Source organism: Acinetobacter sp. 22323, from assembly GCF_052044895.1.
Lineage (GTDB): Bacteria > Pseudomonadota > Gammaproteobacteria > Pseudomonadales > Moraxellaceae > Acinetobacter > Acinetobacter schindleri.
The window spans coordinates 1-57,671 of the sequence record NZ_JBQEOL010000007.1 but is presented as its reverse complement, the minus strand read 5'-3'; the positions used below and the strand labels follow the sequence as shown (position 1 = coordinate 57,671).

Here is a 57,671-nt window from a genome sequence, read left to right as displayed (position 1 = left end):
AGAACACTCCAAGCATGGTTAGCGTGATGACTACAGTTGCCCCCAAGTCCGGCTCAAGCATGACCAACAGGATGGTTGCCCCCATGATGATACTTAAGCGTCCCAAACCGGAAATCTTGTTACGTACCTCTTCAGCACGACGTACTACGTAGTCTGCGGTGAAGATTGCCATCATTACCTTCGCTACTTCGGAAGCCTGTAAGGTAAAGCCAGCAAGACGAATCCAGCGCTTGGAACCATTGACTTCAGTACCGACCAGCAATACTGCCAATAGCAGCAGAATGGTCACAAACCATAAAAAGAAAGTACTGTTAAACCAGCGATTTAAAGGAATCTTATAAGTAGCATAGGCGACTGCTGCCCCAGCCCCGATCGAGATGGCATGTCGGGTAATGTAGTGAAAGGCATTGCCATTAATTCGTTCTGCATACGGCATCGAAGCGGATGCCACCATGATTGAACCAATACACAGCAAAGCCAATACACAGAAAATCAGCACATTACGTGGATTAACTTCAGCGGGTAACTTAGGTAGCCACTGCTCGTAGATTTGAGTAATTTTATTGATCGCAGTCTGAGCAAACTCAGCCATATCACGAATCCTTGTTGTTCTTAATTAAGTGCGTTGACATACGCAACGAACTGACGACCACGCTCAGGATAGCCTGAGAACATATCAAAACTTGCACATGCCGGAGACAATAGCACGACATCATGTGGCTGGGTATTGCTCTGGCAGATTTCTACTGCTTCCTGCAGGCTTTCCGCATGCACAAGTGTCGTGGTTCCTTCAATTGCTGCTTCAATGATTGGACGATCTACACCAATCAACACTGCTACCTTCGCATATTTAGACAGTGAATTACGTAAAGCAGAGAAGTCCTGGCCTTTGCCCTCGCCACCGAGAATGATTGCCACTTTCCCACCTTGTGCTTCGATCGCCGCACCTAGACCGTCTAAAGCGGCCAGAGTCGCACCGATGTTGGTACCTTTAGAATCGTTATAATAACGCACACCATTAACTTCTTTGACAAATTCACAGCGATGCTCCAGCCCTTTGAAGGTTTTTAGTGTTTTCAGCATACTATCTACTGGCAAGCCAATCGCTTCACCCAAAGCCAAACAGGCCAAAGCATTCGCGACATTGTGCGTGCCTTGAATATACATCTCAGAACTTTTCAATAAACGTTCGCGTCCACGCGCTAACCAGATCGTGCCATCCGTGTCACGTAACACGCCGTACTGGTTTATATCAGGTGCATTTAAACCAAAGCTTTGCATTGGCGTTACATCCGGAACCAGTGGACGAGTCAGTGAATCATCGCGGTTATACACCACTTTTTTGACACCCTGGAAAATACGGTGTTTTGCTGTGTGGTAGCCCATCATGTCACCATGACGATCCAGATGGTCTTCGCTCATATTCAGCACGACTGCCACTTCAGCATTCAGATTCGACGTGGTTTCCAGCTGAAAACTTGAAAGCTCTAAAATATAAAGTTCAGGATCATCTTTGGTCAGATCCAGCGCAGGACGGCCAAGGTTGCCACCAACGGCCACTTTCTTACCTGCATCTGCGGCCATCAGACCAATTAATGTGGTGACGGTACTTTTGGCATTTGAACCGGTAATCGCAACAATGGGTTTATCGGTAGAACGGCGCAGAATCTGGATTTCACTCACCACCGGAATACCTTTAGCAATCGCTGCCTGAATTTCAGGAAGTTTCGGATCAAGCCCCGGACTGATGACGATTTCTTCTGCTGATAGCAATAATTCCTGGTCAAATTTACCAAAGCTGGTTTGTACTTCGGCAGGAATCTGGTCATGCCCCGGTGGATTTGCCCTGGAGTCTGTTACTGCAACGCGGTAGCCCTTGTCATGTAAGAAATTGACTGCTGCAACACCTGAAATTCCAAGTCCTGCAACGACCTTAAGTCCACCACGTTGTATTAACATTTTTGCCTCATGTTCTGGTCTAATTTGAAACTTTTGAAATGTTAGCACTTTGCCGTTTTGAATGCTTTTTCTGTTTCATCTTTCTGCAGATTTTTTTGTATATTGCATAAAAAAGCCATCATAAAAATGATGGCTTTTTCACTTTTAAGTTTGCTGGAAAATTATTTCCATTTCACTGCTTGCTGAGCAGGCTTTTTCTCTGTTGGCTGCTCGGATGCCGGACAGGCACAATTGCCTCCACAACCACTGGCCATCGCAGGTTTTAACCATTTCGCCAGCTTATGCCAGCCTTGGGCTTCACAAGCATTGGATAGCTTCAGGAAGACCGAGCGTGAAGTATTCGGAAATACCTTCTTAAATACCACCACTGCACTCCAAAGCACCAGTGACGTTACAATCAGAATTTCAATCATTTCAATCTCCCCTTCATTGTACTATTTCAGTCAGTATTAACCGAAATAGTGTGAAGCAATCTGATAAGTCAGGAATGACATGATATATGCCAGACCAAACAGATAAACTGTCATAAAGCCCACAGTTTTCCATGAACCTGTTTCACGTTTTACCGTTGCCAAAGTTGCCAGACAGTGCGGCGCATAGATAAACCAGACCAGTAACGATAAACCGGTTGCCAGTGTCCAGCCTAAGTCACCGCCACCGCTAATCAAAGCTGCAAGCCCTTCAGACATCGCATCTTCATCAACTGCTGACAAGGCATAAACTGTACCCAGTGCAGCCACAACCACTTCACGAGCTGCCATTGCCGGAATCAGCGCAATACAGATCTGCCAGTTAAAGCCCAACGGTGCAAAGATCGGCTGGATAAAATGACCAATCATCCCTGCAAAGGAATAATCAATATCTGGTAACGTGGCCCCTTCAGGCGGTTGTGGGAAGGTACACAGGAACCACAGCAGAATCGACAATGCGAAGATGATGCCACCCACACGCTTCAAGAAGATCTTGCCACGATCCAGCAGACCAATCCAGACGTTCTTGATATCTGGAAAACGATAACTTGGTAGTTCCATTAGCAGCATATGCTCTGATTTGTCTTTGCTGAAAAACTTCAACACAAACGAAACAATCAGCGCACTTAGAATGCCTGCCATATACAGAGCAAACAGCACCAAGCCTTGCAGGTTAAAAATACCCCAGACCGACTGTGATGGAATAAATGCGGCAATCAGCAATGCATATACCGGCAGACGAGCCGAACAGGTCATCAAGGGTGCTACAAAAATTGTGGTCAAACGGTCACGTGGATCACTAATGGTACGTGACGCCATGATGCCCGGAATTGCACAGGCAAAGCTGGACAATAATGGAATAAAGGCACGACCAGAAAGACCGGCTTTGTACATCAATTTATCCAGCAGGAATGCAGCACGTGGCAGATAACCGGATTCTTCCAATACCAGGATAAAGAAGAACAGGATCAGAATCTGTGGCAGGAACACCACAACGCCGCCGGCACCGGCAATAATCCCATCTACGAGCAGACTATTCAGCAAAGGATGGGCAATGTTGTCTCCGACTACCTCACCGAGCCAGCCGAAGAAGGTTTCAATCCCATCCATGAAGGGTGCCGCCCAGGCAAATACCGCCTGGAAGATCACGAACATCATCACCGCTAGGCTAAGCAGACCGAGTACCGGATGCAGGAAAATTTTATCCAGAAAATCGGTGCGCTTGTCTTCCTGATCTACAAAGTTCACCACATCTTTCAGGATGCTTTCAACTTTGTGATGACTGTCACCGCTTAAGCCAGTCATTTCAGTCTCTGGAATAGCATATTTTCCCTGATCCAGTGCATTCATCAGGTTTTCAACACCTGACCTGCGCACTGCAACCGTTTCAACGACAGGTACACCTAAACGCTCGGACAATTTCTGGGTATTGATCTGCATCCCACGACGGCGTGCTTCATCCATCATGTTCAGAACGAGTAACACCGGACGGCCGAGCTGGATCATTTCCAGAACCAGACCGAGATGCAGTTTCAGATTGGTGGCATCGACCACACACAGGAATGCATCCTGCTGTTCTTCATCTGCAATTTTGCCCTGTACAACATCACGGGTAATCGCTTCATCCGGACTGGTAGCATCCAGACTATAAGTCCCCGGCAGATCCAGTACACGCACAGCCTTGCCCGATGGCAAAGTAAAGTGACCGACTTTACGTTCTACTGTCACTCCGGCATAGTTGCCGACTTTTTGACGTGTACCTGTTAAATGGTTGAATAATGAGGTTTTACCACAGTTAGGGTTACCGACAAGGGCAATACGTAAGGCATCACTCATGCCGACACTCCAGCTTCAATTTCAATTTTGGCTGCCTCTGACTTACGCAGGGCAAAACGGGTAAAACCGACCTGAATTAAAATCGGATCCCCACCAAAAATACCTTTGGTAATGACCTGCACTTCTGTGCCAGGCACAAAACCCAACGTTTCCAGGCGACTCGCCACGACATCGTGTTGAGCGCCCTCGCCATCAGTAGTTCGATTAACCTTTCGAATGATAGCTGTTTGCTTCACTTTCAAATCCGACAAACGCACCGCGAAAATTCCTAAACTATTTTGTACAGTATACAAACAAATGAGAATAATTAACAAATAAGATTAATTACAAACCGATTTAGCTTATATCACATCGACACTGTAATAAAATTAAACTACATTGGAGAATATCAATACTCATTATCGCTTTTTTAGATCAGATTCTTTCATCCTATGTTGAATAAAAAACCCCGTATTCCCGCTCCTGTCCAGATTCCAGAAAGTACCCAGTTTCTGCACGGCTATCGTGACTATCTGATTGCACAAACCGTGAGTCCTCATACACGGAATGCCTATTTATCTGATTTAATTCAATGCAGTAGTTGTCTAACTAAAGCCTTACCAGAATGGGATCATGATGATGTCTCGGATGTATTGATTGAGCTGACCAAACAGCAAAAAAGTCCACGTTCAATTGCACGCTGTTTGTCCGCCCTGCGCTCATTTTATAAATTCTTGCGTGAACAAAAGCTGAGAAATGACAATCCGGTTGCTGCACACAAGACACCAAAACTGGGACGTGCCCTGCCCAAAGATCTTTCTGAAGCCGATGTTGAAGCACTAATCAATGCACCGGATATCAATACTGCCTTGGGTTTACGTGACCGGGCGATGCTGGAAGTGCTCTATGCCTGTGGCTTACGTGTGACAGAACTACTCAACCTGCGACTGGAACTGATTAATCTAAAACAGGGCTATCTGCGTATCGTAGGTAAAGGCAACAAAGAACGATTAGTACCCATGGGGCAGGTCGCCTGCGAATGGATCGAGAAATATCTGAATGAAGCACGTCCGCAATTGTACAAGACAGCAACCGACTATCTGTTCCTGACCCAGCATGGTGGCATCATGAGCCGACAGAATTTTTGGTATGCGATCAAGCGTTACGCACTACAGGCCGGTGTTCAGGCAGAGCTTTCTCCCCATACCTTGCGTCATGCCTTTGCCACCCACCTGTTGAATCATGGTGCAGATCTACGTGTCGTGCAGATGCTGTTGGGACATAGTGACCTGTCGACCACCCAAATTTATACCCACGTGGCACAAGTGCGTATGCAACAGCTGCATGCGTCACATCATCCACGGGCCTGAACCTGAACTGACAACGTGTACAGAGAAGTTCAACCTGCAAACTATTTTTTTGTTATGCTAGGCATCTATTTTTATCTAAGAACAAAAAGGGTTATCCATGACATTTGCCCGCTCCAGTCTGTTTATCGCATGTATGCTTGCTGCAGGTTTCAGTCTTACTGCTTGCTCCAACTCTAATCAAAACGATAAAAAGTCAGATACTTTAACTGCAAGTGCACCAGCGACGGGTGAAGCATCTACCGTATCAGAACGTAATGCTCAGCAACGCCTGATCTCAACCCTGGAAGGTCACTTCAAAAAGGCTGGTATTAAGGCAAAAATCACTGGCGTTAAAACCACTGAAGTACCAAATCTGTTCTGGGTCAGCTTGGAAGGCATGTCGTCTGTCTATGCGACCAGTGATGGTAAATACATCATTCAGGGTGATGTGATCCGCCTGGGTGACAAACAGCTGCACAATGTCAGCGAAACCCTGCAATCCGATGTAAACAAGAAAATCTTTGCAGCACTAAAAGCCGAAGACCTGTTGATTTACCCTGCCAAAGGCAACAAAGCCAAGCATATTATCTATGTCTTTACCGATGTTAGCTGCCCGTACTGCCATAAATTCCACGAACAGATGGATGAGATGAACAATAAAGGCATTGAGGTACGTTATATCGCATGGCCACGTGGTGAGCAGCATATGCCAGCCATGGAAGCAATCTGGTGTAGTGCCGACCGTCGTGCTGCCTTTGATACCGCTATTGCCGGTGGATCAATTACACCAGCAACCTGTCAAAATCCTGTGAAAGATCAATATCAAATGGGTCTGAATATCGGTGTGAACGGTACCCCGGGTGTCTATAGTTCAGAGGGTGTTTACCTGGGCGGATACATGTCGACCGCTGAACTTTTGGACCGTCTTAAATAACTCATTTTAATAAGTTATTTTACTTTATGTTATACATAAAGATATTCTGAGATCACCCTAGAGTCAGCGCGTTTTTTTAGCTATGATCTAGGCTCTCGTAAAAAACTGTTTATATTTGGAGTGTGACGTGAAACCAGTTCGTCTGGCAATCCTCGGTCTTGGTACTGTGGGTGGTGGTGCCCTTAAACTATTAAAACAAAATGCTGCTGAGATTAAACGTCGCACCGGTCGTGAAATTCAAATTACTTATGTGGGTACCCGTCGTCCGCGTCCTGACCTGGAACTTGATGACAGCATCAAGCAAAGTGCTGACCTGCTAGAGATCGTACGTCAGCCAGATGTTGATGTTGTGGTTGAAGTGATGGGTGGTATTCATCCTGCCTATGAAGTCATTAAAGAAGCTATCCTGCATGGCAAACAGGTTGTGACTGCGAACAAGGCTTTGCTCGCTGAACACGGTAATGAACTGTTCAAACTTGCTGATGACAACGCTGTGCAAATTGCTTACGAGGCAGCGGTGGCAGGTGGCATCCCGATTATTAAAGTCATGCGTGAAGGCTTGGCTGCCAACAAAATTGATTGGCTGGCGGGCATCATTAACGGTACAGGTAACTTTATCCTGACTGAAATGCGTGACAAAGGCCGTGCTTTTGAAGATGTACTGAAAGAAGCGCAAGAACTGGGTTATGCTGAAGCAGATCCAACCTTTGACGTTGAAGGTATTGATGCCGCACATAAACTAACCTTACTTGCATCGATTGCATTTGGTATCCCGCTGCAATTTGATAAAGTCTTCACCGAAGGCATCAGCAAAATCACGGCTCAAGATGTAAAATATGCTGAAGACTTAGGTTTCCGTATTAAACACCTCGGTATTGCTCGTCGTACAGAAACAGGGATTGAACTTCGTGTTCACCCGACCCTGATTCCTGAGGAGCAACTAATCGCCAATGTAAATGGCGTGAAAAATGCAGTCTTGGTACAAGCCAATGCCGTTGGCCCTACACTGTACTATGGTGCTGGTGCTGGTGCTGGTCCTACAGCATCTGCTGTAGTCGCTGACGTGGTGGATATCGTGCGTGACATTTCTTACACTGAAGATGGCGCAGGTACCATTCCACAACTGGCTTTTGAAAGCTTAAGCGACTTGCCAATTCTTCCTCGTGAAGAAATGACCACAGGCTACTACATCCGTATTAACGCTGAAGATCAAACCGGCGTTCTTGCAGAAGTGACCTCTATTCTGAGCCGTAACGGTATTAGTATCGATGCCATCATGCAGCAATCTCGCTTAAAAGACCTTATTCCTATCGTGATCCTGACTGATCCAGTCAAGGAAGCGAAAATGGATGAAGCGTTAAAGCAAATTCAAGCTCTTCCTGTCATTCATGGCGAAATTGTGCGAATTCGTTTAGAATCGCTTGATAATTAATCGGGTTGAGGGGGTTACTCTCCTCACCAAGCTCTACACACAATTGGAACATCATCATGTCGAATGCCAATCGTTATACTGGTTTAGTTGACCGCTATCGCGACCGTTTACCAGTGTCTGCAACTACCCCTGCTGTTTCTCTAGGCGAAGGTAATACACCACTGATTAAGCTTGCGAATATTCCGCGCATTATTGGCAAAAATGTTGAAATTTATGTGAAGTACGAGGGCTTAAACCCGACTGGTTCATTTAAAGACCGTGGTATGACCATGGCGGTGACCAAAGCCGCTGAAGAAGGCTCAAAAGCCATTATCTGTGCCTCTACAGGTAACACCTCTGCTGCTGCGGCTGCCTATGCTGCACGTGCAGGCATGAAAGCGTTTGTGTTAATTCCTGAAGGCAAAATTGCCATGGGTAAAATGGCACAAGCGATGATGTATGGCGCAATCACCATGCAGATCCGCGGTAACTTCGATGACGGTATGCGTCTGGTGAAAGAAATCGCAGATAAAGCACCAGTGACGATTGTGAACTCAATCAACCCATACCGTTTGCAAGGTCAAAAAACCATTGCTTACGAAATCGTAGATGAGCTGGGCCGTGCACCTGACTACCACTGCCTACCTGTCGGTAACGCAGGTAACATCACTGCACACTGGATGGGTTATACCGAAGCCGTTGCCAACCAACCTGCTGATCAGTTTGAGCAAGTGGTTTATGACCCTGCAACTGATGCGTTCACTGGTCCTAAACCTGAAGGCCTTCCAACAATGGTGGGTTACCAGGCAGCTGGTGCTGCACCATTCCTACGTGGTGCACCAGTAGAAAACCCTGAAACTGTGGCAACTGCAATCCGTATTGGTAATCCACAAAGCTGGAACCATGCCAAAGCGGTTGTTCGTGATTCTCAAGGTTGGTTCGACGAACTGACTGATGCTGAAATTCTTGAAGCACAACGTCTACTTTCCATGTACGAAGGTGTATTCGTAGAACCTGCTTCTGCAGCGTCTATCGGCGGTGCAATTCGTGACATCAAAGCTGGCAAGATTGCTGAAGGCTCAGTAATTGTTTGTACTGTGACAGGTAACGGTCTGAAAGATCCCGATACTGCAATCAAACAATGTTCTGATGCAGTAATGCTGTCGATCGATGCAACATTGGATCAAGTACGCGATTCTATTCTGTCTAATATGTAAGAGACAGAATCAAAAAGCCCTGCATCTGCAGGGCTTTTTTATGACTTAAATATTTTATAAAAGCTTAAACACGCTGTTTCGGCAAACTAGACACCCAAGTCATGAGACGTGTTGCATCATTGGTACGTGCAGCAGATGAATCTGCTCCAAGCAACACTACGACTACTGGACGGTTATTTAAGGTGGTATGCATCACTACACAACGTCCAGCTTCATTGATAAAACCGGTTTTAGAAATATTAATATTCCAGCCACCATTACGTACTAGTGCATTAGTATTATTCGATTTCAACACACGGTAACCCAGATTAAAGTCATAACTTGCTGTGGTTGAGAACTGTCGGATCAAGCCGTATTGCGAAGCGGTGTTTACCAGAATCCCCAAGTCTCTTGCAGATGACTTATTGCCCGGATGCAATCCGGTAGATTCCAGAAATTTACTTGAATTCATACCCAATGCTTTGGCTTTACTATTCATGGCAGAAATAAAAGCACTACGACCACCTGGATAGGTACGTGCCAACGCTGCTGCAGCCGGGTTTTCAGATTTCATCAGTGCAAACAATAAAGCTTCAGCACGATTCATCGTGTCTCCGACACGTAACGTCGAGCTTGAACTCTTACAACCTGAACATGAAAAATCACCCTGTTGTAGTGTGATTTTTTCATTCATGTTTAAACGTGCATCAGAGATCACCACTGCTGTCATCAGCTTGGTAATCGATGCAATCGGCACTGCTGTATTACTGTTCTTGCTATACAGCACTTCACCGGTCTGCGCGTCCATTACCAGCGCTGAACGCGCATTGACAGATGGCTGCGTGCCATAGGTCTTGGTATCCAGAATCTGTACAGTTTTGGCAGGTTCTTGTACTGCTTGACCATTCTGACTACGGATGGTCGTGGTGACTGTCGTAGAGCCAAGCGGAGAAGGCTCATCATCGGCATCCGATCCATCACTCAAGAACTGGTTGGCCTGTTCAGAAGACCAGCTCAGGCTAGACTGAGGGGCCGCTGCTGACGAATTCATGATAATTTCAGCAAAACTCGTCGTCGTACTCATGCTGACTGCCAGCGACAGACCCAGTACATGCATCAAAGACTTATGTGTTTTCTTCACTATTCCTTCACCCAACTTACGAGGTAAGATTGATTTGCGTATTACCTCTAATATGGCTTACATTACATTTACCACAATGCAGAACAATTATTGATCTCTACACTGCGTGATACAGTTCAATATGACATGTCTGTAGGATTGCTAATTTTGTAGTTTCATTGCAAGCTTATTTTGCGTTGTGTAACAAAAAAAATGATTTTTTTTCATCTGAGGGAGAGTATACGTGATCACAGTTTTAGTTGTAGATGACCATGAATTGGTGCGTACTGGCATCTGTAGAATGCTTGAAGACCACACTGATGTTCAGGTCATTGGACAAGCTGAATCTGGTGAAGAAGCAATTACTCTGGTGCGTCAGCATCATCCGAATGTAGTACTCCTGGATGTGAATATGCCGGGTATTGGTGGTGTTGAAACTACGCGTCGACTGCTACAAACAGCCCCTGATACTAAAGTTATCGCTGTCAGTGGTCTTGCCGAAGAACCTTATCCATCGCTGTTACTCAAAGCAGGTGCTAAAGGCTATATCACTAAAGGTGCACCTGTTACCGAGATGGTACGTGCTATTAATAAAGTCATGCAGGGCGGCAAATACTTTAGTGCAGATATTGCCGAGCAATTAGCGAGCTCTTATTTATCTGACACACAGCAATCCCCATTTGATTCCCTGTCCGAACGCGAAATGCAGGTTGCCATGATGGTCGTCAACTGCATTAGTGCCCAGGAAATTGCGGATAAACTTTTTGTGAGTGTTAAGACTGTAAATACCTATCGTTATCGTATTTTTGAAAAACTTAATATCGACAGCGATGTGAAACTGACCCATCTAGCAATGCGCTATGGTCTGATTAAACCTTAATATTTTATGCCCTCTATTTAAGAAAACTTAAAAAAACAAAAAAGGTTCTATGTCGCAGCGATCTTCTTACTCAGAGCTTAACCAATATCTGCTGGGCACTTGGTATGCGGCATACCGCCTGATCATCAGTACTGGTTTACTGCTGATTTTCGTGCTCACTTATCCTGAGCACACCAGCGATTTAGAATATCCCAAGCTGTATCATTATGTACTGAGTAGCTTCATTGCTATCGCCTTGATCCAGCTTTTTGTTCTGAAGTATTTTAAGAAATTTGTTCAGCAACAGCTGACCGGTATTTTTATTGTCGATGTCTGTGCACTCAGCCTGCTGACCTTGGCCACGAATGGCACCAATCTACAGCTCAGTATGCTATTCGTGATTACTATCTTTGCCGCTTCCATTTTACTGAATGCACAAAAAGCGCTGGTGATTACCTTGATTGCGGTCATCAGTGTGATTTACCAGCATTTCATCACCAGCCTGTTTACCCTTTCCTCTGTGGGTAATATCGGCAATAGCGCCATATTGGCTTTCATGTTTTTTGTGGTCTATGGCATCGGGCAAATTGCAGTCCGACGTTTCCAGATCTTGGAAAATGTCAATTTTTCCCAGTCCATGGAACTTTATCGTCTACAAAATATTAACCGTTATATTCTGGAACAGATTGAGACTGGTTATCTGGTTCTCGATGAAAACTGTCATGTGGTGCTGAGTAATCCTGCTGCCTGCCACTTGCTTGGCATCCAGCAAATGTATGCACATGACACGTTTCCATTGTACCAGTCACAACCAGATCTGTTTGAGTTGATCCGCTTTGAAGATCTGGAAAATGGCGAACGCTTTCAGTTTGAATCCCAGCAAAGCCGTTTCAATATTCATGTTCAAGTACAAAAACTGATTGTACCGCATCAAACTTTAATGTTGCTGGTGCTGCAAGATGCGCAAAAACTTAATCAACAAGTCCAGCAATTAAAACTGGCGGCACTCGGGCAACTTTCTGCCAGTATTGCCCATGAGATTCGTAATCCGCTTGCAGCGATTGTTCAAGCTAATGATCTGTTACCTGGTTGTGAACAGGACCAACAGCAGGTGTTGCATGGCATGATCAGCAAGCAGGCAACACGAATCAACCGGATTATTGAAGACACGCTGAATATGGTGAAGAATAAAGAGACTCATCCAGTATCTATTCAGCTGAATGAATTTATTCCACAATGTATCCATGAGGATTTGGCTGATATTGCTGATCAGATTAAGCTGAATATTGATATGCGACTGGACATCCAGTTTGATGAAGCCCAGCTACGTCAAGTATTGGTCAATTTATTGCGTAATGCCGTGCGGCATAACGATCCAGCCGTAGGCTATGTAGAATTAAAAGTTCATCCTTATGAACATAAAGTCTGGATTGATGTACGGGATTTTGGTCAGGGTGTGGCGCCTGCCGATCAGAGTCTGCTGTTTAAACCATTTTTCAGCACTTCAATTAATGGTACAGGACTAGGGCTATATTTATCCCACAGTTTCTGTGAGGCCAATCAGGCCCAGCTGAATTATATACAACAAGAACAGGGTGCCTGCTTCCGGATTAGCTGCCAGCGCATCACTGTTTAATTTTTGAATTTAAGGGGAAAGAGTGTGGAACAACAACCACTGGTACTATTGGTCGATGATGAAGAAGATCTCTGTACGCTCATGCAGATGTCGCTCATGCGTATGGGAATTCGCACGCATATCGCCCATCGTCTGGAGGATGCTAAAAAACGCCTGGCAGATCATCAGTATGATGCCTGCCTTACGGACTTGAATCTGCCTGATGGTAATGGCTTGCAGCTACTGGAATTTATCAGTGAGCATCATCCTTCCCTACCGGTTGCTGTGTTAACTGCCTATGGCAATATGGATATTGCCATTGCTGCACTCAAGGCAGGTGCCTTTGACTTTGTCAGTAAGCCGATCAATCAGAAACATCTGGAGCAGTTACTGCAAAAGGCACTAAATAAGCCAGTAGATTACCAATCCAATCAGCAAGATACCCTAGAATATAAAATGCTGATTGGCCAGTCCAAGCCGATTCAGCAATTACGTACGACTTTGCATAAAATTGCCCGCTCTCAAGCCCCGGTATTTATTACCGGTGAATCTGGTACAGGTAAAGAAGTTGTAGCAAATCTGGTTCATCGCCTCAGTAACCGGAGTGAAGGACCCTTTATTGCCATTAACTGTGGCGCAATTCCAGCTGAACTGATGGAAAGTGAGCTGTTCGGGCACAAGAAAGGCAGCTTTACTGGCGCCATGCAGGACAAACAGGGCCTGATCCAGTCTGCACATGGCGGCAGTTTATTTCTGGATGAAATTGCAGAACTTCCACTCAGTATGCAGGTCAAACTGCTACGTGCAGTACAGGAAAAACGGATTCGCCCTTTAGGTTCAGATATTGAAATTGATGTGGATTTTCGCGTCATCAGCGCCAGTCATCAGGACCTGGAAGCACAGGTACAGCAAGGTAAATTTCGTCAGGATTTATTCTTCCGCATTCATGTGATGGATCTAGTGTTGCCACCATTACGTGAGCGTGGTAATGACATTCTGCTGCTGGCTGAACACTTTATTCAGAAGATCTGTCAGGAATGGCAAATCCCTGTGAAACGCCTGACTGAACATAGCAAAGAGCAGTTACTGACTCAATACTATCCAGGAAATGTCCGGGAATTGCGTAATATCATCGAGCGAGCTATTACCCTCAGCGATGAAGACACAATTGATATCCAGCATTTGCAAACTGCACCTTTACGCCAGAGTTTTGTGACCTCCGAAATCACATCGAATATAGCATCCGAATCGAGTAACACTACTGACACTTTTATTGTACCGAAAAAACTGCCTGAAGAAGGTCTTGAACTGTATATGGAGAAAATCGAGAAAGAAATTTTGCTAAATGCATTGAATCTGACTCACTGGAACCGTACGCTTGCCGCAAAAAAGTTGGGCATGTCTTTCCGCTCGCTGCGTTATCGTCTAAAGAAATTTGGGCTCGATACCGATGAAGAAGAATGATTGATGAGGGGGCTATGCCCCCTTCATTATTTTTGTAAAAGCAATAATTCAGTGATGTGATCCAGATAACTTTCTTCCCTCATCTCAACGCCAAGCGGATAACTGAGGTGAGGCTGCACACCAAGACCCTCAATACGCTGACCACTGGGACTAAAATATTGCGATACCGTCATCTGTAACGCCGCCCCATTGCTAAGAGGAAACAGTTTCTGCACCACACCTTTACCATAGCTTTTTTCACCGACCACCCAGGCACGGTTATGCTCTTTCAAGGCAGCGGTAAAGACTTCGGCTGCAGAGGCAGAACGGTTATTAATCAAGATTCCAATTTTCAGATTCTGAAATTCAAATCCTGGTAAAGCCTGAAACTGCTGATCCCCTTCTGCCCGGCTTTTGGTTGAGACAATAATGCCCTGATTCAGGAATAGATCCGCAGACTCTACCGCTGCCGAAAGCAGGCCACCTGGATTATTACGTAGATCAAATAACACGGCTTTTAAACGTTGACTGGAATAGCTGTCAATAATTCGTTTAATTTCGTTGGCTGTGTCCTGCTGGAAGACCTTGACCTGCAAGACCAGCACCTGATTATTATGCAGGGTCGATTTAATCTCGGTATCTACTTTGATATTACGAACCAGCGTCACCGGCGTACTTTGCGCAGAAAGCTGAATGCTTAAAGTAGAGCCTATCGCGCCACTGAGCAAATCCCGAACCTGCTCGCGCTTCAGCGTATTTAAGATCTGATCATCAATCTTGTAAACAGTCACGCCATTACGCAATCCCTGCTTGGCAGAGTCGGCATCCGGACTAAGTCCCTGCACCATCCACTGCTTCAATTGCGGATTAAACTGCAGGTCAAAATCGATACTGGCTAGATCGCCTTCGGTATATTGACGGAGCTGTTTGAAGTCTTCTGGAGAAAGATAACGGGAATAGCGGTCTAAACCACCGACCAGACCACGAATTGCCTGTTGGAATAATGCATCGTCATTTTTATCTTGAATATAATTATCTTTGACAATGCCATAAATCTGCACGAATTCCTGAATCGAAGAAACCGGAATTTCGCTATAGGTTTGCTGGTCCATGACCATATCATCGAGTACCGGACCCTGGGAACCAGCACTCCATGCCGAATGGCTCAAACACATCAGTAAGCTTGCGAGTACAACTGACTTCTGCTGTGATTTTGCCATTCTTTATCCTATTGATATTTTTATAAAGCGTTCAGCTCAATTAAGTTACGGCCCTGCATTTCTGCCGGCACTGGAAGTTGCATCAGACTTAACAATGTTGGCGCCACATCCGCCAGTACACCGCCTTCTGCAATCGTTGCCGAAGTTGGACCCACATAAATAAACGGAACCAGTTCAGTCGTATGTTGGGTATGTACCTGACCACTTTGATAGTCCTGCATCTGCTCAACATTACCATGGTCTGCAGTAATAATCATATGGCCTTTTTGCGCCATCACGGCTTCATAAACACGACCTAGGCAAGTGTCTACTGCTTCCACTGCTTTGACTGCTGCATCAAATACGCCAGTATGACCGACCATATCACCATTGGCATAGTTCACCACCAGCAGGTCAAACTCACCTGAGTTGATCGCTGCAACCAGTTCATCGGTCACTTCGTATGCACTCATTTCCGGTTTGAGATCATAAGTTGCTACATTTGGAGATGGAATCAGGATACGTTTTTCACCTGGATATTCATCTTCACGACCACCGCTGAAGAAGAAAGTCACGTGTGCATATTTCTCAGTTTCTGCGATACGTAATTGGGTTTTGCCCAGGTCTGATAAATATTCGCCAATCGAGTTCACCAGCGCTTCTGGCATATATGCTACAGGCGCATCGATTGTTGCCTGATAACGGGTCAACATCACATATTTCGCCAGATGTGGCACAACTTTGCGCTCAAAACCGGTAAAATCTTTCTCAACAAAAGCACGGGTTAATTCACGCGCACGATCCGCACGGAAATTCATGAAGACTACGCTGTCACCATCCTGAATCGCAGCCACATCACCGATACGGGTCGCTTTTACGAATTCATCGGATTCATCTGCTGCATACGCCTGTTCAAGACCTTCTACTGCAGTGGCTGCCGTACGAACTGCTTCACCTTCAGTCAGCAAACGATACGCCTGTTCCACGCGATCCCAACGGTTGTCACGATCCATGGCAAAGTAACGGCCAATCATGGTAGCAATACGGCCTTGACCTGGATATTGAGCAAAAACAGCGTCTAATTTTTCTAATGATGGTTGTGCACTTTTCGGCGGCGTATCACGACCATCCAGGAAAGCATGTAGATAGACTTTGGCACCACGTTTTAATGCCAGCTCTGCCATCGCTACGATATGGTCTTCATGTGAGTGCACACCACCTTCAGATAACAGGCCCATAATGTGTACGGCACCATTTGATGCTTTGGCTTTTTCTACCGCATCAATCAGTACTTCATGCTCAAAGAACGCACCGGCACGGATATCTTTGGTAATACGGGTGAAGTCCTGATATAACACACGGCCAGCACCCAGGTTCATATGACCGACTTCAGAGTTACCCATCTGACCATCAGGCAGACCGACATCTTCACCAGAACCAGAGATCAAACCATGCGGATGCTTTTCCTGCATAGCAGTTAAATGAGGTCGTTTAGCCGCTAAAAACGCATTGTCTTCGACCGCTTCGCGATGACCCACACCATCCATAATTACCAATACGTGAGGGATTTTGCCAGCAGTTGCATCCGTCATAATGAATACTCTTGTTCGTTTACGAATTAATCGTTCTATTTTAACTAATTTTGCAGTGAGAGGCCATGACCACACCATGGTTTAAGCCTCTCACTGCGATTGATTTCTTCTATTTTCTTGTGGCTTAGCGTGCCCGATGCAGTAGATAACCACCAATTGCAAACATGATGATAATTGGAATAAATACAAACCATGCGGGCGACGGCGCATAGACTAAACTCGCATAACCCAAGAAGTCCTGCAGATAGAAGAAGCCTAAACCTGCAAATAGTGCAATCACCAAGCGAAAGCCCATAGATTGTTGACGCAGCGGTCCAAAAATAAAGGAACAGGCAATCACCACCAGTGCAATCAGGGCAAATGGCGAGCCGACTTTCTGCCAGAAAGCCAGTTCATAGGTCTTTGGTACCTGGCTATATTCATGCATATAGCTCATGAAACTGACCAGTTGACTAGGCGATAGATCCTCCGGGTCAATGGTCACCATATGCACATACTTCGGTTGCAGCGCTAAGGCCAGCGGCTGTTCGGAATGTGTTATCAGCGTGGCATTACCATTCTGCAGAATATTCATTTCCTGCGTATTCTGCAGAGTCCACGCACCATCCTTGATAAAATCACCCTGCTCGGCTTTTAGCGTCCCGCGCAGACGATAATCTTCATCAAAGTCCAGCATCTGTACATTTTTTAGCTCACCTTTGGCATTAGCATAGTCAATGTAGATAAAACGCTGACCTTCACGGGTCCAGTAGCCTTTAACCTCACCAATTTTTACAGGCTTGTTGTAACTCTTCACTGCTTTGGCCTGCTCATTGGTATACGGAATTACCCATTCACTTAAAGCAAAAGATAAAATCACCAGGAGTAATGCCGAACGAATCACCCAGCCGACAATCCGCCACAGGCTGACCCCGACCGAACGCATCACAATCAGCTCACTGTTAGAAGCAAGTGTACCTAAGCCGAGAACAGCACCAATCAGTGCAGAAATTGGTAGGATCTCATACAGATAGTTTGGCGCGCCCCACAGCACATATTTCAGTGCCTGCCAGGCGCCATAGCCTTCTTTTAGTGAGCCTAATTCACCCAAGTAAGTAAATAATACCTGTAGACCGGCCAATACGGCTGTTGCACCGAGCATAGCAAGTGCAGTGGTTCCGGTCACATGTTTTGCAACGATACGACGTGCCAGCATGATTAAGACCTCGCTCGTTGAATCTGTTTCTTGATTTTCGGCGCCAGCTTCTGTTTACGTGCAAATAGAGCCGCAGCAATACCATAGAAAATCAGGACCATTGGATAAGCCCAAATCCCCATTTCCTCTTTACTGACGCGCGTTTTTACTGCCATTAAAGCTACAATCAGGCTGGCAAAGATCAAGAGTGCTGGAAAGAGTTTAAGATAACGCCCCTGACGTGGACTCACTTCAGACAAGGCATTGGCCAGCATCAGCGCCGCAATAATCGCAAATGGTACAAATACTCGCCAACCGAGCTCACTGGCGACCACAGGATCCTGACGGTTTTCCCAGAGTTTTGAAGTCGGCAAGGCTTCAACCTCAGCACTTTCAAACTTGGCTTCTTTATCATTTTCCAGACGCAGACGATAAGTCTCGAATTCCGCTTGGGTATATTTCGGCATGCCGGCAAAGATTTCATAACGGCGACCATTGACTAGATCCACCACATTGGCGGTGTCCCCTGCCACTTCTACACGGGTCGCTTCTTGCGCCAGAATCATAACATCTGGTTTGCCTTCACGTTCTGCACGTTGATAGAAAAAGATATCTTTCAGGTTTTTACGGTCTTCCGACAAATCACCTGCATAAATGGTATAGGGTCCCGAGGAAATAAATTCTTTCGGCCGTACCAGATCGAAACCCGTCCGTACTGCCTGCTCATTGGTCAATGCTTCAAACTGACGAATACCCCACGGTGCCGCCCAGAGCATTAAAAATGCCTGAACGACTAGAAATACTAAAGTCATCGGAATGAGTAATCGTGCCAGCTGATTGCGACTGACCCCGCTACCATTCATGACTGCCATTTCATGATCGACATAGAGCCGGCCAAATACCAGCATCAGACCAATAAAGAAACCTAAAGGTAAAATCAGGGTCAGGAATTCAGGCAAACGATAACCAATAATACTGAACAGAATGCCTGCATCCAGACGTCCTTGTGCTGCCACACCGAAGTACTTGATCAGTCGACCACCCATCATGATCAAGGTCAATAAGGCAATCACAACCAAGGATGTTGATACAACTTGCTTGACCAGATAACGCCGAATAATCAAATTAAATCTTCCAGAATACAGGGTAAAAACTTGTCATAGTTTACCCGAATGTTAAGCTTAAAAATATAAAACCGATACTTGAGTTGAACATTGAAACCCTGTTCAGGAAATTGTTTCAATGGTTTAATGGTTGCAAATTTTATAAGGCTTAAATAAACGCATATGAAACTGACAATTAATACGTCATTCCAAGAGAATGCATCCAGCCAATATCTGTTAATTCTTGTAGATTCTGAGCAACTTCAGCAGTCAGCTGCGACTTATCAGATTAACAAGTTCGAAGAAATCACCACAGCGACACAATATAAAGCAGGTCTAAATGAAACCCTGGCATTAGTTGGTAATGTTCCAGCGAGTACTAACGCTTGTCTGGTTGGCTTGGGCAAGACTGCTGAACTACAGCCGGGCAAACTGGCGAAAGTTGCGCAAACTATCATAAAAGCAGCACAGAAAAAATTCCAGCAGATCAGCGTAGACATTTCTGCCCTGCCAGTCCAATTTCATAACATTTTTGCACTATTGCTGACCCAGGCTGCGTACGCTTTTGATGAATTCAAATCCAAGAAAAATGAATTTGTACTTGAGCAAATCAACCTGATTGCGACCGATAGTCCAGTAACTGCAGAACAGCTGCAATTGCTTCAGGCAGTGCAAACCGGCCAAAACTTAGCACGTGACTTGGGTAACCGTCCAGGCAATATTTGTTTCCCGGAATACCTTGCGGAACAGGCACTGGCTTTAGCAGCTGAATATCCAGAACTGCTTAAAGTGAATGTACTGGATGAACAGCAAATGGCTGATCTGGGAATGCACTCTTTTCTGGCAGTGAGCAAAGGTTCAGACCGTCCAGGACGTATCATTACCATCGAATATCATGCAGAACGTAGTGAAGCACCTGTGGTTTTAGTCGGCAAAGGGATTACATTTGATACTGGCGGTATTTCCCTGAAGCCAGGTGCCGGCATGGACGAAATGAAATACGATATGTGTGGTGCAGCTTCCGTGCTGGGTACCATGCGTGCATTATGCGAATCTGGTTTAGATATTCATGTTGTGGGTACCATTGCCGCTGCTGAAAACATGCCATCTGGCAAAGCAACCCGTCCAGGCGATATTGTCACCACGATGAGCGGTCAAACGGTTGAAATTCTGAATACTGATGCAGAAGGTCGTCTGGTACTTTGCGATACTTTAACTTACGTAAAACGCTTTAACCCTGCTCTCGTGATTGATATTGCAACTTTGACCGGGGCCTGTGTGGTTGCACTGGGTTCAGTCCTGACTGGCATGTTCACGCCGGATGATGAATTGGCCGCTGAACTCGAAGCTGCTGGTCAAACTTCATTTGACCGGGTATGGCGTATGCCAGTATTGGATGATTATCAGGAACAGCTGGATTCTCCATTTGCAGATATTGCCAATATTGGTGGTCCTAAGGCCGGCTCTGTGACTGCAGCCTGCTTCCTGCAGCGTTTCACCCATGACTATCGCTGGGCACACCTAGATATCGCAGGTACAGCCTGGAATTCAGGCACCAATAAAGGCGCAACAGGTCGTCCAGTGCCATTATTAATGCAATTCCTGGCGAACCGTGTTCAAAAGAATGGCTAAAGTCAGCTTTTATTTATTTGAAAAAAGCCCTGAACGGCAGGTCGAAAGTACCTGCCGTTTATGCCGCAAGATTCTGCGTCAGCCGGAACGGATCTGGTTACTCTGTGGTGATGTGGACTTGCAGCAACAGCTGGATGAACATCTGTGGACGTTTGATCCTACCGGTTTCATCCCGCATGGTATTGACCAGCCACAGGCCAGTGTCTGTATCTCTGCAAGCTTGCCTGAGCAACAAGACTGGATTATCTTTAATTTTAATCCTGAAGCACTTGAACCTTACGCTAAATTTAGTCACATTATTGAGATTATTGAAAACAACGAAACGGCCAAGCAACTCGGCCGCGAGAAGTTTAAGCAATACCGTCGACTGGGTATTGAGCCGAAAACTTATAAACTGTAGCCCTACTTAAACCTCATAAGGAGATGCCCGTGGCATTAAATGTTGGTCCAGATTTCAAACAGCGCTGGTTAAATGTGCCTGAAGCTGTGCGTCAGACCTTTATTGATGACCTCGCGCGTATCTGCGACGTACTTCAGCCAGAGACGTCATTGCAGGAATGGCTGGCACATGACCAGCAACTGCAAAAAGAATCCGAGCGTAAAATTGAGGAAGCTTATGCACAACGCAAAGCGGAACTGATTGAAGAAGCACGGATTCGCAAACAGCAGGCCCTTGAAAAAGCGCTGGCAGATAAGCGTGCTCAGGAGCAGGCGTATATCGAGCAAATGAAGCTGGATGAAGAACGTAAATATGCAGAACAGACACGTACCCTAGAATTATTACGGGACAGCCTGAATGCTGAAGTCCTGAATTATGCGGCACGTTTTGAGCAAAATCGCATTTTAAATTCCGCCCAAATCAAAATTGATGATACTGAGATTCTGTCAGAGCTGGAAAGTACCCGATTACGTCTGGAACTGGAAGCCGAAACTGCGATCGAGGAAACTTTGGTACAGCTGCGTAACCGCTTACGTGCTGCAGCCCGTGAAGAAATTGATTACATTCTGCAAAAGCGTTAATTGACTTAGAAATAAGCCTAGAAAAGCCCACAAAAGTGGGCTTTTCTATTTATTCACATCTAGAAAAAATCTGCCAGCATAAAGGCGGCATTACCTGCCATATAACCTATGCCCAGTAAGCTTACAATCCACAATACGCCTCCAGCCAGATTGTAAAGCGTAAAAGTCATAAAATTCATATGGCCCGAACCGGCAGCAAATGGAGCAAAAGAACGTACAAAAGGAATGAAACGTGCAATCAAGATGGTTTTGCCGCCATGCTTCATAAAATAATGATTGGTCTTGGTCAAATATTCGGGTTTAAAGAAACGCGAATGTTGATTGAAATATTTTAAGCCTAACACTTTGCCAGTGTAATAATTGACGGTATAGCCCAGCACTGCCGCAGTAAATAGCAGTAATCCCATAGAATGCAGCGTAATCAAATCGCTACTAGAACAGAGCGCACCGACTGCAATTAACAGGCTATCTCCCGGCAGGAAAAAGCAAAATACAGATCCCGTTTCTGCAAAAATCACCAGGAATAAAATGGCATAGATCCACACCCCATATTGCTCAAGCAATATCGGCAAAGACTGTTCCAGGTTTAGTAAGAAATCGAGCATTCGACCTGTCCGCTGGGGTTAAAATCGTAAAGTGAAGTCAGGATTATCCCGAAAAATAAAAAAACAGTCTAATTTTTCAATTAGACTGTTGAGTATTTAGGCAGTTTGGTTATTTTAAAAAGCCATTTTCAGCTAAAAAATCCATACTGATTTTTGACTGTGGTGTGGTTTCAGCTGCCTTGTTACCCAGCAACAAACGCTCGATATAACGTGCTAGCACATCGACTTCCAGATTAACTTTGGTCCCGACTTTCCAGGTGCCAATATTGGTTCGTTCAGCGGTATGCGGAATCAGGTTTAAACTGAGAATATTGCCACGCAGATGGTTAATGGTCAGGCTGATACCATCTACTGTCACTGAACCTTTCTCTGCCAGATACTTGGCAATTTCAGCAGGTGCTGTCACTTCAAAATAGATGGAACGGGCATCAGAACGCACTACCGTGATTTCGCCCACCGCGTCGACATGACCAGAAACAATATGCCCGCCAAAGCGTGTGGTTGGCAGCATGGCTTTTTCAACATTTACAGGTTGACCCGCTTTCCAGTTACCAAGTGTGGTTCGATTTAAACTTTCTCGAGACACGTCTGCTGCATACCAGTTGTCGCCCCAGTCAATTACAGTCAGGCAAATGCCATTGGTGGCAATTGAATCGCCCAGATGGACATCGGTCATATCCAGATCAGTCTGAATACGTAAGCGTACATCACCGCCGACATTTTGCAGGCTTTCGACCTTACCGAGGCTTTCAATAATACCTGTAAACATTTTCTATTCCTTTTTATGCTTTTACCAGAGAGCTAGCTGCGTACTCACACTGGTCGTATCGACACCACCCAGTTCTGCATAATGGTGTAACTGACCCAACAATTGACGGATCGGTGGCCCAGACTTGGCATGCGTGTCGGTAATCACGATAAATTCCAGTACACGTGCACGCTCGGACTGGCGCTGCTTGCTGACACGGTAACGTGGCACATCTTGAGTTAGCAAGGTCACACGGCCACGTTTCAGATTGGCCTGCAACAGATCTGTCGCACTGATATTACCATCGGTTGAATAACTGGTCAGAATAAAACGTGCATTGATGGTTGCCAACAAGGTTTCATAGGCTTCCTTGGCATGCTTGGACGAGTTGTACTGACTTGGACGCTCTTTACGCCAAGCACGGTCGATCCCGCTCTTAAAGCCTTTGGTATCGGGTGTCGGTAGATCCACCTGATCCCAGAGGGTTAAAGCATTCAACACATGATAGTTACTGCTATAAGCATGCTGGTTATATGGTGGATCGAGATAAGCAACATCCACTTCAAAGCCACTCATCTGATTCGCCAGATGCTGGGCATCGACACACCACATTTCAGCTGCAGGACCTTTATGCTTGTTATCTTCACAGAAACGGCTTGGTGTTAACCAAAGCAGCGATTCAATACGTTCCAGCGCGGTCTGGGTTTTACCGCCCCAGCCATGATGGAAGCTCTTAAATACGCCTGAAGTATTGCTGACAAAACTGGCTGAATATAGAAGTGGTGCCAATAAAGCACTCATTTCCACATCATCAATTGCGCCTTGGGCTTGCCAGGTGGCAATCTGCTGGCGTATCGCATCAATACGCATACCATTACGGCGTTTGAAGAATAAACGGTCACGGGTCGGATCATAAATTTCATCATTGCGTGGACACAGGTTATGTGTCACCCAGCCTTTGACTTCTGGTAAACGGTTCAGATAATCAATCGCTTTCTGATAGCCACCGAGCTCTTTAAAGGCAGGTGCTTCGGTACAAGCTAAAACTGCATGATTGAGTGCATGACTATACGGTTCCCAGTCATTGGCAATCACCCGATAGCCATTCTGACGGGCCAGACGTGAAACCACCCCCGAACCTGCAAAAAAATCGGCAAAAATCGGCGCACGGCCATCTTCACGTTTTAGGGTTCCCGTGCTCTCAAGTGCTTCCAGAATTAAGTGTAGTAAACGGCGTTTGTTCCCCAGATAAGGAACCAGCTGATGGAAAAGATATTCATCTGTGGTACGTGCCGCATGGCGACGTTTGTGGTAAACCGTAGACTCTGAATTCATAGTGTCTCTTGAGAAGGAATTAACCTGAAGCGCACGTCATCACCCAAACGGGTCACGTCCTGCAATTTGAATCGAAGTTGTTCTGCCATTTGGCTGAATTCTGCATTAAACATACTACGCGCAGTTTGCCCCAATAGAGTCGGTGCAACATAGCTGATGAGTTCATCCACCAGTTTTTCCTGTAAAAATGCGCTAGATAAAGTCGCTCCTGCTTCCACCAGCACGTCATAAATCTGATGCTGCTGAACCAGGTACTGTAATAATTCTTTTAAAGGCTGAATCTCAAGCTGGATCACACCGAGATCCGCCAGTTCCTGACGATAAGGTCCCATCACCATCACCGTTTCTGGTTGTTCCAAAATCTTAGCAGTGAGTGGCAAACGACCTTGGCGATCCAGAATAATCCGTTTTGGCTGAACAATCCTGCTGATGTCATCAACGCCTTTCAGGCTACGGACATTGAGCTGGCAATCATCGGCCAATACTGTTTCAATCCCGGTAATTACCCCACCAGAAATCGCACGCCAGTGCTGGACATCTTGCCGAGCCTCTATACCGGTAATCCATTTCGATTCACCCGAAGCCATCGCGGTACGACCATCCAGACTTAATGCAATTTTCACACGCACATAAGGCATCCCAGTCGCCATGGCTTTCAGAAAACCATAATTGAGTGGATGTGCTTCATCTTCACAGATGCCCACTTCAACGTTGATACCAGCATCTTTCAGGATCTGTACACCTTTTCCGGCGACCAGTGGATTTGGATCAGGACAAGCCACGACGACTTTAGCTACGCCAGCTTCAACCAGACCTTTGGCACAAGGCGGGGTCCGCCCATAATGCGCACAGGGTTCCAAAGTCACATAAGCGGTTGCACCATGGGCCTGCTCACCGGCCTGACGCATTGCAAAGACTTCAGCATGTGGTTGACCCGCTTTGGGATGAAAACCTTCGCCCACTACTACGCCATCTTTAACTATGACACAGCCAACGTTTGGATTCGGTTTGGTGGAATACTGGCCCTGACGTGCCAGTTCGATGGCACGGCGCATCCAGATTTGATCTTGAGTTATTTCAATCATGCTTATTCTTGTAATTCGCCGCGTTGCTGCATCTGTTCGATCTGACGACGAAAGGCTTCGACATCCTGAAAGTCCTGATACACCGAAGCAAAACGTACATAAGCAACATGATCGAGGGCAAACAAAGACTGCATCACGATTTCACCAATAGTGCGTGACTTGACATCACGTTCACCGAGACGGCGAATCTGCAATTGGATATCGCTAAGCACCGTTTCAATCTGTTCCTGTGTCACAGGACGTTTTTGCAAGGCATGCATAAGAGAACGGCGTAATTTGGCTTCATCAAAGGGTTCATTCTTGCCATCAGACTTGATGACCCGCGGCATTACCACTTCATAACTTTCAAAGGTGGTAAAGCGTTCATTACAACTGACACATTCACGACGACGGCGAATCTGGCAACCTTCGGCGGCCAGGCGTGAATCGATCACTTTACTGTCTGGTGTATTGCAAAATGGGCAATGCATAGCGGTTTAATTGAACAAATCCTGATGATTTCCGAGTGTAGCAAAAATTCTGAACTTTGTAGAGTTTTACGCAATATATAGAAAAAAAACAGCCCTGACGGGCTGTTTCACACAATATATTGATTATTGTTTTAGCAGATTATTCGACACGTTCGCCGTGTTGGCTCAAGTCCAGACCCATGCGCTCATCATCAGAAGAAACACGGATACCAATGATCAGATCGATCACTTTCAGGATAATAAAGGTCAAGATTGCAGAGTAAGCGATTGTTGCCAGTACCCCTTCAATTTGTACCCATAATTGATGCATTACATTGGTTGGTGCACCGTCACCCATGATAAATTCGCTGGCAAAGAATGCAGTCAGAATCGCACCGACAATACCACCTACACCATGCAGACCAAAAGCATCTAGAGAGTCATCAGCCTTAAGCATACGTTTCAGTGCAGTAATACCCCAGAAACATACTACACCACCGATGAGACCCATCGCTAAAGCACCACCTACAGTCACGAAACCAGCTGCTGGAGTAATCACTACCAGACCTGCAACCGCACCCGATGCACCACCTAATACAGATGCTTTACCACGTGCAATTTTTTCAGTAATTAACCAAGAGATCGTTGCTGCTGCTGCTGCCACTTGTGTAACCACGAGTGCATAACCTGCTGAACCGTTTGCACCCAATGCTGAACCACCGTTGAAACCGAACCAGCCCACCCATAGTAAGCTTGCACCGACTACAGTAAGCGTCAGATTGTGTGGTGCCATAGATTCGCGTCCTAGCCCCATGCGCGAACCCAGCATGTAGGCCGCAACCAGACCTGCAACACCTGAGTTAATGTGTACGACTGTACCACCAGCGAAGTCCAATGCACCGTCACTGCCTAACCAGCCGCCGCCCCATACCCAGTGAGTAATTGGCGCATAAACCAGAATCACCCAAAGTGTGATGAATGCGATGAAAGCACCAAACTTCATACGTTCAGCAATAGAACCGCTAATGATGGCAACCGTAATAATCGCAAAAGTCATTTGGAAAATGACGAACAGGATTTCAGGAATGGTACCTGACAGCGCTTCAGTCGTAATACCGGACAGCATAAATTTATCTAGGCTACCAATAAAGGCATTACCTTCACCAAATGCCAGGGTATAACCAATCACGACCCAGACAATGCTGACTACTGCAGCTGCTACAAAGCTATGTGCCATAGTACTCAGTACGTTTTTCTTACGTACCATACCACCATAGAACAGGGCTAAACCTGGAATGGTCATGAGTAGAACTAGGGCTGTTGACGTTAAAATCCAGGCAGAGTCACCTGTATCGAGTGTGGCTTCTTCTTCTGCAGCTGCCGCTTCTTCAACCGGCGCTGTTTCTACTGCTTCCACAGCAGTAACTTCTGTAATATCTGGAGTTGCGGTTGCATCAACTAAAGCAACTTCCTCGGTAGGAACGGCTGCTGATGCGGCTTCTTCAGCCCAGGCAACAGAACCGCCCAAAAGTGCGCTGGACAGACCCAACGCGAGTAGTATTTTTTTCATTCGTATCCCCCAACCAAGTTTTTGTGAGTTATTCGCTACTCAGCAAACTTTGTGCCAAATTAAACAGCGTCTGCACCTGTTTCACCTGTACGAATACGGATGACCTGTTCCAGATTTGTTACGAAAATTTTTCCGTCACCAATTTTGCCTGTGCTTGCTACACGCGTAATTGACTCGATTACCGCGTCAACCATTTCGTCGCTGATCGCGATTTCAATTTTGACTTTTGGTAAGAAATCAACAACGTATTCAGCGCCACGATAAAGTTCAGTATGGCCTTTTTGACGACCGAAGCCTTTGACTTCAGTCACAGTGATGCCTTGAACGCCAATTTCAGACAATGCTTCACGCACATCGTCTAATTTGAAAGGTTTTACAATTGCAGTTACGAGCTTCATGTTTGTTTTCCTTCGGCTTATTTCACCAGTAAGGTTTTATGTTCAAATTTCATGCCAAGATTTCTAAGGTCGGGGGAAATTAGAAAGCTCGACATGCGGTTTCCCTGAATATTATTTTATACTTATAAATCTTTTGAATCTTCAAATTTTAGTCATTTTTATGTGGTCTTTTATGATAATAATTATCGATTAATCCCATATTTTGTCTGAAATACTATAGTCTTGATTGCTGCGGTGTTAAACTGTGCGCTTATTTCCATCTCTATGGACCACACAATGATTGAAACTTTATTACAAGCAATCTTGCAGCAAATCGAAGAACCAAAAAAAGATCTGGAACATAATCTTCGGGCTTTATTAAACGAAGCAGTAAGTAAAATGGATCTGGTTTCAAAAGAGGAAATTGAACGTCAGCGTACAGCCTTAAATCAGGCCAATCAGCGTTTAAATGAGTTGCTCAAACAAGTTGAATCACTTGAAGAAAAGATATCGAACAAAAAATAAGCACCAGTGAAGTGCATAAAAGACAAATAACGAACAATAATAACGCACCAAAATGGAACAATAAATGTCTTTTGCTAAAATTCATACCCGGGGATTGCTGGGACTGCATGCCCCTTTAATAGAAGTGGAAGTTCATGTCAGTCAGGGCATGCCTTCCTTAACTATTGTTGGACTGCCCGAAGCGGCGGTTCGGGAAAGTAAGGATCGGGTTCGTTCTGCTATTTTAAATAGTGGCTACCAGTTTCCGACCAAACGTTTAACTATTAACCTGGCTCCTGCTGACCTGCCCAAAGACGGTTCACGCTTAGATCTACCGATTGCTTTAGGGATTCTGATGGCATCGGGGCAATTACCCGAAAACTGTGCTGATGGTATGGAATTCATCGGTGAACTTGCTTTAGATGGTCAACTCCGTCCCATCACTGGTACGCTTAGTATTGCGATTGCCTGTCAACAATCGCAGCATGAACTGGTTCTACCTAAGGAAAATGCTCAGGAAGCCTGTCAGTTACCTGATTTCCGGGTATTTGCCGCTGCTCATCTAAAAGAAGTTTGTGATCATTTAAATAGACTCGCACCTTTAGTCCAGATGCAGGCCCGACCACAGGTGAATCACTCAGATTCTCGCTTTGATTTAGCCGATGTCAAAGGCCAGCTGCGCCCAAGACGGGCTTTGGAAATTGCTGCTGCAGGTGGACATTCTTTATTATTTAGAGGACCTCCTGGAACCGGTAAAACTTTACTGGCTTCTCGGCTAGCCAGTATCTTGCCGCCTCTCAATACTGAAGAAAATCTTGAAGTCGCCAGTATTTATTCTATTGCCAATAATAGTCATACTTTTGGACAACGTCCTTTCCGCGCGCCACATCATACTGCGTCTGCAGTTGCCCTGGTTGGTGGAGGATCGCATCCTAAACCAGGTGAAATTACGCTGGCACATCTAGGTGTGTTATTTCTCGACGAACTGCCGGAATTTGATAGGAAAGTCCTTGAAGTATTACGTCAACCTTTGGAATCTAAGGAAATTGTAATTTCGCGTGCCTCTCGACAAATTACTTTCCCAGCCAACTTTCAGCTGGTTGCAGCGATGAATCCCTGCCCTTGTGGTTATGCTTTTAATCAGGATATTCGCTGCCAGTGTTCTCCAGAAATGATCAAGCGTTATCAGAACCGGATTTCTGGGCCATTACTGGATCGGATTGACCTGCATATCGATGTGCCTCCTCTGCAAGCTCATGAATTACAATCTACACAACCGGTAGAAGATTCTGCAACCGTTAGGGAGCGTGTGATAACTGCCTACGAACTGCAAATACAAAGACAGAACAAGCTGAATATGGCATTAAACCCAAAAGAATTAGAGCAATTTGCGCCACTAAATGCTCAGACCAGTAAAATGTTTGAACTTGCCCAACAAAAGTTAAATTTATCTGCCCGTGCTTATCATAGGGTATTACGAGTAGCACGAAGTATAGCTGATTTAGCTGAGAATTCAGAAATTCAGCCTCAGCATTTATCGGAAGCTTTATCTTATCGAGGTCAGCAAAGCTAAACGATTGGACAATAAAAATAAAAAAAAGGCGACATTTGTCGCCTTTTTTCTATTAAACAATTAGAAGCTGTAACCTAGACCTAGGACAACTTTATTTTTTTGTTTTATATCATTACGGTCATAACCACCGAAAATATAGTTCATACTTGCAGTCAAGCCAGTATCAGCAAGTGGCTTGCTTAAACCGATATCGAAATGACGAAAACCAAAACTCTCTGTTGAGTCTTCAATAAAGTCACCACTTTCCTCATAAATATATAAGCCTAATGCAGTATCCAAACTAAAATCTTTTGGTAATGCATAACTATAAGATGCTTTTAGATAAGTATCGCCTGTATTACCCCAAAGAGTATCTTCTAGCAAAGTTTGTGCAGTGATACCTAAATCTTTATAAGTCAAACCCAACATGGTTTCAAAGCCATTTGCATCTTTGGTACCAATATCATAATAGTAATAATAAGTTACGCCTGCTGTATAACCCCAGTCATCATTGATTGAACCGCTATAGCCTGCATAGAAATCATTTTCGAAAGCATTAGTGACTTCACCTGTTTCAACAATTACAGGAACACCGTCAGTATTTAAAAATTCATCTGTATTCACATATCTTAGGGTTGATCCCCACCAGCCTGCATAAAAACCTGAAGCATGGTTATAGTCTAAACCACCATTAATTGTGGCATCTTTATTTTCAGGTGTATTTGTAATACCACGCAAGTTATAGCTCGATAACACACCGATATTGCCAGATACTGAGTGCGGAGATGTAGGCTCATCTGCAAAAGTAAAACTGGATGCTGAAGCTACTGCTGCAACTGCTAAAGCTTTTAAAGTGAATTTCATTGTTAGATTCCCCCAACCGTCCGCAGACGTTTTTAGTTGTGTTTTTAAACTCAACTTAGGCTTTGCAATAGCTATGCCAACCCATAAAAAGGAAAATTCAAATTAGCTATAAAAGTTTTTTTATTTATATAAATATTTGATTTCAATCATATATATTAAAAATTAAAATTTAAATTGGTTTAGGTTAAACGATAAAATTAAGAAAAAACTGAAAAATAAAGTACTTGCGCTATTCCACTGTATGTCTAAATATTCGCTTACAACTTGCTACTTTTTGAAGCTATATTTTATATAGATAAATTTTTATGCATAAAAAAGGTGCATAATATTTAATCAATATGACACACCTTGCAATCCCTGTTTCAGCAAAACCTAGAAATTAAAGTTTGCACCTACGACAATATGATTATCGAAATCTATGTCATCACAACCTTTGCCGCCATAGACATAGTCCAGACTTAATTCAATTCGTTTTGCGACTGTTTTACTTAGTCCAATCTGTGTTTCATTAAAACTAAAGCTTTCTGTGGTCTGAATCAGTTGATCATCACCGCTAGCGTTATACAGGGAAGCACCTACTGACGTATTCAGGTTAAAGTTTTGCGGTAATAGATAGCTATAAGCTGCACTGAGATAAACATCTTCTGCATTTGCATAGTTAAGATCTGTCAGCATGACATCTAAACCTAAGCTCAGGTCGTTATAAAACACGTCATTCAGTATCTCAAAATCAGTAGTACGCGCTTATCTGGGCCATCTTTACTATAAACTGTCCCATCATTTTGATAGTAATAAGATACGATCTAGGATTAGTAGCTTCAGTTCTCATTCAGCGCTCGGCCATAACCAATATAAAAGTCATGCTCAAAACCATGATCCTGATTTGCATCAGAAGAATCATAATTTAAGGTTGAGCCCCAATAGCCCAGGAATCTCCCGCTGTTGTGTGTATATTCCAGTCCAAACTGTACCAATGGATCATCATTTTCCTCACCACCACGGTAAATATATTTGTTCATGACACCAATAATTGCGCTAAGTTCACCCCTAGATAGATTTTGGGTATCTTCAGCAAAAGCACCTGAAGTCATGGTAACAAGAAGCACAAGCAAACCGAGTTTTGGCAGTTGAGACATACATGCCCTCATTTACCAGGTTTGAATAAACGGGGGGTTAAGAATATGAAAAACGTGAATAATAAATTTTTACCAAAAGGTTTAAAAATGAAAATGGATGACTGTGAACTAGTCTAAATAGTGAATTGCAGTATAAAGGAAAAATTTAAAGTATTGTTAAAGTGGACAAAACAGCTTATAGAATCTTTTAATCAGTTTTAACCTTACATAACATCAAATTAAAAAAAATCAATATGAGCTCTGAAACATGCCCTTCATTATTAAAAATATTACATTATAAAAACTTTATTTTTATCTTATTGTTTTCAATATTAATTTTACCTTATGGAAAAAAATAATACTAAAAACTATAGCGTGATTGTGAATAATAGGTTAAAAAAACTCAACTTTAGTTTAAAGAATGTCATAAAAACGATATTTTTTATCAGATTAATTATACAATTTGGTTAATTTCTGCGTGTGCTTTAAGCAGATGCAGTACAAAAAAACATATATGAGGCTCTCTCCCCATGTTAAACGCAAAGAAACTTACATTAGCAGTGTTGGTACAAGCTGCTCTGATCTCTACAGCTTATGCAAGCGAACAAAGTGAAGCAAAAGGCTTTGTAGAAGATGCTGAAGGCACAGTTCTATTCCGTACGGGTTACTTAAGCCGTGATAAAAAAAATGGTGTTGATGATACAAGCTCTGCAGCTCAAACAGCAATAATTAATCTAGATTCTGGCTTTACCAAAGGTATTGTTGGTTTTGGTGCAGGTATCATTGGTGATGCTTCATTTAAACTCGGTAAAAATGGGCATACTGGTAACCAAATGATCCCAACGCATAGTCAAGATAATGCCGATGGAACTAAAGATGCCTATGATCATTGGGCACGTGGAGGTGCTTATGTCAAAGCACGCGTATCAAACACAACGGCTAAATATGGTACGCAAGTATCTGAAATTCCAGTAATTGCAAGTAATACTGCTCGTTTAACCCCTGAGTACTACACTGGTCTTTATATTGAAAGTAACGAAATTAAAGACTTGACGTTAATCGGTGGTAAATTCACTAAAAATCAATGGTCTAATGATATCAGCTCAGACCAACAAAATTTGGACAGTGCTATTTTCTGGGGCGCGAAATACAAGTTTAACGACCAAGTTAATGCCTCTTATTATGGGGTAGACGTTAAAGATAAATTAGATCGTCACTATGGGAATGTAAATTACAGCTTTCCTACAGCAAATGGTGCGACCGTAACTTTAGAGGCAATGGGTTACAATACTAAATGGAAAGTTGGAGCAGCAACCACTGATCCACGCAGTGCAACTGAAGAATTGACTAACTCAATTTGGGGTGTATCTGCAAGCTATAACAGAGATGCACACAATTTGATGCTTGCATACCAAGATAATGCGGGCAACATAGGTTACGACTATGCTTACAACGCAGATGGTCTACAAAGCATTTATGTACCAAACTCATACTTATCCGACTTTAAGGGTAACGATGAAAAATCTGTTGGCTTACAGTACAACTATAATTTTAAAAACCATGGTCTTCCAGGTCTAAACTGGACAACAGCATTCGTTTATGGTTGGGATATTGATGTAGCCGAAATAAATAATCCAGCACAAATTATCGACCAAGCTGAAGAACATGAATTCTTTAACCAAGTGAAATATACGGTTCAATCTGGTGCATTCAAAGATGCAAACTTACGCTTACGTCACTCATACTTGCGCGCAAGTGATACTTACAATAATGCTTCTGGCAACTATGTAAGTAATGCTATCAGCTCAACAAATGAATGGCGTATCTGGTTAGACATCCCGGTGAAATTATTCTAATGTCCTGACGATGCTTTAAATCAAAAAAACCTGCACATTGTGCAGGTTTTTTTATTTAAGCTTTAAAAGTTTAAAGACTTAAATGGAAAAGCAAAGCAATTATTTGTTTGCTTCTGCATAAGCAGCAATTGAGTCTAGTACTTCTTGTTTCGCAACATCTGCACCTTCCCAACCACTTAACTTAACCCATTTACCTGGTTCCAAGTCTTTGTAGTGCTGGAAGAAGTGTTCGATCTGGCTGATCAATAATGGAGGAAGATCAGTATATTCCTGAACATCTTTATAGATCGGTGTCAATTTGTCGTGTGGAACTGCAACCAGTTTCGCATCAACACCACCGTCATCTTCCATGTTCAGTTTGCCCACAGGACGGCAGCGAATAACAGAACCCGGCTCTACTGGGTGTGGTGTCACAACCAATACGTCTAGAGGGTCACCATCTAGAGATAAAGTGTTTGGAACATAACCATAGTTTGCTGGGTAGAACATTGCTGTACCCATGAAACGGTCTACAAATAGCGCATCAGAATCTTTGTCGATTTCGTATTTGATTGGTGCTGCGTTTGCAGGAATTTCAATAATTACATAGATGTCATTTGGTGCATCTTTACCCGCTGGGATATTGCTGTAGCTCATAGCATCACTCTTTAACAAGTTAAATCTTTTAAAAACCGCGACAATTATAACGGTTTTTTGCAGATTTTTTTCGGTTTAAAAATATCGAACAATTAATCAGGCGATTGATGGCTGGACTGACCTAAATTAGTTTGATGATCAGTAGCAATAACGCAATCGGACATAACATGGAAAGCAACCACATGATGGAACGCAATGTCGCCCAGTTTGCCAGATAGCAAATACCGTACAGCACCCGGAAAATCAGATAACCAATACCAAAAGTCATAATCAGACTTTGCGGCATGACCAGATATTCAGCCATCAGGACAGCTGCAATAAACAGCGGCAAGCTTTCAAAACTGTTCTGCTGAACAGCATGAGCACGTTTTGCAACACCGGTAGACTGTTCTAAAAAATCACGCGGATTCTGGTTATCTTTAGCCTTAAAGCCTCCAGCTTTTTTAGCAATCATGGTAAACACATAAGGTAGCAGACAAGCCGCTAAAATGAGATAAATGATCCCACTAATGCTCTGCATCTGATTTTTCTCATGAAAATTTTATCTGTATCATAGCATGGCATTTCGTGAATAAATTTTGTTAAATAGGGTGTTTTAGCAACCACATAAGGATTCACGATGGTCAGTCCCGATCAAAAAGAAATGTTGGATGTACTGGAACGCCAGCGTCAACATCAGCTGCAAGTGGATCGCGTCCTGAAAATTGTATTGCCGATCGTGGCATTTTTACTCAGTGTCATCGCCGCCAATATGAATATCTGGTCAGCTCTGTTCACCTTTGTGATGTTATGGATTGCCTTTTATGCAGTGGGCATCAAGCGCTATACCCTGTGGCATTGGCTGACGATTATTTTAGTATATTGCCTGATTGATAATGTGCTCAGCTATGGCGAGTTCTACCGCCCTGGTTTCAACCGTCACTTCATTAGCCTGTTTATCTTCGTCGGGATTGTAGGCGTTGGTCGTCGCTACTTCGACCGCTGGTGGATGGAAAAGAATAAATCTGCCCAACTTTAAAAAGATTCCATAAAAAAAGCGCCTATCAAAGGCGCTTTTTTTACACAGCTTTTAAGCTGTTTTGCGTAGATCTTTACGCAGGATTTTACCTACGTTAGATTTTGGCAATTCATCCAGGAATTCTACATAACGCGGACGCTTGTAACCTGTCAGATTTTCTTTTGCGAATGCCAGAACTTCTTCAGTTGTTAAAGATGGGTCTTTTTTCACCACGAACAGTTTAGGCACTTCACCTGATTTCTCATCTGGTACACCAATAGCAGCCACTTCCAGCACTTTTGGATGTTTCGCAACGATTTCTTCAATCTCTGAAGGATAAACGTTGAAACCAGATACCAGAATCATGTCTTTTTTACGATCTACAATCTTCACATAACCACGATCGTTCATCACACCGATATCACCGGTACGGAAGTAACCATTAATCATGACTTTGTCAGTTTCATCCTGACGGTTCCAGTAACCCTTCATCACCTGAGGACCACGGATTGAAATCTCGCCCTGCTCGCCCAATGGTACTTCATTGCCATCGTCATCTAAAATTGCAACTTCAGTCAACGGCAATGGAATACCAATGGTGCCGCTAAATTCTTCAGATGCAGGCGGGTTTGCAGTTGCAACCGGAGAAGTTTCTGATAAACCATAACCTTCGATGATGTTAGTGCCTGTAACTTTCTTCCATGCTTCTGCAGTAGAAGGCAGCACCGCCATACCACCACCCATCGCCATTTTCAGACGACTGTGATCCAGCTGTTTGAAGTCTTCATTATTGATCAATGCATTGAATAAAGTATTCACTGCCGGGAAGAACGTTGGCTGGTATTTACGTAATTCTTTAATTACCGCAGGCAGATCACGCGGATTTGGAATCAGAACATTGGCTTGACCTTTATACATACCGTACAGTGCACACACCATGAATGCAAAGATATGGTACAACGGTAGAGCACAGAAAATACGGTCATCTGGCTGGCCATCTTGTGCACCGAATTTGCTCTGGAAAATACCATCACATTGCAGCATGTTTGCAACCAGGTTGCGATGTGTCAGTTCAGCACCTTTAGAAACACCTGTCGTACCACCAGTATATTGCAGTACAGCAGTATCACTTAAAGTCAGTTCAGGACGTTTATAGTTCGTTGGGCTGACTTTGTTCAGCGCAGCATTGAACTTGATGTGACCTGGAATATCCCATGCTGGAATCTGTTTACGTACAGAACGTAGCACAAAATTAACTAGCGTACCTTTAAGTGCACCCAGCATATCACCTACAGAAGCAACAACGACGTGCTTCACTGGTGTTTTGCCAATAATTGCTTGATATACAGAAGCGAAGTTTTCAATGATCACCAGTACTTCTGTACCAGAGTCATTTAACTGATGTTCAAGTTCACGTGAAGTATAAAGTGGATTTACATTGACCAATACCAGACCAGCACGGAATACGCCCAATGCCACGACCGGATATTGCAACACGTTTGGCATCATCACTGCCACGCGTGTACCTTTTGCAAGCCCCAAGCTCTGTAAATATGTTGCAAATTTACGACTAGCTTCTTCCAGCTCGTTAAACGTCATTACTTTATCCATAAAGATAAAGGCATCACGTGAGCCAAACTTCTGGAAATTACGCTCAAAAATATCAACTAATGAAGTGTTTTCTGGTGGCAGTTCTACAGTGCGTGGAATCCCTGTTTTCTCGTATTCAGCGAACCAAATCTTTTCCATAATGCCATTCTCTCCAATCATAATCCTTAGAATCTCAACTGTTTTTTTCAATATTGCGCTAATTTTTTAACTTGTTTATGCGCAATAATGCATCCATCTTGTCGAATCGTTGTTCATATATAACGTATTTCGATTGATGGATGCTAGTCTTATCTTTGAATCAACAGTTTATTTGCTTTTTGATATCCGCGTGGTAAAAGCTGTCCTTTCGAACCGCGTTTGCCGATGTACTTTTGCAGATCATCCCCTTTTAATTTTATTTGCTGTTGTCCTGCAAGCACTTGAATTATTTCATCTAAACTCAAGGCTGTCATGGACAAAATCTGATCTTTATCTTCAAGTTGTATCAATTTATTACCTTTGCCTCTATTCAACACAGGTAATTCAGTCAAATCAACAATTAATAGACGACCTGCAGAGCTGAGCAATGCCAGATGAGTTTTGTCTTCAAGTGGCTGCAGATTCATTGCCTGCGCACCTTCCGGCACAGTCAGGAATGCCTTGCCCGCCTTGGCATTGGTATCCAGCTGCTTGGCTTGGGTCTTGAAACCATAACCTTTGCTGCTGATTGCGAGGATTTCTGCCTCATCTTCGGCAACCAGAACCTGTTTAAAGCCGACGCCACTTGCAGGAGAAAGTTTTGAACTCAGTGGTTCACCTAATCCTCGCGCAGACGGCAGACTGTTGATGGCCAAGGCATAACTGCGCCCCGTATCATCCAGTACATAAACACGCTGATTAGATTTGCCTTGGGCATGACTCAAGTACTGATCCCCTGCACGGAAGTTCAGGTTTTCGGCATCCACTTCATGGCCTTTGGCACAGCGGATCCAGCCAGCTTCAGATAAGACCACGGTCACCGGATCAGCAGGCAGTATTTCAGTTTCATCAATTGCCGCAGCTTCGGCACGCTCTACGATTGGAGAACGGCGATCATCACCAAATTTCTTGGCATCATCTTTAAGTTCATTGATGATCAAATTCTTTAAAGATTCTGGATTGGCCAGTTGCTCACGGATTTCAGCTGCCTTGGCTTCTAACTCTTCCTGCTCACGGCGCATTTCCATTTCTTCAAGCTTGGCCAAATGACGCAACTTGAGTTCTAAAATGGCTTCTGCCTGAATTTCATCAATACCGAACCGTTGCATCAGCACCGGTTTAGGCTGATCTTCTTCACGGATGATCTGAATCACTTCATCAATATTCAGGTAGGCAATGATCAAGCCACCCAAAATATGTAAGCGTTTCTCGATTTTATTCAGATGGAATTGCAGACGACGGGTCACAGTGGTCTTACGGATTTCAATCCATTCCAGCAAAATACGACGGATCGATTTCACCTGCGGGCGACCATCCGCACCAATCATATTCATATTGACGCGATAGCTGGATTCAAGATCGGTGGTTGCGAACAGATGACTCATTACCGATTCAGCATCGATACGATTTGAACGCAACACAATGACCAGACGGGTCGGATTTTCATGATCGGATTCATCACGTACATCTGTGACTAAAGGCAGTTTCTTTGCCTGCATCTGGTCTGCAATCTGGGTAATGATTTTGGAACCAGACACCTGATAGGGCAGTTCAGTAATCACGATCTCGTTTTTTTCAACCGTATATACGGCACGCATACGGTAACTACCACGACCTGTCGTTTGCATTTTTAGCAATTCAGCCGGTGGAGTAATAATTTCTGCTTTGGTCGGTAAGTCCGGTCCCGGAATATATTCAGCTACTTTGACATCGGTCAGGTTCGGATTACGAATCAGTGCAATTGTACCTTTGACCACTTCACGCAGGTTATGTGGTGGAATATCGGTTGCCATACCCACGGCAATACCCGTGGTACCATTCAACAAGATGTTCGGTACGCGTGCCGGCAGATTGACTGGCTCTTTCATCGAACCGTCGAAGTTGTCCTGCCAGTCACAGGTGCCTTGACCCAACTCAGAAAGCAATAATTCACTATATTGTGACAGTTTGGCTTCGGTATATCGCATCGCCGCGAAAGACTTTGGATCATCTGGTGAACCCCAGTTGCCCTGCCCCTCAATAAACGGATAACGGTAACTGAACGGCTGTGCCATCAGCACCATCGCTTCATAGCAGGCTGAGTCGCCATGTGGATGGTATTTGCCCAGTACATCACCCACAGTACGTGCAGATTTCTTTGGTTTGCTGGTCCACTTGAGCCCCAGCTCACTCATGGCATAAACAATACGGCGCTGTACCGGTTTCAGACCGTCACTGATGTGTGGCAGTGCACGATCCATGATGACGTACATGGCGTAGTTGAGGTAGGCCTGTTCGGTAAATTCTGCTACGGAACGGTTTTCTGTCGCATGATGCGCAAGGCTTGTCATAACAACCTATAATCCTAAAAATGTCGTTTTTGTATCAATGTTTCTTATGCTAAGTCGCACTGCCTGACTGCACAAGGGCAGTACAGTACACAGTGCGACAAATCGTGTCTTATGGCGTAAAAATATCCACTTTAAACGCCCTAAGCAACTAAAAAATCACCACCTTTATTGACTCAAGGATTCTAAAGTCCGACCTTTAGTTTCTTCACCCAGTACCAAGATCACCACAGCTACAGCAATCAGAACCACGGTAAACATGGTAAAGACATAGCTGAAGCCGCTCGGCATGACCATCAGATGGGTGACTGCAAATGGCGCAACAATACCACCAATCCGGCCGATTGCCCCTGCCCAGCCCGAACCAAAAGCACGGATATTGGTTGGGTACTGTTCTGGCGTATAGGTATAGAGCACACCCCAAGCACCGAGGTTAAAGAAGGACATCAGACAGCCCCAGATCACGATTTCGGTGACACTGCCGGACTGACCAAAGAAATAGGCAGATACGGCACACATGCCAATAAAGCCGGCCAGTGTTGCCTTACGTCCAAGTTTTTCTACCAGCCATGCTGCAACCAGATAGCCTGGCAACTGCGCCAGAATCATGATCAGTACATATTCAAAAGACTGGACAATGGTATAGCCTTCCTTCACTAACAGACTTGGCAACCAGGTGAAAATACCATAGTAAGAGAAGATGATGCCGAACCAGATCAACCACAGCATTAAAGTACGGCGGGCAAATATGCCTGACCAGAGCTGAACAAAAGAAATCGTCTGTTTTTCGGCCACAGGTTGAACCTGGAAGATTTCCAATACCTCTACCCCACACTTGGCTTCAATCTTTTTCACCAAGGCATGCGCTTCATCGATACGGCCACGGTTGATCAGGAAGGGAATCGACTCCGGAACGAATTTCCAGATCACAATTGCATACAGTGCAGGAATACCACCGATTAAAAAGGCGGTATGCCAGTCAAATTTCGGAATCACAAAATAAGAAATCAAGGCTGCACAGAGCCAGCCCAATCCCCAGAAACTTTCCAGTAAAACAATAAAACGGCCACGTACCTGTGCCGGAATATATTCACTGACCAGCGTTACAGCAACCGGTAACTGACCACCCAACCCCAGGCCGACAATAAAGCGGAAGACCAGTAGCCAGGTCAGGTTCGATGCAAAGGCACAAGCCGCGGTTGCCAGACTATAGATCACCAGCGTTAAAGCGAATATGGTTTTGCGGCCATAACGGTCTGCCAGACCGCCAGAACAGATTGCCCCAATTGCCATCCCGATAAAACCGATTGAAACTACCCAGCTTTTCTGGTCAGGGGTCATCTGCCAGTCTTCTGCCATTTTAGCCAGAATGAAGGAAATCAGTCCGGTGTCCATGGCATCGAACATCCAGCCTAAACCAATCACGACCAGCAACATATAGTGAAACCTGCCTACAGGTAAGCGCTGAATCCGGGAAACTAGGTCCATAAGTAAATCTCTGATATGTGATTTGGGAGAAACTGCAGGGAAAGCAGAAGTCTTCATCCTATTTTTATACTACGATTGAATGCAGAAACGAGGCTATTTTGCCTCGCTCATCTGAAAATCGTGTTTTATGATTCATCCTTAGATGAGGCGGATTGTTCATCATCATCTTTATAGATAAATTTCGGCATTTCCAGGCCAAAGTAAATGGCGATCAGGCGCAGGGTAAAACCGAAGATCAAGGTAGAAATGATGGTCAGCTCAAGCGACAGACCTGCGTGGCTACACAGCCAGTAGAAGATTACCGCAACGAAGGAAATACTGGCATACAGTTCACGACGGAACACCAGCGGCACATCATTACACAGAATGTCACGCAGAATACCGCCGGAGACACCCGTCAGGACACCAGCTACGGCACTGACCACAAAACCATGCCCCATTTCTAATGCGATCTGGCAACCGATAATGGTAAAACCGATGAGCCCCAAGGCATCTAGTACCAGGAAGATGTTACGTAAATGACGCATCCATTTGGCAATCAGAATGGTGACAAAAGCCGCACAGCAGGTCAGCACCAGATATTCAGGATGCTTGACCCAGGTTAGTGGATAGTGACCAAGCAGCACATCGCGAACCGAACCACCTCCCAGTGCCGTAACACAGGCAATGATCACGACCCCAAACCAGTCCATGCTGCGCCGTCCAGCGGATAAAGCACCGGTCATCGCTTCTGCGGTAATGGCAATAATATAGATTACGGTCAACAACATCGCCCTGCTTCCACCTGAGGCTTTGAGATGGCGGCTATTCTAAGGCAAATCTATGTGAAAGTTACAAAAATTGCGCACAACATAGCTTAAATTTTTTCCCTGAACCGCAAATGCAGGCTTGCTTCATTGTAAATTGTTGATCTGTGGTCAGATCGAGAAAATACCAGCAGCCTTTTACTTTGACGAAATGGGACGCTTCATGATGAATTTGTGCCTGTGTGCCATCATGAAAATGTGCCTTGAACTCGACCATTGCATGACATTTATCTAGTTTTTCATTGGTTTGCACGATTTCCAGTTTCAGCCATTGATTGGTCCTGCTCCACTCGGCAATTGCAGCCATATCTAAAAACCTTTGCTGTCCCAATGCGGTCGTCTGCTGGATATAGTTAATTTCCTGTTTGGCAAAGGCACTATAACGTGAACGCATCAACTGTTCGGCTGTCTGTGCAATTCGCTTGCCTTGATGCAGTGGCTGACAACAGCTTTCATAAATGCCCAGTCCACATGGACATGCTACTGAGAGGGTAAGTTCCAAAAATGAATTCCAAAAAAAATAGCCCGACGATGCGGGCTATTTTAGCAAAATTCAGCGCATACCTGAGGCAGAACTCAATTCTTGTTTTGTTCTTGCGGAATAATATGGACTTTTTCGATCTTATGACCATCCATTGTCACGACTTCAAAGATATGACCATCGGCTTCGAACTTCTCACCATTTTCAGGCAGACGGCCAAGGTGGAATAAAATATAGCCCGACAGCGTCGAATATTCTTCTGATTCATCCACCAGATCACGGCCAATCAGCAAGGATACATGACGGATATCGGTTGAACCTTCCAGCAACAGGCTACCGTCATGCAGACTTTCAGCGGCGGTTTCCATTTCATCTTCATCCGGGAATTCACCGGCAATGGCTTCAAGCACATCAATCGGTGTTGCAATCCCTTCGATCGAACCATACTCGTTCAGCACAATCGCCATTTGTAGCGGCGCCTGACGCAACTGGTCCATCACCATCAGTACCTGAGCATTTTCATGCACAATTACCGGTTCACGTAGATGTTTTTCGAAATCAAGTACACCTGTTTCGATATATTCGTTTAGCACTTTATGGGTCAGTACTACACCAGCAATATTGTCCAGCTCACCACGTGCCACGATCAGACGTGAATGACTCATCTGCAACAGATGGGCCTTAATGATAGCTTCATCTTCATCCAGATCAATCCATTCCAGTTCAGGACGCGGGGTCATCACCGACTTCACCGGACGTTCAGACAGGCCGAGTACGCCCTGCACCATCACACTGTGATAAACGCCATTTTCATCATCATTAAACACTTCGTCAGCAAAGGCACGCGTTGCCAGTACATCTACCGGCTCAGAAGCAGCATTATCCTGAGCAGGTTTACCACCGAGCATACGCATCACGGCTGAAGCAGTGCGATAACGCAGATCTGTAGTTGTCACCATTTTTTCCTGATTGCGTTTCATGGTCTGGTTAATAAATTCGACAATGACCGAAAAACCAATCGCTGCGTACAGGTAGCCTTTTGGAATATGGAAGCCGAAACCTTCAACCACCAGCGAGAAACCGATCATCATCAGGAAGCCGAGACAAAGGATGACCACAGTAGGATGACGATTCACAAAATCCATCAAGGCCTTGGAAGCCCATAGCATGATGCCGACAGCGATAATCACTGCAATCATCATTACCGACAGGTCTTTGACCATACCCACAGCAGTAATCACACTGTCGAGTGAGAACACGGCATCCAGCACCACGATCTGAACGATCACCATCCAGAACACGGCATGCACCGGATTTTCTTCTTTGACCACTGGCTTGGCTTCAAGGCGCTCATGTAATTCCATGGTGCCCTTAAATAACAGGAATACCCCACCAAACAGCAGAATCAGGTCACGTCCGGAAAATGGATGATCAAAAATATAGAAGAACGGTTCAGTCAGCGTGACTACCCAGGCAATAGAGGCCAGCAGGATCAGACGCATGACCAGGGCCAGGGTCAAACCTACAATTCGGGCGGTATTACGTTGTTCTGGCGGCAGTTTTTCAGCAAGAATTGCAATAAAGACCAGGTTATCGATGCCCAGAACAATTTCCAGCACAATCAGAGTTAGCAGGCCAATCCAGGCAGAAGGATCTGACATCCATTCGAAAATCATTGCATTCTCTCCTGTAGATCAGTGGAAAGATATGCAATGCTGCTGCGTAGCGCGGAACTATGTCCAATTTTATTTAAACACTTGATATGGTGACGTTTTATCTGGTTAAAGCGCCAACTTCGACTACCCATGTGATTTCTATTGTAGTAAGACAGATTTTCAGTATAGCAAGTTCAAAATGAAATTTACCAGTTTTCATGCTTTGGTTTAAGCTTACTGACTCTTGACTTCAAGATTGGCAAGAATGATGCATAGAATTGTCATATTTTTAATATATGTTGTAGTAACAAAATTAAAAAATGATAAGGTGAAAGAGAGACATGACTAGCGTAATTAAAATGACTGAACATAAAAACAAATCTCCCCGCACTACCCGCCCGCTCGTTGCCCTATATTGTGGTTCACGTGCTGGCAATAATCCTATTTATCAGGAAAAAGCTATTCAGCTTGTACAGAGTCTGGCCCAGCAAGGCTTTGGTCTGGTCTACGGTGGTGCCAGCATCGGCCTGATGGGTCAGGTCGCTGATGCCATGATTGAACATGGCGGTGAAGCTGTAGGTGTGATTCCCGAGTTTATGCTGGATTATGAAATTGCGCATAGCAAGCTGACTGAACTGCATATTGTGCAGTCCATGCATGAACGCAAAGCGTTAATGGCAGAACGTGCCTGTGCCTTCGTTGCTCTGCCAGGTGGACTAGGCACTTTTGAGGAAATTCTGGAAATTGCGACTTGGGGACAGTTGAACCAGCACCAGAAACCAATGATGCTATACAACGTGAATAACTTTTATGATCCACTCATTGCCCAGCTGGATCATGCCGTGAATGAAGGCTTCCTGCCACCCCAGCATCGTGCCAAACTAATTGTCTGCGAACATTCTGCACATATCTTTAATGCCCTGAAAAATCTGGATAGTCCAAAACAGTTTGCAATTTAAATGCTGATCTAAAAAATAAAAAAGCGAGCCGAAGCTCGCTTTTTTATTTTTTAACTCTTAAGAAGCCAAGTTAGTCACCAGGTTATAGAACCAAGGTAGTGTTGTCGCCAAAATCACAGACATTGCTAAACCAAACATTAACTTCATTGCATCTTTGCTGACGTTCCGTGAAGTACGGTGTTTGCTCACACCATTGACGATCATCGAGATCGCAAACTCACGACCTGCAAGTAGACCCAAGAACACCCATGTGGTACTCATTGGAATGTTGCTCCACTCTTTGAAGATCAATAAGATAATGGCATAGATAAAGTCAACAATGGTTGCTGCACGAACATCAGTTACATCGGTTTTGGTATCGACGATCTTCTGGATTGCACCACCACGTTGGTACAGAATCACACCCAGCAAGACCACGAATACCGCAATCGCAAACATCAGGAATTCAAATGGAACCTGACGTGGCACATACACAAAGATATTGGCTAAGTCTTGGATCAACCATTGGCTCCATAAGAAACCGGTTGATAACCATTGTAAGATCATCCATTTGGTCGAATGCTCTTGGTCTTTGGTTTGGTTAAAATAAACCGTCATTTTGTTGGCAACAAAACGGTAAATCACCAAAGCTGAGATGAAGGCTACAGCATAACCCATCATCGATTTCACCATCATCGAACCTAAGCTCGCTGGAGAGAAAATGGTGAGCACCAAGAATGTAGTACTGACTGGAATACCATATTTGGTTAATAACAAGAGTAGAATTGGCGGTACAATATACAGCCAGGTAATCCCACCCTCAGGGAATGGAATCGTTTCGAGACGGCCATAAGAGGCATCTCCTACCCCTGATGCATACCAGCCATAGACCAAAACCACCACAAGGATGACGCTGATATAAATCCACAGCAGCCACCAAGGTCGATGTGAATTTGATGAGATAAAGGTTCCCAATGTCTGAGGCACATCATTGCCGACAATGGAGTAGGCTGCTAGACAGAAGCCGATAACCATCAAGATTTCGATAGACATAAAACATACCTGCTGAGGGAGATCAGCATTACTGTAAGATGTGGCCAAGATTATGACGTTTTTATTGCAGTTTCATGACAGAAACGTCATATATTCTTGTAACACTAGCCGGTTTCAATACATTTATTACTTTTCAGCAAGCAGTTGCTATTTCTGCTAAACCCCACTTATCCAACTGATATCAATGAGCTTTCATGGTTATATTTCATGTCATAAATACCAGAATAAGACACTGATTTAGTACAACGGATGGGGTGAATTGATTTAAACTGAGCCCACATTCAAAATTACATGACTTTCTAAATATCACATGAATGCCACGCCCACCCATCAAGCGCTGCAACCCGAATTTAGACTGCTGGTCTTATTGGTATCGATCGGCTTTTTCATGCAAGGTCTGGACACCACGATTATCAATACTGCCCTGCCTGCAATTGCGCTTAGCCTGCAGGAAGATCCGTTGCGGATGCATAGTGTGGTGGTGGCTTATGTACTTTCGGTTGCAGTCTGTATTCCCTTGAGTGGCTGGCTGGCAGATCGTTTTGGTGTACGTAATACCTATTTTAGCGCCATCATTATTTTTACGCTTGCATCAATAGGTTGTGCTGTCTCAAACAGCCTGAATGAACTCCTGCTCTATCGGGTTCTGCAAGGTATTGGTGGTGCTTTGCTGTTACCAGTCGGTCGTCTGGCAATGTTGAAGATCATTCCACGCACCCAGTTTCTGGCTGCAATGAGCCTGATGAGTCTGGCCGGCCTGATTGGTCCCCTGATTGGCCCGACGCTAGGTGGCTGGATGGTCGAATACCTGTCCTGGCAATGGGTATTTCTGATTAACCTGCCGATTGGCCTGCTTGGCACCCTGATTACCTTCAAAGCCATGCCGAATGTTACTGAACCGGATGTGGCGAAGTTTGACTATGCCGGTTTTGTTATGCTGGTGGTGGCGATGGTCGGGCTATGTCTGGGCATTGAGAACTTTGCCAATCCGCAATATCCATTGTGGTGGAGTCTCAGCTTAGTTGCAGCTGGGTTCCTGTTTTCACTGATCTATGCCTATCATTCATATACGCATAGCAATGCCCTGTTCCGCAGCAAGCTGTTTAAAAACCGGATTTATTCTATTGGGATTCTGGGTAATTTCTTTGCCCGTCTTGGTGGTAACTCAATTCCTTTCCTGTTACCGCTGATGTTGCAGGTCGCGTTTGGTTTTGAACCCTTTATTACCGGTTTGCTGATGATTCCAACTGTATTAGGTTCATTGGCTTCCAAACCCATTATTCGCAAGATCATTCAGCACTTTGGCTATCGCCAGGTTTTACTGGTAAATACTTTACTGGTGGGGCTATGTATTGCCAGCTTTGCCCTGACTACGGCGGATACACCGATCTGGCTACGTGCGATTCATTTCTTTATTTTTGGTATCTTGAACTCACTGCAGTTTGTTTCCATGAATACTTTAACCTTAAAAGACTTAAGTCAGCAGGATGCCAGTAGTGGCAACAGTTTTCTGTCCATGATCATGATGCTATCGATGAGTATTGGGGTCGCACTGGCAGGTACGCTGGTAAATATGTTTAGTGCCTACTTTGGCGCTGAGCAGCTGGATAATGCATTCCATCTCGCCCTGATCTGTCTGGGCTGTTTGAATATCATTGCCGCCTATATTTTCTGGCATATTCCCAAGAATACGCCAGTATGATCATCATCCCGATACAAGACAAATCGGTATAAGCTAGATAGAGTCAAATTTTGAAGAACTTGATGAAAAAGCCAGACAAGCATTATCCACCTCTTTGGGCAACAATCATGAGTGTCATTCTGCTGCTTGCTGTGGTCGGTGCAATCTGGTGGCTATTGCTGAAACCGCTACCTGCCAACGCTTCCGAATATGACATTCATGGTTTTGATGTTTCGCATCATCAAAAAGAGATTAACTGGCAGCAGATTCCCAAAGATAAATACCGCTTTGTTTATTTAAAATCAACCGAAGGCGGTGACTTTAAGGACAGCAAATTTCAGGAAAACTGGTTTAAGGCTCGCGAACAGGGTTTGCTGGTCGGTGCCTATCATTTTTATCGTCTCTGTCGGGAGGGTAAGATTCAAGCGCAAAACTTTATCGAAAGCGTACCGAATAAAGCGGATGCCTTACCTCCGGTAATCGATCTTGAATATGACAGTAACTGTATTAATACCTATTCCAAGGAACAGTTACTCAAAGAAATCCAGGTCATGCATGACCTGCTCAAACAGCACTACGGCAAGCAGCCGATGTTCTATACCTCGAAAGCTTTCTATAATATTGTGCTGGCAGGACATTTTACTGACGTACCGCTCTGGATACGTGAATACAAGGGTCTGCCTGAGCTCAAAGATAATCCGAAATGGCATTTCTGGCAACATACCAGTCAGGGTCAGATCAAAGGTATTGCAACGACTGTAGACCTGAATGTGTTTTATGGTTCGGAAAAGGACTGGCTGAATTTTTTAAAACAGAATGGTATTAAGACTGCACCTGCACAAAAATCGGCAAAATAATTCTACAATTGCAATGTAATCAAAAATAAAAGGATAAATAGCTGTGAAGCTTGGAAAAATTATCGTGACTACCATTCTGATAGTGGTAGTCATACTGGGGGGAATAAGCACTTATTTACGCCAACCTTCAGGTTAGCTGCGTGACTTTGACGCGTGGCAAGCCAAATCCAATATATCCGCAGAAGGCTTAAATGTCCGTTTCTTTGGGGTGTCAACCTTGCTGTTTGATAATGGTCAGGAACAGATTTTAATTGATGGCTTCTTTAGCCGTCCCAGTCTTTGGCATGTTCTCAGTTCTAAGGTTTCCAGCGATTCTAGGTTACTTCAGAAGATTATTCAGGAGGAACAGCTGGATCGGACACAGGCGATTTTAGTGACCCATAGCCATTATGATCATGCTCTGGATATTCCTGAACTGGCTGCCCTGTTACCTCAACCCCAGATCATCGGATCGAATAGCAGCCTGAATATTGCACGCAGTCATCCAGAGGTAAAAGCCTCCCAGCTACGGCGTGCTGTATCAGGGCAATCGCTCCGATCGGGACAGTTTAAAGTCACTCCACTTGCTTCCGCACATACGCCTCCAACACCCGTAAATGATGATCTCGGTGAAGAAATTACAGCACCACTGAAACTGCCTGCCAAGTTTTCCGAATTTAAAGAAGGCGGCAGTTTTGACTATCTGATTGAACATGACAGACAACGAATTCTGGTTAAAGCGAGCACAGGGTTTATTCCGGGACAGTTCAAGAATGTTCAGGCCGATATTTTATTTTTAGGCATAGCCCAGCTATCGCGACAGCCTGAGGATTATCAGAAATCTTATCTGCAACAAACACTGGCAACGGTAAAACCCAAGATTGTCATTCCAATTCACTGGGATGATTTCTTTCAGCCGCTAGATCAACCCTTACAATTTTTGCCACGCTTTGCCGATAATGCTCCCGAGAGTATGCGAATTCTGATCAAAGCGGCTGAAGCGCAACAGATTCAGGTTGTGCTACTGAGTAATAGTCAACCCTATAATCTTTTGAAATCAGCATCTTCCCAAGTGCCTTAAAGCCTTTTAAGATGGCATATGCGTAAAATTATCCATATCGATATGGACGCTTTCTACGCCTCGGTAGAACTGCGTGAACGTCCGGAACTAAAACATTTGCCTGTGGTGATCGCGTCGCATCATCCACGGGCTGTGGTTGCGGCTGCCTCCTATCCAGCCCGGGAATTTGGTGTGCATTCTGCCATGCCAATGAGTCAGGCACGCAAACGTTGTTCGCAGCTGATTGTGATTGAACCGGATTTTCAGAAATACCGTGAGGTTTCCTCACAGATCCATCAGATTTTTCAAAAATATACAGCAGTTATTGAACCACTTTCACTGGATGAAGCCTATCTGGATGTGACTGATAATCTGCTGCAAATCCCCAGTGCAACAGAAGTTGCGATGCGTATCCGTGAAGACATTTTTCAGCTGACTAGACTCACCGCTTCTGCGGGTGTTGCACCAAATAAATTCCTGGCCAAAGTTGCTTCAGACTGGCACAAACCAAATGGCATTTGTGTGATCAAGCCTTCACAGGTACAGGCCTTTATTCAGGATTTACCACTTAAAAAAATCCCCGGGGTCGGTAAGGTTACGCAGGAAAAATTGAAAAGTCTCAATCTGGAAACGCTGGGTGATTTGCAACAGATGGATGAAGCCGTCCTGATTCAGCATTTTGGCAAATACGGCAAGCGGCTACATCTCTATGCGCAAGGCATCGATGAACGCCCGGTCGAAACCGAACGTGAACGCCAGCAGATTTCCAAGGAAACCACCTTTGGTGATGACCTGCTACTTAGCCAGTGCAGCCCTTACTGGGATCAACTGATCCAGCAGGTCTGGAACAGTCTGGAAAAGAAACAGCTGACTGCACGTGGCATTACCGTGAAACTCAGGCTAAAAAATTTCCAGATCATGCAACATAGCCGCAGCTTCCGTTCCGTACTTAAAAATCCGCTAGAGCTACATCAGGCGTTACAGTTCTTGCTACAGGATATGCATCTGGATCCAGCCCTGCAATTTCGCCTGATTGGTGTCGGGGTGTATCAGCTGTCACCTCGCCAGCAAGAAGCACAACTGTCCCTGCTTTAAAGTAAACTGAGCAAGAAGTAGTCACTAGTTTAAAAAGCCAACAACTTTATTTTTACCATTGTATGTTTTTAGAGTAATCTATCCGCGCAATGCATTATCCATGTATATGCTGAGATGCTGAAAATCACCTTTACTTTCAGCATGCTGTCCTGTGATTGGCGTGACGATCAAATCCGAATATTACAGGGCAACTCTGTTGTCCCCATGGAATCCTATCCTGCATGTCTTCTGCAAATTCAATTTCTTTTCAAGAACAACGCGCGCGAAAAGCAGCGCTTTCCAGTTTTATTGGTGCTGTTGTCGACTGGTACGATTTTCTTCTTTACGGGATTGTCGCAGCCCTGATTTTTAAAGATCAATTTTTCCCAAGTATTGGCAACAATATGGGCACATTAGCCGCCTTGGCAACCTTTGGTGTCGGCTTTCTGTTCCGTCCACTCGGTGGTGTAGTGTTTGGTCACTTCGGTGACAAACTCGGCCGTAAAAAAATGCTGGTACTCACTGTCATCCTCATGGGGATTTCTACTGTCGGGATTGGCCTGTTGCCGAATTTCGAAGCCATTGGCTGGTGGGCGCCTGTACTGCTGGTGACCTTACGTGCCATTCAAGGTTTTGCCGTCGGTGGTGAATGGGGTGGCGCTGCCCTGATGGCGGTTGAAAATGCGCCGAAAGGCAAAAAAGCCTTTTACAGTAGTGGCGTTCAAGTCGGCTATGGCGTCGGTTTAGTTCTCGCTACGGGTGCTGTATCACTAATCATTGCGACTCTAGGTGAAGAGGCATTTTCGGACTGGGCATGGCGTATTCCGTTTATTGCCAGTATTGTGCTGATCGGCATTGCCATGTGGATTCGGCGTGATCAGGAGGAGTCACAAGAATTTGTCGAAAAAGTGGTTAAAGCCAAGCAACATCCAACCAAACTGCCAATTTTTCAGGCGATCAGCAAGCATCCTAAAGCATTCCTGTACATTATTGCCCTGCGTATGACCGAGCTGCTCACCATGTATCTGGTGACCAATTTTGCACTGAATTATTCCACCAATAATCTGGGCATGGACAAGCAATTCTTCCTGAATATCACCCTGATGGTCGGTGCGATTAGTTGTGTCAGTATCCCGTTCTTTGCCTGGATCTCAGACAAAATTAACCATAAAACCGTGTGTGTTTGGGGCGGTTTAATCGGTGCCTTGTCGGCTTTCCCGTTCTTTATGGCGCTGGATGCTCAAAATACCTGGATGATTATTGTTGGCTCAATTCTACTGGCCAATATCGCGCATGACATGGTAGTCAGTGTGCATCAACCCATCTTTACCTCACTGTTTGGTACCGAGTATCGTTACAGTGGCGCCGGTGTAGGTTATCAGGTGGCAAGTATTATTGGTGGTGGTTTTACCCCAATGATTGCGGCTTCCTTAGTGATTTGGGGTGATGGTTCATGGCATTATGTAGCCATCTATCTTGCTGTGGGCTGTCTACTGACTGCATTGGTTGCTGCCCTGATGCCAAAAATTCAGGATTAAACTCATGACTATTCAACGTTTGCACGTGTCTCAACGCTTCTCTGAAATCGCGATTTCAGGCAATCTCGTTCATCTGGCAGGTCAACTGGCCAGTGATTTTGATCTGGATATTAAAGGTCAGACACGGCAAACTTTGGACATTATTGACCAGTTTCTCGCAGATGCGGGAACAGATAAGAGCCACATCATGTCAGTCACTATTTATCTCAAAGATATTGAGCGTGACTATGCAGCTTTTAATGAAGTGTGGGACGCATGGGTAGCTGATATTCAGGCCCTGCCGCGTACCTGTGTAGAAGCCAAGTTGTATGATCCAAGGGTATTGGTCGAACTGACCGTCGTCGCAGTAAAACCGGAATAATGCCGATAGAACTTGTCTTCCAATAAAAAAGCATGCGATCTGCATGCTTTTATTTGTGCCAGATATATTAACCCACTGTCTTCACCTTAGGGCGACCCAGAGCGGAGTACAGTGGAAACTTCTTTAGTGCAGTCAGGTTATTCGGGTTGACTAAACTGTCCTCCTCACCCTGTTCATTCAGGAAGTCACGGCGCAGCTGATAATATTCCGGAATATCTTCATAACGGATTACCCGATAGCCTGCCATAGTCAGCAAGGCATCCTGATACTGGGATTGTTGTGGGCGTTTTAAAATCATCGGATCGTCCACGGCCACGATGGCAACAACCAGATGATCCTGATCTAGAACCACAAAGTCCGCGACCAGATTGCGATATTTGTTACGGGTACGAAAAAATTTGGTGGTCAACAGCGCATCATAGGAGACATGGGCCAGAATGATGTTCTCTGGCAGAATTTCCTTTAGACGGGTATAAGTCAACTGTTGATTCAGGTTAAAAATGGCGCGCTGCTTCAACACACTGTCTTGCTGCTTGCCGCTATTCTGTACTCTCTTATATGCCATCAGGATGGTGCATAAGAGCAGAAAACTGCCAATTATGATATAGGTGGTCATGCGTTAGTCCTTTCTGCATTCTTATAATCGTTTTTGTTTTATTGTCGTCAGTATAGATCGATTTTCATCCGAAAATCACGGTACAACCAATTTGCTTAGATACTGCAACATCCGGTATCAAAACTTATATAAGGACATTACATTTCGGGAGATTAAAAAATTCCGTGTACTGGAAATGTAATGTGTTCCTTACTCACTCTCACTCTCACTCTAAATCAGCCACTCAAATTTAAGCAAGAGCATTTTCCTCTTTTTGTCTTACAATTCCGATAAAGTGTAATTTTTAAACAGTTTTTTCTAATGAATATCTTAGTTTAATTATTTTTTAATTGAGATTTGACTTCTTTTAATAAAAAATCAGTAGAAAAATAAAAAAGACACCGAAGTGTCTTTTTTAAGTGATTTAGGCACGACTTTTTGGTTTGGTTTTGCCTTTAGCTTTAGAACCGCCAAAAGGCTTTTTCGCATCACCGGTTTCACGTGGTGGTAAACCGGTATGCTGGGTCAGGATCTGCCCTTTCTTCGGACGATTGTTCTGTCCTTGGCTTTGACCTTGTCCACGATTGCCTGCCTGACCGGTACGTTTCTGTGAATCGCCTGCAACAGTCGAGTTCTTCTTACGTGCTGACTGATACTGACCATCCACACCTGCAGGCTGATAAGTCGGAATCAGATGCTGTTTCGAATTACCAATCAGGTCCTGACGGCCCATTTCGCGCAAGGCATCACGCAGTAAAGGCCAGTTGTTTGGATCATGGTAACGCAAGAAAGCTTTGTGCAGACGACGACGCTTCTCACCTTTCACAATGTCGACATTTTCAGTGTAACGCGCCACTTTCGCCAGCGGGTTTTTACCGGTGTAGTACATGGTGGTTGCAGTCGCCATTGGTGACGGATAGAAGGTCTGTACCTGATCAGCACGGAAACCATTCTTCTTCAGCCAGATCGCCAGGTTCATCATGTCATAATCCGTGGTGCCTGGATGCGCTGCAATAAAGTAAGGAATTAAATACTGTTCCTTGCCTGCTTCCTTACTATAACGATCAAACATTTGCTTGAAACGGTCATAGGTACCAATGCCCGGCTTCATCATTTTATTCAGTGGGCCTTTCTCAGTATGCTCAGGCGCAATCTTGAGGTAACCACCGACATGATGCGTCACGAGTTCTTTCACATATTCAGGGTTTAAAACCGCAAGGTCATAACGTAAACCTGAACCGATCAGAATCTTTTTAATACCTGGTAATGCACGTGCTTTACGGTATAACTGCGTCAGTGGCGCATGGTCGGTATGTAAGTTTTGACATACTCCTGGGAACACACACGAAGGCTTACGACAGTTCTTTTCGATCTCAGGATCTTTACAGGCCAAACGGTACATGTTGGCTGTTGGGCCACCCAAATCCGAAATGATGCCAGTAAAGCCTGGTGCAGTATCACGAATTTTTTCCACTTCACGCAGAATCGATTCTTCCGAACGGTTCTGAATAATACGACCTTCATGTTCCGTAATCGAACAGAAGGTACAACCACCAAAGCAGCCGCGCATGATGTTTACCGAGAACTTGATCATGTCAAAGGCTGGGAAACGTGCATTACCGTATGATGGATGTGGTAGACGTGCATAAGGCAGGTCAAACACGTAGTCCATCTCTTCCGTAGTCAACGGAATTGGCGGTGGATTTAACCATACGTCACGTTCACCATGCTTTTGTACTAATGCACGCGCATTCCCTGGATTGGTTTCCAGATGTAAAATACGGTTAGCATGTGCATAAAGCACCGGATCATTCACCACTTCTTCAAAAGCAGGCAAACGAATCACAGCCAATTCACGCGGTGGTAATTTATGTTTAATCGCTTTCGACGCCGGTTGTAACTGCACGATTTGTGTATTTTCGTCCAAATTGTCGCCTTCACGTACAATCGGATTAGCTACATGTTCTTTTTGGAAACCCTGGTACTGGCTCAAGTCCTTCCCTTGTTCAATCTCACAACCTTCAATATCTTCAGTCATGACATAAGGGTTAATAATTGGATCAACACGGCCAATCGCATCGACATCATTCGATGCGATTTCAACAAATTTGGCTTTCGATGGGCGGTTGTGTTTATTGACAATAAATGCTGTACCACGAACATCGGTAATATCTTGGATTTTTTCACCACGCGCCAAACGATGCATGATTTCAGTGATAGAACGCTCACCATTACCATACATCAAAAGATCGGCTTTAGAGTCCATCAATACTGAACGACGTACTTTATCTGACCAGTAATCATAGTGTGCAATACGTCGTAGTGATGCTTCGATACCACCTAAGAGCACCGGTACATCTGGATAAGCTTCACGCACACGCTGGCAATATACGGTTGCCGCCCGGTCTGGGCGTTTGTTTGGCTGATTGTCTGGTGAATAGGCATCATCTGAACGAATCTTGCGATCTGCCGTATAACGGTTGATCATCGAGTCCATGTTACCTGCTGTCACACCCCATGCAATGTTTGGTTTACCCAATACACGGAAGGCTTCAACACTGGTCCAGTCTGGCTGCGCAATAATCCCGACACGGAAGCCTTGCGCTTCTAGGGTACGGCCAATAATGCCTGAACAGAATGAAGGATGATCAATATAGGCATCGCCACAGACTAAAATAAAGTCGCAACTGTCCCAGCCGAGTTGATCCATCTCCTCGCGTGACATCGGCAAAAATGGCGCAGGTTCAAAACATGACGCCCAATATTTGTCGTAATCAAACAACGCTGTAGGCGCTGTCTGCATGGTATAAGCAGTAGACATGGCTAGCAATTCTCGGCTGGCAGATGGAAGATCAAAAAATAGATCAAAGATGAAAGCCGAGCATTTTAGCATGAATTCGGCTGAGGTTGCTTGATTATAATTTATACAATATAGACTTTAGGACCTTAATCAGGAATATATGCTCACTTTGTTTCTAGCTTGCTTATTTTAGGTTTTAACTGTTGAGCTATCAATAAACCGATTGTCAAAATAATGCCGATGAACACACTGAGGCCGAACCATCCTGTATTTTCCCAGACCAAACCACTCGAGCTGCCAAGGACACTGGATCCAAGATAGTAGCAGAATAAATAGAGTGATGATCCTACAGCACGATACTGTAAAGATTGCACAGACACCCAACTACTGGCCGTGGAATGTGCAGCAAAAAATGCAAAGGTAAAAATGAGCAGACCAATAAAGATCAGCACCAAGCTGTTGACTAGCATCAACACTAGTCCTAGCAACATACTGGCAAGCATGGCCGCCAATACTTGGAAACGTCCAAATTTCTGGCTCCATGCCGCCGCACGAGGTGAGCTATAGATTCCTGCCAGATAGGTGACCGAAATTACCCCAATCCAGACATGCGACAGCTCAAAAGGTGACTGAATCAGGCGATAGCTGAGGTAATTAAAGACTGAAACAAAACAGCCCATCAGGATAAAACCTTGCAAGAACAAGATTCGCAGTTTGCGATCACTCAGATTATGCTGAAATGCAGTAAGGAAGCGGCTCAATTTAATAGGATAAGCTTGAAAATTCCTAGATTTAGGCAATAAGAAATAGAAGGTTGTCGCAATACAGAGGTTAATTAGTCCAATGATTAAAGTCGCTGACTGCCAGGAAATAAAGTCTACCAATACTCCTGCAAGCAAACGGCCACTCATACCGCCAATCGCAGTTCCAGAAATATAGAGTCCCATGGCAAAACCAACATCTTTCGCGGCCACCTCTTCCCCAATATAGGTCATCGCCACTGCGGCCACGCCACTTACGGTTAAACCTATTAACACCCGGGTCGCCAGAAACACTGACCAGGCTGGCAATACAGCACTCAGCAACAACAATACTGCAACCGAAAATAAAGACCAGACCATAATCGGCTTACGGCCAAAACGGTCAGAAATGAGTCCAGTAAAAATCAGGCCAACAGCTAATGCAATGGTAGAAAATGAAAGTGGAAAACTGCTTTGAGTCGGACTGACCTGGAAATAATCAGCCAGAATCGGCATCATCGGCTGTACACAATACAATGATGAAAAAATTGCAAATCCAGCCAGAAACAAGGAAAACAAAACCGCTTTAAAGGCAGAAGAACCATATTCAATATGGCTTGAAGATGAATTTGTGGACATATAAGCTCCAGAGACTCAGCTAGTATATGCCTATTATTTTATTAAGAGCTGAGTTTTTAGCCTAAATCCTGCTCTATTTTAATCATTTACTACAGTTTTCTTTTTCCCAGGCCTAAAAAAACACCCCCTTCTATTGAAGGGGGTGTTTAGAATAATGAGCTGGCGATGACTTACTCTCACATGGGTAATCCCACACTACCATCAGCGCTAAGAGGTTTCACTTCTGA

At 44.6% G+C, this 57,671-nt stretch carries 52 protein-coding genes and 1 pseudogene (1 of these 53 running past the window's edge); 21 read left to right on the top strand and 32 right to left on the bottom strand.

What is annotated here, in order from left to right; all coding sequences use genetic code 11:
- From ftsW to ACTJIX_RS06280, 5 genes are all read right to left on the bottom strand, one after another.
- Nucleotides 1-592, bottom strand: the 5' end (the start) of a protein-coding gene (ftsW, locus tag ACTJIX_RS06300) for a putative lipid II flippase FtsW (protein ID WP_004810120.1). Its footprint begins 605 nt before the window's first position; 592 of the gene's 1,197 nt are visible here — the first part of the coding sequence; it begins with the start codon at nucleotides 590-592; its stop codon lies beyond the left edge, outside the window.
- 20 nt (nucleotides 593-612) lie between these two features.
- Nucleotides 613-1,959 (bottom strand): UDP-N-acetylmuramoyl-L-alanine--D-glutamate ligase, encoded by a 1,347-nt coding sequence (murD, locus tag ACTJIX_RS06295; protein WP_004810122.1) that lies wholly within the window; start codon nucleotides 1,957-1,959, stop codon nucleotides 613-615.
- Nucleotides 1,960-2,120: 161 nt separating this feature from the next.
- Nucleotides 2,121-2,372 (bottom strand): DUF6587 family protein, encoded by a 252-nt coding sequence (locus ACTJIX_RS06290; RefSeq protein ID WP_004810124.1) that lies wholly within the window; start codon nucleotides 2,370-2,372, stop codon nucleotides 2,121-2,123.
- Between the two features lie 36 nt (nucleotides 2,373-2,408).
- On the bottom strand, nucleotides 2,409-4,265 hold the full coding sequence (gene feoB, locus ACTJIX_RS06285; protein ID WP_004810126.1) for a ferrous iron transporter B: 1,857 nt from the start codon (nucleotides 4,263-4,265) through the stop codon (nucleotides 2,409-2,411).
- Nucleotides 4,262-4,522 carry a FeoA family protein gene (locus tag ACTJIX_RS06280; protein ID WP_004810128.1) on the bottom strand — a complete coding sequence of 87 codons (261 nt, stop codon included), beginning with the start codon at nucleotides 4,520-4,522 and terminating at the stop codon, nucleotides 4,262-4,264. The genes feoB and ACTJIX_RS06280 overlap by 4 nt, the downstream gene beginning before the upstream one ends.
- Before the next feature lie 174 nt (nucleotides 4,523-4,696).
- Between ACTJIX_RS06280 and xerD the strand changes: the two genes are divergently transcribed.
- The 4 genes from xerD (at nucleotide 4,697) to thrC (ending at nucleotide 9,155) form a co-directional block, all read left to right on the top strand.
- Nucleotides 4,697-5,614: a site-specific tyrosine recombinase XerD gene (gene xerD / locus ACTJIX_RS06275; RefSeq protein ID WP_004810130.1), complete on the top strand. Its 918-nt coding sequence runs from the start codon at nucleotides 4,697-4,699 to the stop codon at nucleotides 5,612-5,614.
- A gap of 97 nt (nucleotides 5,615-5,711) precedes the next feature.
- Nucleotides 5,712-6,527: a DsbC family protein gene (locus ACTJIX_RS06270; protein WP_004810132.1), complete on the top strand. Its 816-nt coding sequence runs from the start codon at nucleotides 5,712-5,714 to the stop codon at nucleotides 6,525-6,527.
- 127 nt (nucleotides 6,528-6,654) lie between these two features.
- On the top strand, nucleotides 6,655-7,959 hold the full coding sequence (locus ACTJIX_RS06265) for a homoserine dehydrogenase (protein ID WP_004810134.1): 1,305 nt from the start codon (nucleotides 6,655-6,657) through the stop codon (nucleotides 7,957-7,959).
- Between the two features lie 56 nt (nucleotides 7,960-8,015).
- The gene (gene thrC / locus ACTJIX_RS06260) at nucleotides 8,016-9,155 is read left to right on the top strand and encodes a threonine synthase (protein ID WP_004810136.1); all 1,140 of its coding nucleotides are present in this window, start codon (nucleotides 8,016-8,018) and stop codon (nucleotides 9,153-9,155) included.
- A 64-nt stretch (nucleotides 9,156-9,219) separates the two neighbouring features.
- On the opposite strand, the gene ACTJIX_RS06255 is transcribed toward thrC, so the two are convergent.
- Nucleotides 9,220-10,275, bottom strand: a complete 1,056-nt coding sequence (locus ACTJIX_RS06255; protein WP_026056747.1) for a serine hydrolase — start codon at nucleotides 10,273-10,275, stop codon at nucleotides 9,220-9,222.
- A 223-nt stretch (nucleotides 10,276-10,498) separates the two neighbouring features.
- Here ACTJIX_RS06255 and gacA point away from each other — a divergent pair, with 223 nt between their 5' ends.
- Genes gacA through ACTJIX_RS06240 form a run of 3 tightly spaced genes read left to right on the top strand, consistent with a single transcriptional unit; the run spans nucleotide 10,499 to nucleotide 14,192 of the window.
- Nucleotides 10,499-11,134: a response regulator transcription factor GacA gene (gene gacA / locus ACTJIX_RS06250; protein WP_004810139.1), complete on the top strand. Its 636-nt coding sequence runs from the start codon at nucleotides 10,499-10,501 to the stop codon at nucleotides 11,132-11,134.
- Nucleotides 11,135-11,183: 49 nt separating this feature from the next.
- Nucleotides 11,184-12,749 carry a two-component system sensor histidine kinase NtrB gene (locus tag ACTJIX_RS06245; protein WP_004810141.1) on the top strand — a complete coding sequence of 522 codons (1,566 nt, stop codon included), beginning with the start codon at nucleotides 11,184-11,186 and terminating at the stop codon, nucleotides 12,747-12,749.
- A gap of 24 nt (nucleotides 12,750-12,773) precedes the next feature.
- Complete coding sequence (locus tag ACTJIX_RS06240) at nucleotides 12,774-14,192, top strand: sigma-54-dependent transcriptional regulator (protein WP_004810143.1); 1,419 nt, start codon at nucleotides 12,774-12,776, stop codon at nucleotides 14,190-14,192.
- A gap of 26 nt (nucleotides 14,193-14,218) precedes the next feature.
- On the opposite strand, the gene ACTJIX_RS06235 is transcribed toward ACTJIX_RS06240, so the two are convergent.
- The 4 genes from ACTJIX_RS06235 to lptF form a co-directional block, all read right to left on the bottom strand.
- Nucleotides 14,219-15,391, bottom strand: a complete 1,173-nt coding sequence (locus tag ACTJIX_RS06235) for a S41 family peptidase (RefSeq protein ID WP_004810144.1) — start codon at nucleotides 15,389-15,391, stop codon at nucleotides 14,219-14,221.
- A gap of 20 nt (nucleotides 15,392-15,411) precedes the next feature.
- Complete coding sequence (gene gpmI / locus ACTJIX_RS06230) at nucleotides 15,412-16,962, bottom strand: 2,3-bisphosphoglycerate-independent phosphoglycerate mutase (RefSeq protein WP_034424062.1); 1,551 nt, start codon at nucleotides 16,960-16,962, stop codon at nucleotides 15,412-15,414.
- 124 nt (nucleotides 16,963-17,086) lie between these two features.
- The gene (gene lptG / locus ACTJIX_RS06225) at nucleotides 17,087-18,157 is read right to left on the bottom strand and encodes an LPS export ABC transporter permease LptG (RefSeq protein ID WP_004810149.1); all 1,071 of its coding nucleotides are present in this window, start codon (nucleotides 18,155-18,157) and stop codon (nucleotides 17,087-17,089) included.
- Between the two features lie 2 nt (nucleotides 18,158-18,159).
- Nucleotides 18,160-19,260 carry an LPS export ABC transporter permease LptF gene (gene lptF, locus ACTJIX_RS06220; RefSeq protein WP_004810151.1) on the bottom strand — a complete coding sequence of 367 codons (1,101 nt, stop codon included), beginning with the start codon at nucleotides 19,258-19,260 and terminating at the stop codon, nucleotides 18,160-18,162.
- Between the two features lie 162 nt (nucleotides 19,261-19,422).
- Between lptF and ACTJIX_RS06215 the strand changes: the two genes are divergently transcribed.
- The 3 genes from ACTJIX_RS06215 to blhA are packed head-to-tail and all read left to right on the top strand — an operon-like array spanning nucleotide 19,423 to nucleotide 21,891.
- The gene (locus tag ACTJIX_RS06215) at nucleotides 19,423-20,871 is read left to right on the top strand and encodes a leucyl aminopeptidase (RefSeq protein WP_004810153.1); all 1,449 of its coding nucleotides are present in this window, start codon (nucleotides 19,423-19,425) and stop codon (nucleotides 20,869-20,871) included.
- Nucleotides 20,864-21,271 carry a DNA polymerase III subunit chi gene (locus ACTJIX_RS06210; protein WP_004810155.1) on the top strand — a complete coding sequence of 136 codons (408 nt, stop codon included), beginning with the start codon at nucleotides 20,864-20,866 and terminating at the stop codon, nucleotides 21,269-21,271. Before ACTJIX_RS06215 ends, ACTJIX_RS06210 begins: the two co-directional genes overlap by 8 nt.
- Nucleotides 21,272-21,300: 29 nt before the next feature.
- Nucleotides 21,301-21,891 (top strand): cell division protein BlhA, encoded by a 591-nt coding sequence (gene blhA / locus ACTJIX_RS06205; protein ID WP_004810157.1) that lies wholly within the window; start codon nucleotides 21,301-21,303, stop codon nucleotides 21,889-21,891.
- A gap of 59 nt (nucleotides 21,892-21,950) precedes the next feature.
- On the opposite strand, the gene ACTJIX_RS06200 is transcribed toward blhA, so the two are convergent.
- The 7 genes from ACTJIX_RS06200 to glnK form a co-directional block, all read right to left on the bottom strand.
- Nucleotides 21,951-22,496, bottom strand: coding sequence for a VTT domain-containing protein (locus ACTJIX_RS06200; RefSeq protein WP_004810159.1), 546 nt, complete (start codon nucleotides 22,494-22,496; stop codon nucleotides 21,951-21,953).
- A gap of 109 nt (nucleotides 22,497-22,605) precedes the next feature.
- Nucleotides 22,606-23,265 (bottom strand): riboflavin synthase, encoded by a 660-nt coding sequence (locus ACTJIX_RS06195; protein WP_004810161.1) that lies wholly within the window; start codon nucleotides 23,263-23,265, stop codon nucleotides 22,606-22,608.
- A gap of 21 nt (nucleotides 23,266-23,286) precedes the next feature.
- Nucleotides 23,287-24,579, bottom strand: coding sequence for a DNA adenine methylase (locus ACTJIX_RS06190; protein ID WP_004810163.1), 1,293 nt, complete (start codon nucleotides 24,577-24,579; stop codon nucleotides 23,287-23,289).
- Nucleotides 24,576-25,664: a bifunctional diaminohydroxyphosphoribosylaminopyrimidine deaminase/5-amino-6-(5-phosphoribosylamino)uracil reductase RibD gene (gene ribD / locus ACTJIX_RS06185; RefSeq protein WP_004810165.1), complete on the bottom strand. Its 1,089-nt coding sequence runs from the start codon at nucleotides 25,662-25,664 to the stop codon at nucleotides 24,576-24,578. The genes ACTJIX_RS06190 and ribD overlap by 4 nt, the downstream gene beginning before the upstream one ends.
- Nucleotides 25,665-25,666: 2 nt before the next feature.
- A complete protein-coding gene (gene nrdR, locus ACTJIX_RS06180) occupies nucleotides 25,667-26,134 on the bottom strand; it encodes a transcriptional regulator NrdR (protein WP_004810168.1) in 468 nt (155 codons plus the stop codon).
- A gap of 139 nt (nucleotides 26,135-26,273) precedes the next feature.
- A complete protein-coding gene (locus ACTJIX_RS06175; RefSeq protein WP_004810169.1) occupies nucleotides 26,274-27,683 on the bottom strand; it encodes an ammonium transporter in 1,410 nt (469 codons plus the stop codon).
- Nucleotides 27,684-27,742: 59 nt separating this feature from the next.
- On the bottom strand, nucleotides 27,743-28,081 hold the full coding sequence (gene glnK / locus ACTJIX_RS06170) for a P-II family nitrogen regulator (RefSeq protein WP_004281042.1): 339 nt from the start codon (nucleotides 28,079-28,081) through the stop codon (nucleotides 27,743-27,745).
- Between the two features lie 276 nt (nucleotides 28,082-28,357).
- Between glnK and ACTJIX_RS06165 the strand changes: the two genes are divergently transcribed.
- The gene (locus ACTJIX_RS06165; protein ID WP_004810171.1) at nucleotides 28,358-28,585 is read left to right on the top strand and encodes an accessory factor UbiK family protein; all 228 of its coding nucleotides are present in this window, start codon (nucleotides 28,358-28,360) and stop codon (nucleotides 28,583-28,585) included.
- A 64-nt stretch (nucleotides 28,586-28,649) separates the two neighbouring features.
- Nucleotides 28,650-30,137 carry a YifB family Mg chelatase-like AAA ATPase gene (locus ACTJIX_RS06160; protein ID WP_111810654.1) on the top strand — a complete coding sequence of 496 codons (1,488 nt, stop codon included), beginning with the start codon at nucleotides 28,650-28,652 and terminating at the stop codon, nucleotides 30,135-30,137.
- Nucleotides 30,138-30,197: 60 nt separating this feature from the next.
- Here ACTJIX_RS06160 and ACTJIX_RS06155 read toward each other — a convergent pair whose 3' ends face one another.
- The 3 genes from ACTJIX_RS06155 to ACTJIX_RS06145 all read right to left on the bottom strand — a co-directional run bounded on the left by ACTJIX_RS06155 (nucleotide 30,198) and on the right by ACTJIX_RS06145 (nucleotide 32,116).
- Complete coding sequence (locus ACTJIX_RS06155; RefSeq protein WP_111810655.1) at nucleotides 30,198-30,980, bottom strand: TorF family putative porin; 783 nt, start codon at nucleotides 30,978-30,980, stop codon at nucleotides 30,198-30,200.
- A 372-nt stretch (nucleotides 30,981-31,352) separates the two neighbouring features.
- On the bottom strand, nucleotides 31,353-31,655 hold the full coding sequence (locus tag ACTJIX_RS06150; protein WP_004810179.1) for a hypothetical protein: 303 nt from the start codon (nucleotides 31,653-31,655) through the stop codon (nucleotides 31,353-31,355).
- A 143-nt stretch (nucleotides 31,656-31,798) separates the two neighbouring features.
- Nucleotides 31,799-32,116, bottom strand: coding sequence for a TorF family putative porin (locus tag ACTJIX_RS06145; RefSeq protein ID WP_004810182.1), 318 nt, complete (start codon nucleotides 32,114-32,116; stop codon nucleotides 31,799-31,801).
- A gap of 509 nt (nucleotides 32,117-32,625) precedes the next feature.
- On the opposite strand from ACTJIX_RS06145, the gene ACTJIX_RS06140 reads away from it, so the two are divergent.
- Nucleotides 32,626-33,951, top strand: coding sequence for an OprD family outer membrane porin (locus ACTJIX_RS06140; RefSeq protein WP_004810184.1), 1,326 nt, complete (start codon nucleotides 32,626-32,628; stop codon nucleotides 33,949-33,951).
- A 99-nt stretch (nucleotides 33,952-34,050) separates the two neighbouring features.
- Here ACTJIX_RS06140 and ppa read toward each other — a convergent pair whose 3' ends face one another.
- The gene (gene ppa / locus ACTJIX_RS06135) at nucleotides 34,051-34,587 is read right to left on the bottom strand and encodes an inorganic diphosphatase (protein ID WP_004281037.1); all 537 of its coding nucleotides are present in this window, start codon (nucleotides 34,585-34,587) and stop codon (nucleotides 34,051-34,053) included.
- Nucleotides 34,588-34,708: 121 nt separating this feature from the next.
- On the bottom strand, nucleotides 34,709-35,107 hold the full coding sequence (locus ACTJIX_RS06130) for an MAPEG family protein (protein ID WP_004810187.1): 399 nt from the start codon (nucleotides 35,105-35,107) through the stop codon (nucleotides 34,709-34,711).
- A 99-nt stretch (nucleotides 35,108-35,206) separates the two neighbouring features.
- Between ACTJIX_RS06130 and ACTJIX_RS06125 the strand changes: the two genes are divergently transcribed.
- On the top strand, nucleotides 35,207-35,605 hold the full coding sequence (locus tag ACTJIX_RS06125; protein WP_004810189.1) for a hypothetical protein: 399 nt from the start codon (nucleotides 35,207-35,209) through the stop codon (nucleotides 35,603-35,605).
- Nucleotides 35,606-35,656: 51 nt separating this feature from the next.
- Here ACTJIX_RS06125 and ACTJIX_RS06120 read toward each other — a convergent pair whose 3' ends face one another.
- The 6 genes from ACTJIX_RS06120 to ACTJIX_RS06095 form a co-directional block, all read right to left on the bottom strand.
- On the bottom strand, nucleotides 35,657-37,333 hold the full coding sequence (locus tag ACTJIX_RS06120; RefSeq protein WP_008305159.1) for an AMP-binding protein: 1,677 nt from the start codon (nucleotides 37,331-37,333) through the stop codon (nucleotides 35,657-35,659).
- 149 nt (nucleotides 37,334-37,482) lie between these two features.
- Nucleotides 37,483-39,702, bottom strand: a complete 2,220-nt coding sequence (gene parC / locus ACTJIX_RS06115; RefSeq protein WP_440611297.1) for a DNA topoisomerase IV subunit A — start codon at nucleotides 39,700-39,702, stop codon at nucleotides 37,483-37,485.
- A gap of 165 nt (nucleotides 39,703-39,867) precedes the next feature.
- Nucleotides 39,868-41,187 carry a niacin transporter NiaP gene (niaP, locus tag ACTJIX_RS06110; RefSeq protein WP_440611296.1) on the bottom strand — a complete coding sequence of 440 codons (1,320 nt, stop codon included), beginning with the start codon at nucleotides 41,185-41,187 and terminating at the stop codon, nucleotides 39,868-39,870.
- Nucleotides 41,188-41,312: 125 nt separating this feature from the next.
- A complete protein-coding gene (locus tag ACTJIX_RS06105; RefSeq protein ID WP_004810198.1) occupies nucleotides 41,313-41,957 on the bottom strand; it encodes a trimeric intracellular cation channel family protein in 645 nt (214 codons plus the stop codon).
- Between the two features lie 61 nt (nucleotides 41,958-42,018).
- The gene (locus ACTJIX_RS06100; RefSeq protein ID WP_004810200.1) at nucleotides 42,019-42,495 is read right to left on the bottom strand and encodes a YchJ family protein; all 477 of its coding nucleotides are present in this window, start codon (nucleotides 42,493-42,495) and stop codon (nucleotides 42,019-42,021) included.
- Between the two features lie 74 nt (nucleotides 42,496-42,569).
- Nucleotides 42,570-44,150 carry a TerC family protein gene (locus tag ACTJIX_RS06095; RefSeq protein WP_004810201.1) on the bottom strand — a complete coding sequence of 527 codons (1,581 nt, stop codon included), beginning with the start codon at nucleotides 44,148-44,150 and terminating at the stop codon, nucleotides 42,570-42,572.
- A gap of 320 nt (nucleotides 44,151-44,470) precedes the next feature.
- Here ACTJIX_RS06095 and ACTJIX_RS06090 point away from each other — a divergent pair, with 320 nt between their 5' ends.
- Nucleotides 44,471-45,088, top strand: a complete 618-nt coding sequence (locus tag ACTJIX_RS06090; RefSeq protein WP_008305153.1) for a TIGR00730 family Rossman fold protein — start codon at nucleotides 44,471-44,473, stop codon at nucleotides 45,086-45,088.
- 57 nt (nucleotides 45,089-45,145) lie between these two features.
- On the opposite strand, the gene ACTJIX_RS06085 is transcribed toward ACTJIX_RS06090, so the two are convergent.
- The gene (locus ACTJIX_RS06085) at nucleotides 45,146-46,120 is read right to left on the bottom strand and encodes a hypothetical protein (protein ID WP_004810207.1); all 975 of its coding nucleotides are present in this window, start codon (nucleotides 46,118-46,120) and stop codon (nucleotides 45,146-45,148) included.
- Between the two features lie 310 nt (nucleotides 46,121-46,430).
- Between ACTJIX_RS06085 and mdtD the strand changes: the two genes are divergently transcribed.
- From mdtD to ACTJIX_RS06055, 6 genes and pseudogenes are all read left to right on the top strand, one after another.
- Nucleotides 46,431-47,822, top strand: a complete 1,392-nt coding sequence (gene mdtD, locus ACTJIX_RS06080; RefSeq protein ID WP_008304957.1) for a multidrug transporter subunit MdtD — start codon at nucleotides 46,431-46,433, stop codon at nucleotides 47,820-47,822.
- Between the two features lie 62 nt (nucleotides 47,823-47,884).
- The gene (locus tag ACTJIX_RS06075; RefSeq protein WP_008304959.1) at nucleotides 47,885-48,658 is read left to right on the top strand and encodes a glycoside hydrolase family 25 protein; all 774 of its coding nucleotides are present in this window, start codon (nucleotides 47,885-47,887) and stop codon (nucleotides 48,656-48,658) included.
- Nucleotides 48,659-48,701: 43 nt separating this feature from the next.
- Nucleotides 48,702-49,718: pseudogene (locus ACTJIX_RS06070) on the top strand (MBL fold metallo-hydrolase).
- 18 nt (nucleotides 49,719-49,736) lie between these two features.
- Nucleotides 49,737-50,792, top strand: coding sequence for a DNA polymerase IV (gene dinB / locus ACTJIX_RS06065; RefSeq protein ID WP_008304963.1), 1,056 nt, complete (start codon nucleotides 49,737-49,739; stop codon nucleotides 50,790-50,792).
- 221 nt (nucleotides 50,793-51,013) lie between these two features.
- The gene (gene shiA, locus ACTJIX_RS06060) at nucleotides 51,014-52,309 is read left to right on the top strand and encodes a shikimate transporter (RefSeq protein WP_008304964.1); all 1,296 of its coding nucleotides are present in this window, start codon (nucleotides 51,014-51,016) and stop codon (nucleotides 52,307-52,309) included.
- Between the two features lie 4 nt (nucleotides 52,310-52,313).
- Entirely contained in the window at nucleotides 52,314-52,670 is a 357-nt protein-coding gene (locus tag ACTJIX_RS06055) for a RidA family protein (RefSeq protein ID WP_108675617.1), read from the top strand.
- A gap of 67 nt (nucleotides 52,671-52,737) precedes the next feature.
- Here ACTJIX_RS06055 and ACTJIX_RS06050 read toward each other — a convergent pair whose 3' ends face one another.
- The 3 genes from ACTJIX_RS06050 to ACTJIX_RS06040 form a co-directional block, all read right to left on the bottom strand.
- Nucleotides 52,738-53,286 carry a DUF2726 domain-containing protein gene (locus tag ACTJIX_RS06050; protein WP_004810225.1) on the bottom strand — a complete coding sequence of 183 codons (549 nt, stop codon included), beginning with the start codon at nucleotides 53,284-53,286 and terminating at the stop codon, nucleotides 52,738-52,740.
- A 403-nt stretch (nucleotides 53,287-53,689) separates the two neighbouring features.
- Nucleotides 53,690-56,086 carry a YgiQ family radical SAM protein gene (locus ACTJIX_RS06045; RefSeq protein WP_440611295.1) on the bottom strand — a complete coding sequence of 799 codons (2,397 nt, stop codon included), beginning with the start codon at nucleotides 56,084-56,086 and terminating at the stop codon, nucleotides 53,690-53,692.
- 143 nt (nucleotides 56,087-56,229) lie between these two features.
- On the bottom strand, nucleotides 56,230-57,444 hold the full coding sequence (locus ACTJIX_RS06040; protein WP_440611294.1) for an MFS transporter: 1,215 nt from the start codon (nucleotides 57,442-57,444) through the stop codon (nucleotides 56,230-56,232).
- Between the last annotated feature and the right edge of the window lie 227 nt (nucleotides 57,445-57,671).

Excerpts from the sequence above, each read along its gene's own strand:
- murD (WP_004810122.1), bottom strand. The coding sequence starts at position 1,959 with ATGTTAATACAACGTGGTGGACTTAAGGTCGTTGCAGGACTTGGAATT.
- ACTJIX_RS06290 (WP_004810124.1), bottom strand. The coding sequence starts at position 2,372 with ATGATTGAAATTCTGATTGTAACGTCACTGGTGCTTTGGAGTGCAGTG.
- feoB (WP_004810126.1), bottom strand. The coding sequence starts at position 4,265 with ATGAGTGATGCCTTACGTATTGCCCTTGTCGGTAACCCTAACTGTGGT.
- xerD (WP_004810130.1), top strand. The coding sequence starts at position 4,697 with ATGTTGAATAAAAAACCCCGTATTCCCGCTCCTGTCCAGATTCCAGAA.
- ACTJIX_RS06270 (WP_004810132.1), top strand. The coding sequence starts at position 5,712 with ATGACATTTGCCCGCTCCAGTCTGTTTATCGCATGTATGCTTGCTGCA.
- thrC (WP_004810136.1), top strand. The coding sequence starts at position 8,016 with ATGTCGAATGCCAATCGTTATACTGGTTTAGTTGACCGCTATCGCGAC.
- ACTJIX_RS06245 (WP_004810141.1), top strand. The coding sequence starts at position 11,184 with ATGTCGCAGCGATCTTCTTACTCAGAGCTTAACCAATATCTGCTGGGC.
- ACTJIX_RS06235 (WP_004810144.1), bottom strand. The coding sequence starts at position 15,391 with ATGGCAAAATCACAGCAGAAGTCAGTTGTACTCGCAAGCTTACTGATG.
- gpmI (WP_034424062.1), bottom strand. The coding sequence starts at position 16,962 with ATGACGGATGCAACTGCTGGCAAAATCCCTCACGTATTGGTAATTATG.
- lptG (WP_004810149.1), bottom strand. The coding sequence starts at position 18,157 with ATGCTGGCACGTCGTATCGTTGCAAAACATGTGACCGGAACCACTGCA.
- ACTJIX_RS06215 (WP_004810153.1), top strand. The coding sequence starts at position 19,423 with ATGAAACTGACAATTAATACGTCATTCCAAGAGAATGCATCCAGCCAA.
- ACTJIX_RS06210 (WP_004810155.1), top strand. The coding sequence starts at position 20,864 with ATGGCTAAAGTCAGCTTTTATTTATTTGAAAAAAGCCCTGAACGGCAG.
- ACTJIX_RS06200 (WP_004810159.1), bottom strand. The coding sequence starts at position 22,496 with ATGCTCGATTTCTTACTAAACCTGGAACAGTCTTTGCCGATATTGCTT.
- ACTJIX_RS06195 (WP_004810161.1), bottom strand. The coding sequence starts at position 23,265 with ATGTTTACAGGTATTATTGAAAGCCTCGGTAAGGTCGAAAGCCTGCAA.
- ACTJIX_RS06190 (WP_004810163.1), bottom strand. The coding sequence starts at position 24,579 with ATGAATTCAGAGTCTACGGTTTACCACAAACGTCGCCATGCGGCACGT.
- ribD (WP_004810165.1), bottom strand. The coding sequence starts at position 25,664 with ATGATTGAAATAACTCAAGATCAAATCTGGATGCGCCGTGCCATCGAA.
- nrdR (WP_004810168.1), bottom strand. The coding sequence starts at position 26,134 with ATGCATTGCCCATTTTGCAATACACCAGACAGTAAAGTGATCGATTCA.
- ACTJIX_RS06175 (WP_004810169.1), bottom strand. The coding sequence starts at position 27,683 with ATGAAAAAAATACTACTCGCGTTGGGTCTGTCCAGCGCACTTTTGGGC.
- glnK (WP_004281042.1), bottom strand. The coding sequence starts at position 28,081 with ATGAAGCTCGTAACTGCAATTGTAAAACCTTTCAAATTAGACGATGTG.
- ACTJIX_RS06165 (WP_004810171.1), top strand. The coding sequence starts at position 28,358 with ATGATTGAAACTTTATTACAAGCAATCTTGCAGCAAATCGAAGAACCA.
- ACTJIX_RS06160 (WP_111810654.1), top strand. The coding sequence starts at position 28,650 with ATGTCTTTTGCTAAAATTCATACCCGGGGATTGCTGGGACTGCATGCC.
- ACTJIX_RS06155 (WP_111810655.1), bottom strand. The coding sequence starts at position 30,980 with ATGAAATTCACTTTAAAAGCTTTAGCAGTTGCAGCAGTAGCTTCAGCA.
- ACTJIX_RS06150 (WP_004810179.1), bottom strand. The coding sequence starts at position 31,655 with ATGCTGACAGATCTTAACTATGCAAATGCAGAAGATGTTTATCTCAGT.
- ACTJIX_RS06145 (WP_004810182.1), bottom strand. The coding sequence starts at position 32,116 with ATGTCTCAACTGCCAAAACTCGGTTTGCTTGTGCTTCTTGTTACCATG.
- ACTJIX_RS06140 (WP_004810184.1), top strand. The coding sequence starts at position 32,626 with ATGTTAAACGCAAAGAAACTTACATTAGCAGTGTTGGTACAAGCTGCT.
- ppa (WP_004281037.1), bottom strand. The coding sequence starts at position 34,587 with ATGAGCTACAGCAATATCCCAGCGGGTAAAGATGCACCAAATGACATC.
- ACTJIX_RS06130 (WP_004810187.1), bottom strand. The coding sequence starts at position 35,107 with ATGCAGAGCATTAGTGGGATCATTTATCTCATTTTAGCGGCTTGTCTG.
- ACTJIX_RS06125 (WP_004810189.1), top strand. The coding sequence starts at position 35,207 with ATGGTCAGTCCCGATCAAAAAGAAATGTTGGATGTACTGGAACGCCAG.
- ACTJIX_RS06120 (WP_008305159.1), bottom strand. The coding sequence starts at position 37,333 with ATGGAAAAGATTTGGTTCGCTGAATACGAGAAAACAGGGATTCCACGC.
- parC (WP_440611297.1), bottom strand. The coding sequence starts at position 39,702 with ATGACAAGCCTTGCGCATCATGCGACAGAAAACCGTTCCGTAGCAGAA.
- niaP (WP_440611296.1), bottom strand. The coding sequence starts at position 41,187 with ATGGACCTAGTTTCCCGGATTCAGCGCTTACCTGTAGGCAGGTTTCAC.
- ACTJIX_RS06105 (WP_004810198.1), bottom strand. The coding sequence starts at position 41,957 with ATGTTGTTGACCGTAATCTATATTATTGCCATTACCGCAGAAGCGATG.
- ACTJIX_RS06095 (WP_004810201.1), bottom strand. The coding sequence starts at position 44,150 with ATGATTTTCGAATGGATGTCAGATCCTTCTGCCTGGATTGGCCTGCTA.
- ACTJIX_RS06090 (WP_008305153.1), top strand. The coding sequence starts at position 44,471 with ATGACTAGCGTAATTAAAATGACTGAACATAAAAACAAATCTCCCCGC.
- ACTJIX_RS06085 (WP_004810207.1), bottom strand. The coding sequence starts at position 46,120 with ATGTCTATCGAAATCTTGATGGTTATCGGCTTCTGTCTAGCAGCCTAC.
- mdtD (WP_008304957.1), top strand. The coding sequence starts at position 46,431 with ATGAATGCCACGCCCACCCATCAAGCGCTGCAACCCGAATTTAGACTG.
- ACTJIX_RS06075 (WP_008304959.1), top strand. The coding sequence starts at position 47,885 with ATGAAAAAGCCAGACAAGCATTATCCACCTCTTTGGGCAACAATCATG.
- dinB (WP_008304963.1), top strand. The coding sequence starts at position 49,737 with ATGCGTAAAATTATCCATATCGATATGGACGCTTTCTACGCCTCGGTA.
- shiA (WP_008304964.1), top strand. The coding sequence starts at position 51,014 with ATGTCTTCTGCAAATTCAATTTCTTTTCAAGAACAACGCGCGCGAAAA.
- ACTJIX_RS06055 (WP_108675617.1), top strand. The coding sequence starts at position 52,314 with ATGACTATTCAACGTTTGCACGTGTCTCAACGCTTCTCTGAAATCGCG.
- ACTJIX_RS06050 (WP_004810225.1), bottom strand. The coding sequence starts at position 53,286 with ATGACCACCTATATCATAATTGGCAGTTTTCTGCTCTTATGCACCATC.
- ACTJIX_RS06045 (WP_440611295.1), bottom strand. The coding sequence starts at position 56,086 with ATGTCTACTGCTTATACCATGCAGACAGCGCCTACAGCGTTGTTTGAT.
- ACTJIX_RS06040 (WP_440611294.1), bottom strand. The coding sequence starts at position 57,444 with ATGTCCACAAATTCATCTTCAAGCCATATTGAATATGGTTCTTCTGCC.